The following is a 43960-nucleotide window of genomic DNA, read 5'->3' on the forward strand; positions in this document are numbered from 1 at the left end:
CTGCGCGCTGAGCAAACCCTCACTCATCTCCCTGGGTCGATCCTCCCTGGGTCGATCGATCGAGTGTCGATCGTTTCTTCGACCACCGGCCGACAGAGTTCGACCCCCCATGCCTTCAGCACTCTGTACGCTTCGCGCCGAACCAGGTAACGGCGCACCTCTCCGCCCTCATTCTCCTGGGCATGATGCAGGATCGCCCATCCCGGATCCTTGAGCAACGGCTTGAGCAATGCAATCGTCTCCTCAGAGCGAAAATACCGCAATGCCCGGACCCCTTCGACGCGGCGTAAGACGTGCTCCGATTGGATCGCCTTCCGTGCCCATTGTTCCAGGCGGTCATCAACGGGCACACTGATTGTCACTCCGTGATATTCCGCCCAGCGCGTCTCTGCGATGACTTCGCGGGGAACCTCGCGCTGAAAGGTGTGAAACCGTTTCACATTCCCTGGCATTCTGGTAACGGTTTCCTTGGCGACTCGGATCACGTCGTCCCGATCTCGGAGCAGAGTCTCCCGAGCTGTCAGCACGGCCAGCGCTTCGTCGTCCAGATCAATGACCGACGTTTGAATCTCGGTTCCCTCCTGCCGAACCGCGATGAGCAGACGGCAACGATCCCCTTTCCAATCGGAGAGCACCGCCTCCGGCTCTCGGAGCGCGACCCTCACCGTTTCGTAACTCTCCCCGATTGGCACCTTGATCGTTTCGTCAACCAGGATCCTGGCCTCGAATCCCTCAGGGCCTTCTGGAACATCGATGGCATCCAGCGTTCCGACGAACACCACATCCGTGTTGGCAACGATTGCCTCAAGGCTTTCGACGTGCCCGAAGATTGGCTGCCCCGTTGCGGCCATCGGGCCGACCAGCGCCAGGGTTCCGGCCAGGATCGAACCCACGCAAAGGTCGTTCACGATCGGGCTCCCGTTCGAGATCCGTCGTCGTTCGGCAGGCTTCCGCCCTCAGTCGCTGGCCAGGCTGTCCTGATCGAGGTCTTCGATCCGGTGCTCGACCGCGCGGCGGACCTGTTCCTCTTCCCGGAGTTTCTGGGCGAGCTGTTCGACGCGTTCCACCGGGGTTCCCGGTTCGAGGAGCATCCAGCAGGGTTCGTCGGGGTTGAGCGTGTCAAGCCGTCCGTTGCTGGTCAGGCAGATCGGCGCGACGTGGCAATCCTGGTGCTTGTAGTGCCAGCCCAGCTTCTCCATCGCGATCGGGTCGGGGTGGACTGGGCGGGGTTCGTCGCTCGTGTAGTGATGGACGACCTGCGCCTGGAGGCCGACGACCAGCAACAGCTCGTGAACAATCCGCGAGGAACCGTCATGGTCGAACTCGTCGCGGAGGACGATCGCTCGCATGCCGGCCGGAGCGGCAAAGGCCGGCTGAAGGAGGCGAAGGGCGTAGTGCTCCATTGAGTCGACCTCACAAAGGCGGTAACGAGAGGAAGACCGATCGGGGTTTCGGACGACGCCAAGACGTCATCCCCCCCGTCGAGCCACGGCTTGCTCAGGGCTCGATCGGTCGGATCCGAACGATCCGGAAGGCCACCGGGCCGTGGTCCCCTTGCAGCAAGATCGGGCCAAGAGGCGTTTCGGGCTTGGTGCGCCAGGCGTGTCCGGTCGGATAGGGAATTTCGAGGTTCTCGTGGATGATCTGCCCGTTCAGCTCGGCCCGCTCGAGCACGGCATGCGCCGTCTTCTTCCCCGCATCATCGAACCGAGGCGCGCGGAACGTCGCGCGAAGCACTTGCCACTCCCCTGCCGGACGCGAGGCGTTGACCATCGGCGGGAACCCCTCGTCAATGTGCCGGTAGCGCGGCAGCAGTTCGGCCCTCGGGTAAACGCCGCCGTTCCCCTTGGCGTCAATCTCCTTGCCGTAGCTGTCGTACATCTGAATTTCGTAGAGCCCCTGGAACTTCACGCCGGCGTTCGAGTTCTCGGCCATCATGTACTCGATCTCGATCTCCACGTCGCCGAACTCCTGCACCGTCTCCAGGTTTCTCGTGCGGCCGGGAGGGTCGTTGATCAGGACCCCTGCCCCCGCTTCGGGCGTCAGGTGCTTCGGGTCCTCCTCGTTCAGCGCGGCCGAGCCCACAATTTGCCAGTCCCCAAACGGCGGGCGGAAGGCGTCGAGCCCGGTCCCCTCGCCAAACAGCGTGATCCAGCCGTCGTCAGGTCCCTCCTCGGCCCAGCCCCTCGACGCCGAGGTCTGTACCACCAGGAACACAACCGCCACAACGGCCAGGGCTCGGAGACTTCGCATCAGAATGGGGCTCCGTGGGGGGGACGACGCTCCGCAATCGCTCGGACTCGTCTCGGTCCATCCGTTGATGGTACGGGGGCCAACGGATCGATTGCAAGGAGCTGCCGATACCCACGATCAATCGCTTGCATCAGGACGTTTCGACCTCCGTCGCCACCCGAGGCCCCCCCCGCGCTCCCGGAAAGTCGCACAGTGGAATGCTCGGGTTCGGATCGGCCAGCACCTCGGCCAGGGTCGTCTTCTGAAACGCCTCCTCCACGCTCGCCAGCGCATTATCCAGGCGACGGTGCAACGGGCACAGATGCTCCCCGTGCGAGGCCAGGCCCAGCGGACAGGTCCGAATCCTCCGAATCGGATCCACCGCGCTCACCACCTCCAAGATCGTCAGCTCCTCGGGCCGCTTCGCCAGCGTGATCCCCCCCCCAATCCCCCGCTGCGACCTCACAATCCCCGCCCGTTTGAGCCCCTGCAACACCTTCGCCAGATACGGCGCTGGCACCTGCGTCACCCGAGCAATCTGCTCCGTCGTCCGGGCCTCCGGCGCGCAATCGGCCAGGTGCACCGTCGCCCTCAGGGCGTACTCCACCGTTTGAGAGAACATCGCAACCCGTTCCTCGATTTGGAGAAAAACCAGAAAATCAGACCTTGAAATCCGTAATGTCGCCCCTTAGAGTAATTCGACGCAGAAAAGAGATGGTTGTGTCCGATTTTTCGGGCAATCCTGAGTTCCTTTCGAAACGAATGCCTGGGCGGCGCCGCCGAGACGCGGGGACCACGCCCCAGTACCGAAGGAGGCGAGATGATGCCGACAACACACAAGGCGCGGTGGGTCAAGGGCGGGGTCGGCCTGATGGGGGCGGTGGCCCTGGCGATGGTCTGGGGCGTGTCGGCCATGCAGGCCGGACCGGTCCGACCCGAGCCGGAGGACGATCCGGCGGTCGAGCGCGCCCGGCAGCAGGTCCAGATGCTCGATGCATTATACAAGACGGCGGTCGTTTCGATCACCGACAAATATCAGCGCGGTCAGCCGGCGATCATGGTTGCCAAGGATGTCTTCGAGGCGATGGACAAGCTCGGCCACCACTCGGCGCGGCTCGTCGATGCCACCGGTATCCCGATGGGAGAGCACAACAACGCCGAAACCGACTTCGAGAAGCGGGCCGTCCAGGCCATGCAGAACGGCGAGACCTACCTCGATGAGGTCGTCGGTGAAGGCCCCGATCGCCGTCTCCTGGCCGCCACGATCGTTCCGGCCGTGCACGCCCGATGCGCCTCTTGCCACGCGGTCGAGGAAGGTGACCTGCTCGGCTTCATCCGTTACGACATTCCAGTTCGCTGAGCCATTCCCCCTGGCCGGCGTCCCCGAATCCTTGGGGAGCCGGCCAGGCTCAATCGCCCTGCCACGGCCCGTCACGCGAGCTTCACCACGACGAACGTGATGTCGTCGTCCTGGTGCGAGTCCCCTCGGAATTGCTTCAGGGCGTCGTTGATCGCCACCGAGATGCGCTCCGACGGCTCATCCCGGTGGGCTCGAATGATGTCGCGCAGCCGGTCCTTGCCGAATTCCTCCTCCGACGGGCTCCGCGTTTCCCAGATCCCATCGGTGCCGAGCAGCACGATATGCCCCGAGCCGAGGCCGTCCCACACGGCTTCCTCGTACTCCGAGTCGTCCAGCAGCCCGAGCGGCAGGCCGTTGATATTCGGCAAATCGAGGAACGCATCACTTTGCGGATCATACACGATCGGCGCATCGTGGCCGGCGCTGGCCCACCGAATCGCGTGGTGAGGCGCATCGACGACCATCAAGATCATCGTCATGAACCGCTCGCCCCCCGTGTCGGCTTCGAGCTGGCGGTTGACGTGCGTGAGCAGCTGGCCGAGCGACCCGCTTTCCGAGGCCCTCGTCCGCAAGACCCCCCGCGCCGTCGCCATCAGCAAGGCCGCGGCGATCCCGTGCCCCATCACGTCGCCGAGCACCACGATCAGGTCCCCCTGAGTCGTCTCATCCAGTTCGAGGAAATCGTAGTAATCGCCCCCGGTTTCGTCGCAGTAGGTCGAGTGTCCGGCAATGTCGAGCCCCGGCAGCGCCGGCGTTTCCTCGGGTAAGAGCTTCTGCTGAATCTCCATCGCCAGCGCCAGCGATTGCCGCAGGCGGAGGCGGTCTTTCAGCGCCTCGGCCATCTGGTTCACTTCGGTCGAGAGCATCGCAAACTCCCGAGCCCCTTCCACGCGGACCCGATGATCCAGGTCCCCTTCGCCGATGGTTCGGACCCCCTCCACCAGCTCCACAATCGGCCGGACAAGCCGGAGCGACGCCGCAATGCCCAGGCCGAGCGTCAGGCCGACGACCAGCAATCCGATCCAGGCGGCCTGCCGACGCAGTTCTTGCACGCCTCCCATCACATCGGCCTCGGGCACGATGACCGCCAGACGCCAGTCGAGCCCCTGCACGCCCGAGAGCGGCTCGACCTCGACCCGGTAACGCTCGTCATCGAGCGTCAGCTCGAACGGCTCCCGGTCGTCGATCGCGCCGAACGATCCCGACTCCTCCGCCACCCGCTCCGCGACCGCCCGGACCATTGGGTCGTCCGACTCGGCCGCCGCCACCTGCGACCCGCCGGGACCGATGACCGCCACCCCCGAGGAACTCGCCAGCAAGCCGCCGTCCGGCCCGACCAGGAAGGCCCTTCCCGTCTCCGAGACTTCCAGCCCGGTCAAAAACTCCGAGACCGCCAGCAACCCCACATCCGACGCGAGCACCCCAAGCCGATTCCCCTCGGCGTCGGCCACCGGACGCACGAAGGCCAGGCCCAGTGTGGCCATGGCGCTGTTGCTGCGAACCCACGGGTAGACGTCGCTCCAGGTCGGCCCCCCGGCCTCCTCGGCGGCCTGATACCACGGCCGCTGCCTCGGGGCGTAGTCATAGGAGCCGATCCGCTCCCCCAACGACTCCCCGCCTTGCGGAACGCGGTACTCGACGACCTCCTCCCCCGTCTGGTCGTCCTTGATCGCGTACTCCAGGCCCGACTCCCCCGGATAGCGGATGATCCAGGTGGCCGAGCCCTCTGGAGTGCCGAAGGTGATCGAATTGATCGCCTCGAAGGCCGAGAGCTGCCGGATCAGATCGGGCCGCCAGGCCCTCAGATCGGCCGGGTCCAGCTCGCCGGCGGCAATCATCGAGGCCGTCAGCTCCGTCACATGAACTGCCGTGGCCAGATAGCGGTCGAGCTGCTCCTCAACCCGACGGGCCGCCTGGTCCACCACCTGGCCCGTCAGGTCATCGACCACCCGTTTCCCCTGCCAGGTCGCCAGCAGGCCGAACCCCAACACCACCACGGCCACCGGAATCAACACGAGAATCGGACCGATGGTTCGGATCGAAACGGATCGCAAAACAAGGACCTCGGGGCCGGGGCCAGGAGCGCAGACGACTCGGTTGAGCCAACCACATGATGATGTGACGACGCCCCGCTCCGATCAGGAACGCCAAGATCGCTCCACCCACGGCGCAACTCTTGCCCGATCGGTCCGAGGCCGAATCAGCCACGATCCTATCGCCCTGAGCCCTCCCGGTCCAACCATTGTTGGGTACCGATCTCAATCGCCCCAGCACCGCCCCCGGGCGGTGACGTCACGAGAGACACTCCACCGTCACGGTGTCAGTTCAAGCCCCCCCTGCCGACCCTTCTCCGCGCCCAACGCACTCGGATCGATGAACAATTTGCAATTTGTGCCGATTGTGCAGAGCAAGAGGATTGAAATGTCTGAGGTGCCTGAATAGGTTGAGTGTGATGTGCGGTATGCGAGGGCCGCGCATGGCGTCTTGTGTTCCGGGTGGGTCCGGCACAACGCCACGCCTCCCGGTTCGATCGCGTGGTCGAGCCGAGGGCAATCACTGACCAGAGACATTCCACCAGGGAGAGCTTCCAATGACATCCATCCGACGCTCGTGGTGTGTGGCTGCGCTGTTCGTCATGGTCGGGGGCCTGGCGGCCGCGCCGGCTCGGGTCGAAGCCCAGACGATTCTGGATCGCGTGGTCAATTACAACATCCACACCGGCGAATTCGAAACGCTCATCGCCGCCGTCCTGGCCGCGGACCCCGGGCTCCTGGATGCCCTGGCCGGTTCCGACCCGCTTACCGTCTTCCTACCCACCAACGCGGCCTTTGCCCAGATCGGGCTCACGCCCGACAATGTCGGCCAGCTTGGCCCGGACCTTCTGACCGACATCATTCTCTATCACGTCACGCCAGGGGCCCGGCCCTTGCACAACCTGTACGCCGAGCGGAACGTGATGATGCTCAATGGCGCACGCACCACCTTCTCCGTCCGGCAGTATCGCCCGCATCACATTGCCGTGTTTATCAACGATGCTCGGATCTTGAATCACGCGGTTCTTGCCAGCAACGGCGCGATCTTCATCATTGACCAGGTGCTGCTCCCCCCGATGCCGGTGCGGTAACGCCCAGGCGATTGTCAGCAGCCTTCCGTCACGTCTCCCCCTTGAGGGGAAACGGACGATTTCTCGGCCGCTCCCCCTGCCGTCGATTCGGCAAGGGGGGCGGCCCTCTGGCTTTTTGTCAAGCCGTCGCCCGACGCCGGCGAAGCTGAGCCTCCCGGCTCGGGAGCTTCACCTTCCAGACCAGGCCGAGCCGGGCGAGCACCCAGATGAACCAGTAGCTCACGTCCAGTTGCCACCAGGCCAGGCCGTGACGGGCCGAGGTCGGGAAGGCGTGGTGGGCGTTGTGCCAGCCCTCTCCCCAGGCGAGCAGGCCGAACAGCAGGTTGTCTCGGCTCTCGTCGTTCGTCTCGAACGGCTGCGATCCCCAGATGTGGCAGGCCGAGTTGACGCTCCAGGTAATGTGGTGCACCAGGAAGATCCGCACCGGTCCTCCCCAGATCAGGCCCGTCAACGCTCCCGCCCACGATCCCGTCAGCACTCCTCCCACGGCCGCCGGAATCAGCAACCCGAGCGCCACCCAGACGGCAAACGTCGCGTCCACAAACCGCAGGGTCGGGCTCTGCCTCAGGTCGGTGACGTAGCGGTCCAGCTCAAACGGACCCGGCCGGACAATCCAGCCGACGTGAGCATGCCAGAACCCCCGAAGCACCCCTCGCACCCCATGATCCATCCCGTGAAACGGCGAATGCGGGTCCCCTTCGGCATCGGAGTACTGATGGTGCCGACGGTGCAGCGCCACCCATTCCAGCAACGACCCCTGCACCGTCATCGAGCCGAGCACCCCCAGCACGAACTTCACCGGCATGCTCGTCTCGAACGACCGATGCGTGAACAGCCGGTGAAACCCGACCGTGATCCCCAGCCCGGTCAGCAGGTACATCCCCAGCAAGAGCCCCAGATCGACCCAGTGGAACCCCCACCCCCAGACGACCAACGGCGTCGCCAGCACGGCGACCAGCGGCAGGGTGATGACCGACACCACCACCCACCGCACCGTCATCGACATTCGGGCGACCGCCGCCAGCGGTGACAACGGCTCCGACTCCGAGGAGGGCCGGATCGTCGTGTCCGCTTCGGTCGATCCCGAACCCTTGACGGCTGCCGCCGACTGGCTCAGAGCCGATGGCGCTCCGGCGTCTGATGCCGCGGTCGAGCCGTCAAACCGGTCCGTCATCGTGGTCGATTCGGTCATGGAAGGTGCGTGCCTCATCCTGAAGAAGGGGGCAAACTGCCATCGGTCGGCGGGAACGCTCCCCTGTTGCCTCGTGGCGATCCGGCCCCCTTGTGCGACCCGCCAGACCCCGGTCGCCGAACCTCTGGGATCGGTCGCCCGGAGATCAATCCTCGCCACACGCTCGGGGACATCCTGTCCGATTCCTCTGTGAACAATTGGCCCCTGGGGACCCCTCCCGGTTCGGGCTCACCGCACAGGAGGCGATGGTCTCGCGTCAGGGCATCGACGCGGAGAACACCGATCACCGCAAAGCACCGTCTCGTCGGGCCGGGAATCGAGAAGCATCCCCGGCCGCCATCGTTCCTGGCGCCGACCCGATCACGCGTCGTTTCGAGGCGATCGACCGACCGGCGAACTGACTTTAGCAGGAACCCGGGGATGTTGAACAGATCCGTTTCGCTCAAATCGGGTTCAAACGCCCCGATCCGACGAACACACCGCGCTGTTCACGTCGAGCGCCCAGGAGGCTCGGTTCCGCTCGCTTGCAGACTCCGAAGGCCGGCCCTTGCTGGTAAGATAGGCTCCGATCGACCGGTTCCTGGGCCTCGGGACGGCTTGCCTTCCCGGCCGATCGAGTTCACTTCTGCTTCGTCTGATTCTTGATTTGAGACGCAACCCCCATGATCCGCAACCTCCTCCCCCGAACGCGAACCGAACACCCGTTCCCTCGGCCGATGGCGGCTCTTACCCTGCTGGCGATCGGCCTGAGCCTCTCCCTGGCCTCGGGGGCGATCGCACAGAACGACCCGCGGCCCGGCGATCGCCTCGAACGCCTTGGGGATGAAATTGTGGTCGCCGGTCAGCTCTTTCACACCACGGCCCCGGTCGTCCTCTGGACCGATCCGGGCGGCTACGACGCCTACCGCGTCGAGCGTCGCTTCGCCCCTCTGGCCGAGGCCGGCTGGAAGGCGTCGGAGGCCGCCGGCCTGCGCTCTCCCGTCCGCTTCGGCCTGCGAGGCAACCGCCTTTCCCCCGAGCAGGTCGAGCAGGTCCGCGGTGGCGGCTGGTCGTTGCCCATGCTTCAAGATGTTGTCGATCAGTTCGTCATCCACTACGACGTGGCCGGCACCAGCCGCAATTGCTTCCGGGTCCTCCACGACGGCCGAGGCCTGAGCGTTCACTTCATGCTCGACCTCGACGGCACCATCTATCAGACCATGGACCTGAAAGAATCCGCCTATCACGCCACCATCGCCAACCAGCGCTCCATCGGCATCGAGATCGCCAACATGGGGGCCTATCCCCCCGCCAACGCCTCGGCCCTCGACCGCTGGTACGCCCAGGATGCCGACGGCACCACTCGCCTGGTCATCCCCGGTGGCCCCGAGGCCGCCGGCATGAAGAACCTCGACGCCAGCTTCCGCCCCTCTCGCAACGAACCGGTCGTCGGCACCGTTCGCGGCATCGAGCTGAAGCAGTACGACCTGACCCCCGAGCAGTACGACTCCCTCATCAAGCTCACCGCCACCCTCTGCACCGTCTTCCCGAACCTCGATTGCGACTACCCCCGCGACGAAAACGGCAACCTCATCACCGACACCCTTTCCCGAGACGACTGGCAGTCGTATCAAGGAATCCTCGGACACTTTCACGTGCAAACCAACAAGGTCGATCCCGGCCCCGCCTTCCAGTGGGACAGGCTCATCGAGGAAGCCCGAGCCCTGATGCCCCCCTCCCCTGCCGATGCGAAGTGACCCCCCTGCCCTTGCTACGCTCGTGAGTGGCTTCGGGGAATTTGATGGTTTCGACCATCTCCCCCGCGCGTTACGATGAATCGGTGAGCCTGGCATGATGGACCAACGAGCATCGTCGTTCCCTGCCTGGCGTGATCCCCTCTCCCCTTGCCTTTGCAAGTGCAAGGAAACGGGGCGCCGCAAGGCCGGGTGAGCATGGCCCCTCTCTCCCAACCCTCGCCCCCGCAACGCGGGGGAGAGGGTGGCCGCAAGGCCGGGTGAGGGGGGTCCCGTGCCCTCAGACCTGTTCGAAGGGGCCGCCTTGCGTGACCCACGCAGGCAAGCGCCCCGCGACCATCACACCGGGCGATCGGCCGGGAGGGGTCCTGGCCGTTCACCACGTGGCAACCGATTTCTCTCCCCCACCACGCACCGACCGACGACGGCGGCTCTCAACCTAGATCGCCGCCGCGCTCGATCGGCCGTCGGGATTCTCTTTTGCGGAGCAAGGTCCCCACCATGACACCCTCGAATTCGAACCCGTCGCGCCGATCCTTCCTCAAGCACACCGGCGCCGCCGCTTCGGTTTCGGCCCTGGCCGGCGTCTACGTCCCGGCGGTCCACGCGAGTGAGCAGAACACGATCAAGGTTGCCCTCGTCGGTTGCGGCGGTCGCGGCACCGGCGCCGCGGCCAACGCCCTGTCGGTCCAGAACGGGCCGATCAAGCTGGTCGCCATGGCCGACGTCTTCGAAGATAAACTGACCAACAGCTTTAACTATCTTGAAGACAAGTACTCCAGCCAGATGGACGTTCCCGAGGACCGCCGCTTCCTCGGCTTCGACGCCTACAAGAACGCCATCGACTGCCTCGACCCCGGCGACGTGGTCATCATGACCACTCCCCCCGCCTTCCGATGGCCCCACTTTACCTACGCCATCGAAAAGGGTGTCAACACCTTCATGGAAAAGCCTGTCACGGTCGACGGCCCCACCACCCGCCGCATGATCGAGCTGGGCGAAAAGGCGAAGGAAAAAAACCTGAAGGTCGGCGTCGGCCTCATGTGCCGCCACTGCGACGCCCGCAAGGCCCTCTACGAACGGATCAAGAACGGTGAGATTGGCGACCTCCTCACCCTCCGCTCCTACCGCCAGGTCGGCGGCGGCGGCCTCATCGGCCCGAACACCAGCGACATGACGGAGCTGATGTACCAGATCCGCAACTTCCACGGCTTCATGTGGGCCAGTGGCGGTGTGATCATGGACTACATGATCCACAACATCGACGAATCGTGCTGGATGAAGGACGCCTGGCCTGTCACCGCCCAGGCCCAGGGGGCCCGCCTCTACCGCGAAGACAAGGTCGATCAGAACTTCGACAACTACTCGATCGAATACACCTTCGACGACGGCACCAAGCTGTTCGTCTACACCCGCAACGTCCCCCGCTGCCACCAGGAGTTCGCCAGCTACGCCCACGGCACCAAGGGCTCGGCCGTTATCTCCACCAACTCCCACACCCCGGCCAAGACCCGCATCTACGCCGACCAGCGCATCGACCAGGGCGAACCCGTCTGGGCCTTCCCCCAGCCCGAGCCGAACCCCTATCAGCTCGAATGGGACCACCTGATCGCCGCCATCCGCAACGACGAACCCTGGAACGAGGTCAAGCGCGGCGCCGAGGCCAGCCTCGTGACCGCGATGGGCCGCATGGCCGCCCACACCGGCCGCATCGTCACCTTTGACGAAATGCTCAACCACGACCACGAGTTCGCCCCCGAGGTCGATCAACTCACGCTCGACTCCCCCGCGCCGCTCCAGCTCCTTGCCAGCGGCATCTATCCCCAGCCCGAACCCGGCCGCCTCCGCGACCGCGAGTTCTGATCCCCACCATCCCGGCCGATCCCCCCTCACCTCGGGGGATCGGCCGATCCTCCGTTGGTTGGAGCGATTCGTGGACGACCTTCGTCTCTTGATCGACCTCCATAAAGAGGCAGCCCGCCAGGGACCCGGCAGCGATGCCGAGACCGAACGCGCGCTTACGCTGGCCCGGGTCGACCGGTCGAAGCCCCTCACCATCGCCGACATCGGCTGCGGCACCGGCGCGTCCACCCTCGTCCTCGCTCGCCTTCTCAACGCAACCATCACCGCGGTCGACCTGTTTCAGGACTTCCTTGACGAGCTTGAAACGCGCGCAAGCGAGCAAGGCCTTTCTGAGAAAATCACAACCCTATGCGCGTCGATGGATGACCTGCCCTTTGCGGATGAGCAATTCGATGTGATCTGGTCCGAAGGCGCCATCTACAACATCGGATTTGAACACGGCGTCAAAACCTGGAACCGGTTCTTGAACGTCGGCGGCCTCCTCGCCGTCTCGGAGATCACCTGGACCACCGGTTCCCGGCCGGCCGAGCTCCAGGCCCACTGGGAGCGGGAATATCCCGAGATCGACGTCGCCTCCTCCAAACTGCGCGTTCTGGAACAAAATGGTTATATGCCGGTTGGCTATTTTGTCTTGCCCGAGCATTGCTGGCTCGACCATTACTACCGGCCCATCCAAGATCGCCTTGACCAATTCCTGGCTCGACACGGTTACCGCGCCGACGCACAAGCCATCGTCGATGCGGAAATTCGAGAAATCGAACTCTATGAGACCTACCGTGCCTCTTACAGCTACGGTTTCTATCTCGCACGAAAGGTGGATCGGCCAACGTCCTAACACCGCGACGTCCCTCCCCGTCGGTCGCTCTCATTCCTCCCCGCCTGTCACCTCCTTCACCTTCTCAAAAAACGCCCGCTTCCGCTCCGTGTTCAAATCCCAGCGCACCGGCGGCGACTGATAGCCATCTTCATAATTGTTCCTCCCCGGATCGAAGAACCCCCACGACGCATAGTCTCCAATCGCCGCCGCCATGTTGTTCGTCGGCTGATCGAAGTCGAAGTGATCGTCCTCATTAAAGAGGATCGGCATCGGTCGATACCCCGGCACGTCCCGACACTGACGCACCATCTCCCCGATCCTTGCCGGGTCCTTCACGCCGTTGCCGTGTAATAGCAGGAAATCCGCCGACCGCACCACATTCTCCCTCGGCACCGTCCCCCCGCCATAGCTTGTCCCCACCAGCAACCGCCGGCCGTCCCGCGTCCGCCCCTTCACATGCTCGATCAGCTCATGCACCCGATCCGGCTTGAGAATGTCGTGATCATACCTCACGTTGCATTCATTGTTCACTTCAATGATCACATTCGTGTAACCATGGTCAAACACCCAGTCCACCGCGTTGTCCACCGCCTGCGTGACGGCCTCCTCATCCCTCAGCCGCTCATCCTGCCCGAAGTAGAAGATCCCCAGAATCGCCACCATCCCCAGCTCATCCGCCCGATCCAGAATCCGCTCCAGCCGATCCATGTACTCCGGCCTCAGACTTCCATCCCCTTTGATCGCCGAGTTATGCCACGGCTGCTCCCTCGAATACCCCTCGGGGCTTCCCCCTTGCAGGTTGATCGTGAACGCCAGCAAGCCGTGCCTCCTCCACTCGGGCATGGCCGCGAGAAACTCCCTCGTGTTCCGCTCCGCGTCGTACTCCCCCGTGTCCGGATACGCCCACCGATGCCTCGTCTCCGGGTTCAGGTCATCGAAGATTCCCTGTACCATCCTTGAGTTCATCAGCAATCCCTCGATCTTCGATCCGTTCCATTCCCTCCCCTCATACGTCGGCGACCCGTTCAGGAAGAACGCCTCCCCCCTGATCTCCACTTTCGTCTGCCGTTCCGGGGCCTCCTCGGCCCCAGCCACCGACATCGGAACCAGTGCAACCGACACCACCAAGGTGATCCATCTCATCGGGGCGGTCCTTTGTTCTGCCTGTCATTCCCCGGAATCCCCAACCTCCGCCCCTCTCCGATACCCGACCTCCCCTCCCGACGCAACGCCCTGGAGTTCGGCCCGCCCTTGCTCACCCCACCGTCACACAGGCAAGTGAAGAAAGTTATACGCCACGTTCGGATTGCTGCCGATCGACAACGTGGTGTCCAGCCACGAATGCGGCTTCCATTCCTGCGTGCCGATGTTCACCGGTTCGGGATCATGAATGAAAAGCTGTGACGAGGACACGCCGGTGATCACCACCACATGCCCATACGACGCCGTGCTGGTCACCTTCAGCCCCGCCGTCCAGATCGGCCCATAATCGTTCAGCCATCCCGCCACCGCCTCGATCGTCGGACTCATCGGCGGCACCTGACGCAACCCCATGAGCTGCGCAAACCGGACCATCTCCGTCAGCGGCAACCCGTTGTTCGCCTTGTACAGTTGAACTGTCTCGTTCACCTGGCTCGGGTCGGGCAGTGCGCCCTCGGTCATCTGCATCCGCTCGCGTCGCCACCGGATCAGCATTTGAGCGCTGGCATACCAGCACGCCATCCCCTGATCTTGCGGAATCAGCGGAACATTCTGCACCACATAGGTCGCAACCATCACTTAGCCCTCCGTTTCAAAAGAATCACCGTCGCACATCAATTCAATTCACGATCAACGAACCGAAGCAGCACGTCCCAATGCCCGCAGTTCCACTCCCTCACCCGACATCACCTCCCAAACAGCTCCGCGCAGGCGTCGTCTTCGAGTACCTTCTGCGCGATCGGGGCACTAACCTCGACCGTGGCGAATCCCGAGGTCGCATCCTCGAATGATCCGATCTGAATGTCTGAGAAGCTACCCGTCGCCCCTCCTTGCACCGAGACTTCCACCTCGAAGAACACCGGGCCATCGTTGATCGGGGTGAATCGCAGCGAGACCTCCTCGTTCAGGTCGAAGGGAGCGGGCAAGATCACCCCCGCGCTGGCGGGATGGGTCACGGAGTGGTGGAAGATCTGGGGCGATCGGGCGATTTCGAAGAGGTCGCCCGCATCATTGACCTGAAAGATCCTGATGAACGTGAACACCAGCCCGATGGTGAACGGGGCGGGATTCCGGCCGAACGGCGGCGAGCCGCCGGGCGTCTCGGCCGGGAAGTGCCGCATCCGCCCCCTCGCGGCCACCCGGGCGCGGAATTCGTACTCGATCCCGGTCAGGATGTCTCCCCCGGCAATCCCCGACAGATACGCGAAATCGGCTCCGATCACCCCTCGCTTGTTCTGAACGAAATTGCCGCAGCCAAACGCCTGGCCCCGGATTCGTCCCACATTGGCGTTGGTGAAGTTGGCTGTCAACGCATTCGGACCACCGCATGAATCAAGAATCGGCACAAATTGTTGTTTTTCATTGATCGTGTTCAGTTCCGTATCGATTTCATCAGGCTCGATGGGGCTGTAGAGAATCAGGCAGGCCAACCACTGGAGGAAGTCTCCGATGCCGTTCATTCTGCACCTCAAAAAATTCAAGCAATCGTTCGGAACCCAGGACCGATCGGGTCCTATCCGCGATCCGTCTTTTTGCCCGTCCGAGTGCGTTGTTTTTCCGGCTTGATGGCCTGAAGCTCGTTGACTTCGTCCTCGATTCCAAGCTTCCGCAGAATGGCCTGGTGCAGCTCGACCTGGCGCTTGAGCGACTTCTCACTGAGGAGATCCTCAGGCTGGATGGGCGTCCGCTCACGATTTCTTGAGGTCTTGAAGACCTGGACTTCCTTCTTATGGTCTTTGAGGCTCGACTTCCGAGGCTGCACCGCCCCGACGAGCATCGCCGGATCCCGCAGGATCTCGCTCCGTACGTTCGGGGAAAGCTGGGTCGTCATGCCAATCAGCTCAGCCATCTTCTCCACGACGTCCTTCAGCTCAATCGACGTTTTTCCGGCAGCCCTGGACTGGGCAGATGGTTTCGCCATGAGAGATCGCCCTTCGAATGAAGTGTGGATCATTTGACGTGGACTCGGGAGCGTCGTCCGCTCCCGAATCATTGAAGATACAAATCTGGCCCTTCGAGACGCGATCAGAAAATGAGTCGTTTCCCGACAAAAAATCGGCCAGGTCACGGAGTGGCTCGGTCATCCTGACCGCAGCCAGCCTCGCTCCCGAAGTGGAAATCACGCCACTCCTGCTCGAAAAGTTCGTCCCCGCTTCAGATTATTATGACGATCACTCCTCAATTTCTCGATGGGATTGAAGACGAGGCCCACCCATCTCGTGCGAGGCGACGGAGCCGCCCGGTGCCGAGCCGAGGGAGCCCACACCCCGCGCCGCCGAGGACAACCATCAGGCGCACCGCAACCATCGAGTCTCACACCATGAGCCTCGCAACTCCTCCCCCTCCGCGGGTGGCCCCGGTTGCTCGCCAACCGGGGTCGCGGAGCGACGAGAGGCTATGAGGCGGCGTCCCGCTGTCTCCTGCGGCTGCGCCGCCCCGGTTGGCGAGCAACCGGGGCCACCCGCGACGCCTCAGCCACACCCCGAGCCCAGCCAGGCCGCCAATGGAGGCCAGGACCAGGCTCGATGGTTCGGGAACCGCCCTCAAATGGATGTTGTCCACGGCCAAGGTGAGCGGGAACAGGTTGCCATCGGAATCCAGCTCGAAGCCACTCACGATGTTCAAAGAGAGTGAATGAATCTTCGTGAATCCACTCGGGCGAATCGTGCTGAACGTACTCGACCCAGTCCGATAGGCGATGCGGTCGCCACCGCCACTGGTCAACTGGACGCGACTATTTTCGTCGGTCTCGACCTCGAACGGCCCGCCTCCGGGGTTGTTCAGGTTGGCGATGTCCATCGAAATGAGGCTGAACGACCGGCCGTCCAGCCTGGTAATTGTAACCTCTGCCCCCGAGGCGTTGCCGGGATCACTGTCGAGAAGCGCGTTGTTGCCGCCTCCGAGGTCGCTGACCATCTGCCTGTCACCGAACCCGACGAAGTTCAGCCGGTAACCGTTCTCGGTCAGGCTCGTGAACAGTCCCGTCGGCTGCCCATCGAAGGTCAGCACCGACTCGGCCGTTGCCCTGCTCGTTGCACCGGCCATCACGGCCGATGCAACCGCCACCACGGCCAGCATTCTGAAGCTTCCCATGAGCATAATCCTATGGTGATTGATGTGTCAGATCTTCCTGCGCTCCCACATTTCACACACGCCTTCGCCCGAGAGCGCCCTGGGCCTGGTCCAGTTGGCGGTCGTCCGACGTTATCCCTACGCGACCAGCCTTGCAAGTCGCAAAATCAAAAAATTCTTGTGTGGCTTGTGTGATGAGATCTGGCTAAGCCGTCGCACAGCCACGCTTTCCCACGGGATCGCCGAGGTCATCCTGACCCCAGGCCGTTTCGAGGCGGATCGGGAGGACTGGGGCCGACCGGAGCCCAGCGAACCCGCCGGACCCGCTCCCGAAGTCGTGGTCATCGCGCTCTTGCGCGGAAATTCCGTCCCCGCGTCTGATTTCTTGTGACTAAGGCTCCCCCTTTTCTCGATGGTTTTAGATAGCCAGGCCCTCATCCCGATGCGCGGCGACGGAGCCGCCCAGGGGCCGAGACGAAGACGCTGCATCCCCCATGCTTCCAAGGACAACCGCAGCACGCACCGAATCGCACTGCAACCATCGAGGCCCCCACCATGAGCCCCAGCAATCCCGCCTCCCTCGACCACGATTCGAGCCGTCCCCAGCGCTCCCCCGGCCCTCGGACCGATCGGGGCAAGCGGCGCAGCAGGCAAAACGCCCGGCGACACGGGATGACCGCCGCGCTGCCGATCGGAGACGACGAGGCGAAACTCATGCAGGACTTCGCCGATCGCTGGACCAGGCAACTCGGCGCCGACACCGAGGCCGAGGAAGCCCTCATCCGCGCCTCGGCCGTTGCCTATGCGCGTTTCGAACGCTGCCGGAAGGTCGAGGAGGCATCCCTCGGCGACGCCACACGAAAGGCCGTCGCACGCTGGGAAGCGAAGCAGCGGCACCGCGTCCGGAGCCTCGCGCAGAACCTCAACTACGATCCGATCAACACCGTCGCCGATCTCGAAGCGACCTCCTTCGGCTGCGAGTGGCTCCTGCGCCACTGGGAGCAGCTCGACGCGAAGCTCGCCCAGGGGCTCCGCTGGGACCAGGACGACTGCCCCAGCGCCTTGCGGATGCTCGGCGTCTACCCGCAGGCCCCCGGCCCCGACGCCGACCCCTGGCTTCGTTCCCTCTGGCGGCTCGCCCGCGTCTGCTCCGGCATGCCCGTCGATCCCTCCTTCGGCCCGCCGATCGACCCCGTTCCCGCCCGCTTTGAACTTCGTCGGCTCATCGCCGAGGAGATCGACCGCCTCGACACCCTCCGTCAGACCCTCTGGGAATCGCAGGATGGCCCCGAAGCCGAGGCCGTCTCCCACCTCGGCCTCATCGACACCACCAAGGACGGCCAGCTCCGCCAGCGCTACCGCCGCGAAGCCTTTTCCGAGATGACCCGAGGCATCAACCAGCTCATGCGCCTCCGCGTCGAACGCAGCAAGGATCAGGACCGCCAGTGGCACCAGGCCCACCCCCACGTCTCCCGCAAGCGCGTCGCCGAAACCCCCTCCACCGGCGCCGGCTTCCCCAACCGCGCGGCCCCCGACCCCGCCCCGCCTCCTCCCGCCGCGCCGTGCCCGGTCGATTCCCGAAACGAACCCCCGCAATCCCCTCCCGAAGCCTCAGGCGATCGTCTCAATCCCCTTCGAGGTAACGAGATGCGTTGCGAGCCGTCGGCCGATCCCTCCACCGCCGATCAGCGCACCGAGCCCCGATTCGACGGCCATTCCGCCCCCTCCGATCCCTCCTTCAGCCCCGAACCCAGCCGGCCGCCGGCCCCCAGCGGCTCCCGAGACGACGCCTGGCGGTCCTGATCGGCCCCTGATCGAAGCCTCGAACCCCCTCCCCCGACCCTTCCCAGGGCCGGGATGCGCCCAGCGACCATCCCCACCGAACCCCAACCGGAGCCCCCCCCCTCGTGCGACCCGATTCCCCCGCCCCGATGGCCCCTCGGCCATTGATCCCCGACTCACGATCCCCGATCATCGAGCGGTCGAGGTCGAGGAGCCTCCGCGCCGTCGAGGTTCCGGGCGACCGAGAGGAGCCGCGATCGAGGACGCTCCGGGGTCGGGTCGGCCCCTGGACGGGAGGAGTTTGGGTGTCGAACGCAATGGAGCCCACCGCGCCAACCGCCGGCCAGCGGGCCGCTCGGGTCCGAGGAACGCTCGGCTGGGTCTGGACCGTCTTCGGGCCGTTCGTCGGCCTGGTCCTGATCATCGCCCTGTTTGCCTGGCTGACGAGAGACTCGGGCGCCTTCATGTCCGCCTACAACTGGCGGACGATCGCCGTGCAATCGGTCATCGTCGGCACGGCGGCCCTGGGGATGACCCTCATCATGATCGTCGGCGGCATCGACCTGTCGGTCGGCTCGGCGGTGGCCCTGGTGACGGTCCTGGCCGCCTCGCTCGTCGGCGGCTTCGACCTGCCGGTGCCGATGCTCCCCGGAGCGCTCGGCGGCGACTGGCTCCAGCGGCTCGCCGGGGGCGACTCGGTCGCGGTGCCGCCGGTCCCCTTGCCCGTGGCGATGGTCGCCGGGGTCCTGCTCGGCGGCCTCTGCGGCCTGGTCAACGGGGCCCTGATCACCAAGCTCAACGTCGTCCCCTTCATCGTCACCCTGGGCACGATGAAGGCGTTCCGAGGCCTGGCGAAGTGGTCGGCCGGCAGCACCTCGGTTTACATCGACGACGCGGACAAAACCCCCTGGTTCAAGGGGCTTCTGGCGACCGACGCGACCTTGCCCCCCGGCATCGAGGCCCAGCTCAGCCGGGTTCCGGGAGCGGCCGGGCCCGTCGTGCAGGAAGTCGCCCGCCTGGCCCCCGGCGTCTGGATTCTGCTCGGCCTGAGCATCCTGATGGCCCTGATGCTCCGCTCCAGCCTGCTCGGCCGCTACGCCTACGCTGTCGGCTCGAACGAGGCAACCGCGCGGCTCTGCGGCCTGAACGTCTCGGGGATCAAGCTGGCCATCTACAGCCTGGCGGGCCTGCTGACCGGCCTGGCCGGGGTCATGCAGTTCACCTACCTCGGCGGCACCGGCGACCCGACGACGGCCGAGGGGCTGGAGCTTCAGGTCATCGCCGCCGTGGTGATCGGCGGGGGGAGCCTAAGCGGCGGCGAAGGCCGGGTCCTCGGCACCCTGATCGGCGTCCTCATCATGTCCGTCCTGAACAACGGCAGCGTCCACGCCGGCTTCCCGAACCCCGTGCAGGACATCATCATCGGCGTCATCATCATCGCCGCCGTCACCCTCGACCGGCTTCGCCACCGGGCAGACGCCTAAGAAACCGGCCCGTCCCTGCGTTCTGGAAAAGGGAACGAGGGACGCATTCCTCCCCCTGGTCCGTGTCGCCTCGATCGCACCCTTTTCGAACCTCTTTGTAATGATCGCCCCCATGTTCCGAACGGGAGACGCGTGAATGAACCGCCTGACCCCCCCGGCTGTTGCCCTCTGCCTGGCCTCCATCAGCCCTCTGCGCGACGCCCATGCCCAGGAGCACGGCATGCACGCTCACGATCGGCGGACCGTCACCGTCTCCGGACTGGGAGAGATTTCCGCCGCTCCCGACGTGGCCGACATCTCCTTTGGCGTGGTCACCGAGGCCCCGACCGCCCGAGACGCCCTCTCGACCAACAACCAGGCCATGACCACCCTGACCGAACAGCTCAAGGGCCGAGGGATCGCCGCCAAGGACATCCAGACGACCAACATCAACCTCAACCCCCGCTACTCCCAGCCTCAGCCCCCGCAGCCCGGCCGCCCTCGCCCTCCTCAGGAGGAGGGCTTCACCCCCCGAATCGTCGGCTACACCGTGACCAACTCGGTCCGGGTAACGGTGCGTGATCTGAACAAACTCGGCGAGTTACTCGACGCCGTCGTCTCCGCCGGAGCCAACCAGATGAACGGCATCGGCTTCCGGATCGAGGAGTCGCGCGCCCTGCTCGACGAGGCCCGCAAGCGGGCCGTGGCCGACGCCAAACGCAAGGCCGAGCAGCTTTGCGGAGAGCTTGGCGTGGTCCTTGGCGCTCCGGTTGCGATCACCGAGTCCGACGGCTTCATGCCTCCTCCCCGGCCGATGATGGGCCGGGCCATGATGATGGCCTCCGAGTCGGTCCCCGTCGCTCCGGGAGAGGAGGAGCTGAGCGTCTCCGTCCAGGTCGTCTTCGAGATCACCACGCCGAACTGACACGGATTCCCCCGGTCTCGGCGACGGGCCCGGATGGAAGAATGTGCAATCCCCTTCAAGTTCTCCTTGGGCTCCGGTCGAACCTTGCGTTGACGGCCCCCCCAGGGCGGTCTAGGATGGCTCGACCGGGACCGTCAACAGGACCATCGGGCGCGTCAATCCCTCGCGGCCTGATGGCCCGCCCCGATCAAAAAAAGTCGTTCGTCCCGGCGCTTCGGCGTCGTAAGGTTTGAGTGAACAGTTCGGGGCCTCGGCGACCTGTCTCCGTGCGGGTGGCGGTCGTCTCGGAAAGGCGTCATACCAAAGGAATTGGGCCGACGCCTGGCACACAGGGAAGTGCGATCGCGCATGCCCATTACGTCGAGCTTGCGGAGCCCCGTCCGACCCCCTCGCCCTTCCGCGGCCCCGCCGCCGGACCGGGACCGGTCTGCGTCCCCAATCGCTCGCCCTGCTCCGTTGGCTGGCGCAGAGGCCCCCAGCCCTTCCCAGGCCTCGAACTCGCGGCGAATGGCCTCGAACTTCGCGGCCCTGAGCGTGGCCGAGGTCGCCTGCCGGGCCATCTCGATGGTCGTCACCCTGGCCCTGGCCCAGCGGCTCGGCCGCGAAGGCTACGGCCGGATCGAGTTCGCCTTCAATGTGGTCTTCTGGCTCGTCCTGCTCGTCCGCGAAGGGCTCGACGTCATCGCCACCCGAGAGATCGCCCGCCACCCGAGGCTGATCCGCCCCCTGGTCAACCACATCCTCGCCATCCGGGGGTGCCTGGCCGTCGCCCTGCTGACCGGCCTGGTCACCGTCGGCTGGTTCAGCTTCTCCGAGGCGTCGGAGTGGTTGATTCTCTCCCTCTACGGCCTGATGCTTCTGACCACCGCCATCGGCCTCGACTTCGTCTACCGAGGCCTGGAGCGGATGACCCTGGTCGCCGTCTCCCTGCTGATCCGTACCGCCATCTATGCCCTCGGCGTCGGTCTTTGGGTCACCGACGTCTCCCGGATCGAGTGGGTGCCGATCTGCCTCGTGGCCGGAGAACTCTGCGGGATCGCCCTGGTCTGGGCCTGCTACCTCCGAACCTTCGGCCCCCCTCGCCTGACCCTCCGAGGCACCCGGGCCTTGCGGACGATCCTCCGACGCGGGAGGCCGGTTTACGTCATCCAGGTCTCTCAGGCGGTCATCGGTTCGGCCGATCTGCTGGTCGTCGGCCTCTTGAGCCAGTGGGCCGATGTCGGCCTCTACGGCGCTCCGCACCGGGTGGTGGCGGCGATCCTGACCTTCGGCATCATCTTCCGCCAGGTCGTCTTCCCCATGCTCGCCCGATGCTGGCGATCCTCTCCCGCCGAGGGCCAGGCGGCGCTTGATGGGATGGTCCGGGTCCTGATGCTTGGCCTCGTGCCGGTGGCTGTTGGGGCGACCGTGCTGGCCGACCCGTTGATCGCCCTCTTGCTTGGCCCCGACTATGCCGGGGCGGGGCTCTTGCTGGCCGTCGGTGCCTGGCGGATCCCGCTCCTGACCCTGGCCTTTCTCTACCAGTCGGCCCTGATCGCCCTGAATCGCGAGGCGGCCGGCGTCCGGATGCTGATCGGGGCCGCCCTTCTGATCGCCCCCTTGACGGCGGGGTTCCGCCTCCAGTTCGGCCTCGTCGGCGCGGCCGTGGCGGTCCTGATCGTCGCGGCCTTGCTGACCTGCGCCGGGTATCGACGCTTGCAGGTCGAAGGCCGAGCCCCGGCCTGGCACCACCACCTCGGCCCTCCGCTGCTGGCCTCGCTCGTGATGGTGCCGGCCTGCCTGGTGCTGGCCGAGTGGCACGTGCTGCTCGCGGTTCTCGGTGGCGCGGCCGTTTATCTCGGCACGCTGGTCCTGCTCAACGCCTTGCCCTTGAACGAGCTGCGATGCCTGCTCCGGCGCTGAGCGTTCTCGGCCTCAAGCCGCGAGGCCCTCGCGTCGCCGCCGATGGCGGACAAACAGGCCGACCCCCAGGCCGCCCATGACCATCATGCCAAGGGTCGCCGGCTCGGGAATGGCGAGGACCTGGCCTCGAATCTCTCCGGTCGGGTTCCGGGCGGTATGGATATTGACATACCAGAGGCCGGCGATCAGTTGATCGGCCTGGGCGCTGGTGATGGTGGTCGAGCCGATCAACTGGCCCGAGGCCGGTTGCGGCAAGGGGACACCGCTCGGCCCGCCGGCCAGCCAGACCTGAATTCCGGCGTTGACTCCCGGACCTGCCGGGCCATGCAGGTGAGCGCCCGGCCCGTCGATCGGCCCGGTCAGCCCCTCGTACTCGATGTCCCACGACAGCAAAAGGGACGTGGTGTCGAGCTTCAAGACCCCACTCCCCTTCGGATCAAAACCCGAGGGAATGTTTGGAGTCGCTACCTGTTGCAACGTGTCGATCGTGGTGGTGAAGGTGATCGTTGACGACCGGGCCACCGGAGCGAACACGACGGCAAGAATGATTGCAGCGAATGTGGTTTGAAGAACCTTCATGAGTGATACTCGAACTCCTTGATGTTTCAAGCCGTGCTCCATTCACAAGGCGGACCCGATTGTAGGCCCGTTCCCTGCGATCGACCAGCACCAATGTTCGCCTCGATCGAGATTCTTGAGACGCTCGGGCCTCAAGCTCTCATGCCTGATCGTTGATCCCAGAGGACCGGGTCTACCACTTGAGCCGGGCTCGCGTTACCCTGATCATCCCAGAAGGATTGGTCTTTCAAGAGGCCGACACGGCCCACCAGCTGACCCCGCGTGCCAAAGGAGCGACACCCGTGGCCCTGACTCCCTCAACAATGCTCCCCCTGGGCACCTCTGCCCCAGAATTCGCCCTGCCCGATACCGACGGCCAGACGGTTCGTCTCAGCGACTTCAAGGACGCCCCTGCCCTGGTCGTGGCCTTCATCTGCAACCATTGCCCGTATGTCAAACATATTCGAGAATCCTTGCGAGATGTGGCGAAGGAGCTGCAGTCGAAAGGGGTGGCCGTCGTCGGTATCAGCTCCAACGACGTCACGTCTCACCCCGACGACGCTCCCGAGAAGATGCGGGTGGAGAAGGATTCGGTCGGATACACGTTCCCTTATCTCTACGACGAAACGCAGGAGGTGGCCAAGGCCTATAAGGCCGCCTGCACGCCCGACTTCTACGTCTTCGACCGTTCCCACTCCCTTGTCTATCGCGGGCAGTTCGATGACAGCCGTCCTGGAAACGACATTCCCATGACCGGCAAGGACCTGAAGGCCGCCGTCGAAGCCGTCCTCTCCGGCCAGCCCGTCCCGGCCGACCAGAAGCCGAGCATCGGCTGCAACATCAAGTGGAAACCTGGCAATGAACCTGAGTATTTCAACACATGATTCTCTCGATGGAACGGCCTTTTTTGCGGTCGTTGATTCAACGGCTGTACAAAAGGTTGATTGTGATATAATCGTTCGTGAGAATTTCTGAAATGAAAACACAGGGGGTTGTTTTTTTATGTCTCACCGAATGCTCGCCGCCGTGCTGGTGGGGATGATCGGCTGGATTGGGACGGTGGCCGAGGCCGCCGAGGACCGGCCGCCGAACGTGGTCGTGTTCCTGATCGACGACCTGGGCTGGACCGACCTGGCCTGTTTCGGCAGCGACCTGTACGAGACGCCGAACGTCGATCGCCTGGCCCGCGAAGGGATGTCCTTCACTGACGCCTACGCCGCCTGCACCGTCTGCTCCCCCACCCGAGCGGCCGTCATGACAGGCAAGTACCCGGCCCGCCTGCGCGTGACCGACTGGATTCATGGCCACAAACGGCCGTTTGCAAAGCTGGCCATCCCCGAGTGGACCGAGTTTCTCTCGCACGACGAGACGACGATGGCCGAGGCGTTGAAACCGCTCGGATATGCCTCGGTGAGCATTGGTAAGTGGCACCTTGGCGACGAGCCGGAGCAGTGGCCAACGCATCACGGGTTCGACCGCAACATCGCCGGGTATGGCCGGGGGCAGCCGCCGTCGTACTTCGCACCGTACAACATCCCCACCCTGGAGGAAGGCCCCGACGGAGAAGACCTGACTGATCGGTTGGCCGAGGAAGCAGTGCAGTTCATCAAGAAATACAAGGATCAGCCGTTCTTGCTCTACATGCCTCATTATGCCGTCCACACGCCGTTGCAGGCGAAGCGAGGGCTGATTGAGCATTACCGAGCGAAGCTCACTCCGGACTTGCGGCAGACGAACCCCACGTATGCGGCGATGGTGCACACGATGGACGAGGCGATCGGCCGGGTGGTGGGGACGATCGACGACCTGGGGCTGGCCGAGGAGACACTCGTCATCTTCACCTCCGACAACGGCGGCCTCGCCCTGCGCGACATTACCAGCAATTCCCCGCTTCGAGCGGGGAAAGGATCGGCCTATGAGGGGGGTGTCCGGGTCCCCTTGATTGTCCGATGGCCGGGGACGGTCCCTGCGGGGACCTCCTGTGACGAGCCGGTCATCAGCAACGACCTGTTCGCCACCGCCCTCGACGTGGCCGGGGCGGATGGGGTCGCGGACCTGCCCGATGCGCGGTCCCTGGTCCCCTTGCTCCGCGATCCCGAGGCCTCGCTCGACCGCGACGCCCTGTTCTGGCACTACCCGCATTATCACCCTGGTGGCGCGACCCCGTACTCGGCCATCCGGGCCGGCGCCTGGAAGCTGATCGAGTTTTTCGAGGACGACCGCGTCGAGCTGTACCACCTGGCCGAAGACCTTGGCGAATCCACGGATCTTGCTGCAATGATGCCGGAAAAGGCGGCTGATTTGCGTGATCGGCTCGCCGAGTGGCGGGCCGAAGTCGACGCGCAGTTGCCCCGGCCGAACCCGGAGTATGACCCCGATCGAGCGGCCCAGACGCGCTGATCGCCCGAGACGGTGCGTTCGGAAATTCCGGGACGGGCGAATCCCGAGGAAATCGGGATTCGCTCGGTTGCTCGGGATCAGACCGGTTGCTCGTTGGAGGAGAGCCCCTTGCCGTCGCCGAGCGACGGCTCGGTGGAGATGGTCAAGTGGCTGAGGGCGGGGTCGTCGGTGCGGTGGTAGACGGTGCGGTGCGGGAAGGGAATCTCGATCCCGAGCTCATCAAAACGATTCTTCATGCGTCGGAGCAGTTCGCGCTTGACGGCCCACTGTTGCAAGGGGCGGGTCTTGATGAAGAACTTGATCATCACGGCCGAGTCGGCGAAGCCGTCGACGCCGAGCATGGTCGGGTCTTCGAGGATCAAGGGGCGGAACCGGGGATCCTGCCGCAGCTCCTTGCCCAGCTCGACGATCACGTCCATGACGCGGTCCACATCCTCCTTGTAGGCCACGCCGATATCGAACAGGGCGCGCGACCAGCCGTGGGTCATGTTGATGACCGAGGTGATCTGACCGTTCGGAATGAAGTGCAGGTTTCCCTCAATGTCGCGCAGCGCGGTCATTCGAAGGGTGATGCGCTCGACCTGCCCCGAGTGATCGTTGATGCGAACCACGTCGTTGAGCTTGTACTGATTCTCAAACAAGATCATGAAGCCATAAAAGAAGTCGGACACGAGATTCTGAGCGCCGAAGCTGATCGCCAGGCCAAGTACGGCCGCACCGCCGAGTAACGGGCCGATCGGCACGCCGGCGTAGTCGAGGCTCATGAGGATCGCGCCGATGAGGATGGCCGCCGACGAGGCGTTCTCGAAGACGCTCACCAGGGTTCTGGACCGGTCTTCCCGCTCGGCCAGCGATCCCCGGGTACTGCGCTGGGCGATGAGCGAGGCGACCCGGCTTCCGAAGCGATTGATCAGCCAGATCAAGAGCATGGCGATCCCAACAATCACGACGACGCCCGGCCCCCGCTCGACGAACCATCGTGAGAGGTTCTGCAGGGAGAAGGGATTGGTCGTTTCGCGCAAGGCGGCCTGGGCCAGTTCAAGCGCCAGGCGGGCCTCGGCGGCTTCTCGGATGACGGCCTCGCGGGCCTCGCTGATCAGGGCCCGTTCCTCGTGAACCTCTTGCAGGCGGGCGGTGCGTTCGCGGACCTCGGTGGTGGCGTCTCGAACGGCGCGGTCGGCCTCGGTGATGCGCTCGCGAAGCGCTTGGAGTTCTTCGCGAGGGGTATCGCTAAAGGTTTTTTCGCGGAACTCCTCGGACAGGACATTCCGGGTTTCCCGGGCGTTGTCGGCCTTGCGCTGGGCGGTGGCGAGCTGCTCACGAATCGAAGCGATCTTGCGCTCGATCAGTTGCAAGCGTTCGTCGAGCGACTGGGAACGGCGCTCGGCCTCGGCGGCGACATCGGCTCGGGTTGCGACTTCCTGCTGGGCTTTGGTCACTTCCTCCCGCACGGGGGTTTTGGCGGTCGGCTGGGCCTCCTTGGTGGTGGTGGCGGGCAAGCCGGGGAGACCGGGCAGGGTCGGGGTCAGGGCGGGCTCGGCGGCCTCGGGTTGAGCCGCCTCGGGTTCGGTGGAGGGGGCCGGGGGGGCGTCGGCCGGAGGGGCGTTGGCAGCCGGAGCGGGGGCCGGGGCGGGTTCGGTCGGAGGGTCGGCGGGGGATGGTTCGGGTTCGTCGCCCAGGAGTTCTCGAAGGCTTTGCTCGTCGGACTCGATGGCCTTGGAGAGGATCTCAACCTGTTCCCGAGCCGCCTTGCGTTCGCGGACTTCCAGCTCGAAGCGGTCCTTGGCCAGCTGGCGGCGTCGGGCCAGGTCGTCGAGCGTGGATTGGAGCTTGGCGACGTTCTCGGCGTCTTCGGCCTCGCGGGCCGCTTGCAGCGCCTTCTCGGTTTCGATGAATTCCTGATCAAGCTGGTTGAACTCTTGCTCGGCGCGGTGGTAATCGGAGTCGGGGCCGTCGTCGAGCAGGGCCTCTTGCTTCGCAAGCTCCTCGCGATTGGTCCGAAGAATCCGTTCGAGCCGAGCGATCATTTCGGCATCGTCGGCCTGAAAGCTGGTGGGCACGAGTGCCGGATTCTCGGCGGGATCGTCCGCCGGGGAATCGGCCTCGGGAGTTGCGGCGGCGGGGGGATCGGTTGGGGCAGGAGCGGGAACCGAGGACTCGTTGACCGCGCTCTCAGCCGGTGCGGGACGTTGCTCGGCGATGAGGGAATCGGGGAAGGCATCGAGCCCGTTGGCCTGGGAGAAGATGACCCCGGCCATCACGACCACTCCTCCGAAGGCCCGGGCCGATCGACTCGGTGATCTTGGAGTCGGGGAGTGAGAGGTGGGTGGCATGGTGTCGGTCCTTCGGTGTGCGAGGAGGATCGAAGATCGAGGAGCGCGCGTGCTCGGCTGGGACGGGTGATTGAGACGAGCGATGGGATCGGCCGGAGCGCAGGGGGGGCATCCGAGATCGAATCGCGGGTGGCCGGTGGTCTCGGGAGTGGTCCAAGCGGAGCCGCGCCGCGCCAGGTCACCCCGACCTGCCTGGCGTTGCCCAAGGGGGCTGCGAGCGTGTTCGGACAACGCGGCGAGGCGCGGTCCGATCAGGCCGAGACGTGGGCGATGGCTTCGGCTTCGGAGTCGAAGATGGGAGCGACCTGAGCGATGCCGATGATCCGGGCTCCGACCATGACATCGGGATCGAGGTTGCAGAGGGCCATCTTCCCCTGGTGTTGCTGAAGCAACCGGCCGAGGTTCAGCAGGGTCGCAAACGCGGTACTGCTGAGGTATCGGGTGTCTTGCAAATCGACGACAATCCGGGTTCGTTGATGCTGCTCCACCAGCGACCGGAGCTGAGAACCGAGCTCGACGGCCACCTCGGGATGGCGAATTTCCCGGGCCTTGAGACGAGCAACCGTGGCGTGATTCACATCCTCGGCGACGAACTGGGGCTCGAATGCGTCGGACATGAGCGGGCGGTTCCTGAACTTCGGGGAGTGGAGATCCCTGTTGGATGGATTTGACGATCGATGCTTCTACTGTAGCCCCCGTGAGGCCGGAACGCAACCGGCGGGGAGCCTTGCCGAGGGGCCTGGCATCTGGTAGTCCTGCATCGGGCGAAGGGTGGGCGGCAGGCCCGGTCATCGGCGAATTGGCCGGTCGGAATCCTTCGCTCGATCGTTCGTTCACGAATGCACGCGAACCCCTCTCCAAACCCAGCCCACGCGAGACTCACGCCATGACGCATCGAGCGAGCCGGCCCCTTTTGCTCGGCCTGGGAGCCCTGATCGCGCTGGCCCTTGGCGGATCGTCGGCCCTGGCCGGCGGCGCGCCAAAGCAGGATCGGCCGAACATCCTCTGGATCACCTGCGAGGACATTAGCCCGAACGTCGGCTGTTACGGCGACCCCTACGCGGTGACGCCGAACATCGACCGCCTGGCCTCGGAAGGGGTCCGATACACGAATGCCTTTGCCACGATCGGCGTCTGTGCCCCGGCCCGATCGACGATCATCACGGGGATGTTTCCGCCGTCGATCGGCACCCAGCACATGCGCTGCCAGGGCCAGTTGCCTGAGGAGGTTCGGTGCTACCCGGAGTACCTCCGGGACGTCGGATACTACTGCACCAACAACGTTAAAACCGATTATAATTTCACCCATCCCCCAGAGACCTGGGACGAGTCGAGCAACCGCGCCACGTACCGAAATCGAGACGAGGGGCAGCCGTTCTTCGCCATCTTCAATTTCACGAGCTGCCACGAGAGCCAGATCCGGCTTCCCGAAGCTCAGTACCAGGAACGCGTGGCCGACTTCACCCCCGACGAGCGTCACGACCCGTCGAAGGCCCCCGTCCCCCCCTATCACCCCGATACGCCGGCCGTTCGGCGCGACTGGGCCCGTTATGCCGACATGATTACCTTCATGGATAAACAGGTGGGGGAGCTGCTTCAGCAGCTCGAAGACGACGGCCTGGCCGACGACACCATCGTCTTCTTCTATTCCGACCACGGCGCGGGGATGCCTCGCGGCAAGCGTTGGCTCTACGATTCGAGCACTCGGGTGCCGTTCATCGTCCGCTTCCCCGAGAAGTACGCCCACCTGGCCCCGGCCGAAGCGGGGGAGACGACCGACCGGCTCATCAGCTTCGTGGACCTCGCGCCGACCGTCCTGAGCCTGGCGGGTGTTGAGATTCCCGAGTCCATGCAGGGCTCGGCCTTCCTCGGTGAGCAAGAGGCCGAACCGCGAAGTTATGTACATGGGTTCCGCGATCGGATGGACGAGCGCTACGACCTCTTGCGGATGGTCCGCGACAAGAAATACAAATACATCCGCAATTTTCTGCCGCAGATGCCCTATTTTCATCATCAGTATATTGGCTACATGTATGAGATGCCGACCATGAGGGACTGGCAAACTCTGGCCGATGCGGGGGCCTTGAATGGTCCTCCGGCGATCTTCATGACGATGGGGAAGCCAGCTGAGGAGCTTTACGACGTCGAGATCGATCCGTTCGAGGTGAACAACCTGGCCCTCGATCCCGAGTACCGCGGGACGCTCGACCGCTTGCGGGGCGAGTTGCGGCGCTGGCAGACGGAGATTGTCGATCTGGGCCTCCTGCACGAGGCCGACATGCGGACCCGGTTCGGCTCCGGATCGCCGTACGACGGGGCCAGGCGTGATCCGGCGAGCTATCCGATTGACCGCATCCTCGACGCCGCCGATCTGGCCAGTCGAAACGATCCCTCGGATGTGGCGACGCTGGCAGGATTGCTCGACGACACCGACCCGGGAATCCGCTGGTGGGGGGCGACGGGGCTGGCGATTCGGGGCACGTCGAGCCTGCCGGTGGCGGGGCGTCTGGTGGCCGCGCTGGACGACCCGAGCCCGTGGGTCCGGGTGGCCGCGGCCGATGCCCTCTGCCGCCTCGATCGGACGGACGAGGCGGTGGCCGCCTTGATTCCGGCGATGGCCGACGCGAACGACTGGGTCCGCCTGGCGGCAATCAACGTGCTGGATCGCCTTGACGATCGGGCGGCCGCGGCCGAGCCGTCGCTGAGGGCCGCGCTCGATGATCCCAATAATTATGTCGTGCGCGTGGCCGAACACGCGGTCGAGGCGTTCGACGAGGCCGAGTAACCAATCACCCTGGCTTCAAGCGTCCTGCGTCGATCCGCCGAGTTCCTCGGGATCGACGTAGGATCGCCCGGTGAGCCCGTCGGGCAGGCAGGTCATGGCCTGGCGGGCGGCCGGGTCGTCGTGGACGTATCGGTATCCCTTGCCATATCCGGCCGAGGCCATCAACGGCGTCACGGCGTTGCGCAAGTGGAGCGGCACGGGGACGTTTGCCGTCTCGGCGGCATCCTTCGCCGCGGCCTGGTAAGCCCGTTTCACCAGGTTCGACTTGGGAGCACGGGCCAGATAGAGGGTTGCCTGCGAGAGGGGATAAAGCGCCTCAGGCAAGCCGATCAGACGGGTGATTTCGGCTGCGGCGTGGGCCTGGACCATCGCGTTCGGATCGGCCAAACCCACATCTTCGCTGGCGAGAATGCAAAGCCGACGGGCGATGAAGACCGGATCGGCCCCCCCTTCGATCAGGCGGGCCAGCCAGTAGAGGGCGGCGTTGGCATCGGAATTCCGCAAACTTTTGATCAGAGCCGACGCCAGGTTGTAATGGTCTTCCCCACCCTTGTCGTAGGCGAATCGCGAGCGGCCGAGGGCCTCGACGATGGTGGATTCGTCCACGCGTCGTTTGCCGTCGTTGCCCGGCGCGATCGACAGCACGGCGGATTCGAGGGCGGAGAGGGCCACGCGCACATCGCCGCCGGAAAAGCGGGCCAGGCGCCCCAACTCGGCATCGGGCACGTCGGGATGGAGCGCGGCGAGGCCGCGATCGGCATCGTCGATCGCCCGGCGCAGCAGGGCCACGATCTGCGATTCGTCGAGCGGGTGGAGGATGACCGTCTTGCACCGAGAGAGCAAGGCGGCGTTGACCTCGAACGACGGGTTCTCGGTCGTCGCGCCCAGGAGCGTCACCGTCCCGTCCTCGACGGCAGGCAAGAGGGCGTCTTGCTGGCCTTTGTTGAAGCGGTGAATCTCATCGATGAATAAAAGCGTGTGCAAAAAGTGGCGGCGAGCGTCGCGGGCCTTCGCAATCGCCTCGCGCAACTCCTTCACCCCCGACAGCACGGCCGAGAGCGGGGCAAACCGGGTGCGGTCTCGGTGCGAGAGCAACCGCGCCAGGGTGGTCTTGCCCGTGCCGGGAGGCCCCCAGAGGATCATCGACGGAATTCGCCCCGACCCCTCGACCAGCCTGCGGAGCATCTTCCCGGGGCCGATCACATGCTCCTGGCCGACGAACTCGTCGAGCGACCGAGGGCGCATTCGATCGGCCAGCGGGGCGTTGGGATCGACGACGTCGAGGGCGTCGGCGTCGTCGTCGGGCTCGTCGAACAGGCTCTGGGTCTGCTCACGGGGCATGGCGGGGGCCTTGTGGTACGGTCAGGGCTTGGGGGCAGGTTCGGTCTCGGCCGCCGCGGGTTCCGCGGTGGGGACATCGGCATCGGCTGCGTCTTCGGGTTTCTCAAAAATGATGATGTGTTGCCAGGGGAGGAAGTCGAGGACTTCCTTGAGGCGGAAGCCGTTGGGCTCGACCTCGGCGCGGGCCTGGGCGATGGTCATCTTGTGCTCGGGCTTGATGGGAACGTTCGGGTCCTCTGCGCGAAACTCGACGAGCACGAGCCGACCGCCGGGCTTCAACGCGGCTCGGAGGCCGCGAAGCGTGGCCTCGGGATCGGAAACTTCGTGGTAGACGTCGACCATCAAGATCAGGTCAACCTCGCCGGCAGGAAGGCCGGGGTCGTCCTGGGTCACGAGCACGGGTTTGACGTTGGAGATTTGCGCCCGCCTGGCCCGCTGGTTGAGCATCCGGAGCATCTGCGGCTGCACGTCGGTGGCGTAGACGAGTCCCTCGGGCCCAACGCGCTCGGCCATCTTCAGGGCGTGATAGCCGACCCCCGCGCCGACGTCGGCAACGGTCATGCCCGGCTCGATCTTCAGCGAGTCGAGCATCTCGTCGGGCCGTTCCTCCTGCACCCGGGTGGGCCGCATCAACCAGTTGGCGCCGAGGTAGCTCATCACCTCGGCGATGACTCGACCGCGATAGGTGCCGTCGTGATGGTGATGATCGTCGTGGTCGTGGTCGTGGTCCTGCGATGCGGGCAGGTTGGCGGGTTTGCGGGCCTGCTGGGCCAGCGCGGGACCTGCCAGGAGCAGGAGCATCAGGACCAAACTCAGGCGAAGCGGCGATGCGAGGCGGGGCATGATGGTATCCTCTCGGCTCGGGATCGTCGAGGGACGGCAACCCGTTCCCCCAGCCGATCATGGTAGGCGACGATCGCCTCGGGGACCAGTCGAAGCGGAGAAAGGAGTAATCGGCATGGCGGCGCCTCGGCAGATCTGGACCGTTGGCTACGGCGCGTGGGCGGCCCCGGTGCGGGCCGATCGCCTGGTGAAGGCGCTGGCCGATCGCGGGATCACCCGGCTGGTCGATGTGCGGCTCGCTCCGTGCTCGGCCGACCTCGACCCGCAACGGACCTACGGACCCCGGGCCTGGCACCTGCAACCGGGAGACGCGGGGATCGTGGCCTTGCTCAAGCAATCAGGGATTGCGTATGAGTGGATTGTCGAACTGGGCAACCCGCAGCGGCAGGACCCGAGCATGGCCGTCTTGCGATCTCATCTGGCCGACCCCTCGGGCGACTGGCCCGTGCATCGCGGCCTGGCCCGCCTGGCCGATCGGGTCCGGGAACCGGGGGCGGTGGTCTGCCTGCTCTGTGCCTGCGCCGAGGCGAACCGGTGCCATCGAACCGTGATCGCAACGGCACTCAACGATCGGTTCTTCTCGGATGAGCTGGAGGTCGTTTCCGTAGTAGGCAGTAGGCAGTAGGCAGCAGGCAGTAAGGAAGTTGGGAGAAGGAAGACAGAGGGTGAGGGTCAGCGGAAGAAGGCGAGGACGATTTCCATGGCGATGAGAAGAATGATGATCAGTTCCAGGAACTCGGCGCGGCGGTGGCCGGCCTGAGAGAGGAGGAGGTCGTAGACGTTCCCCACGGTTTCGAGTTTGCGGCGGATCGAGTTCTGCCACTCGGAGAGGTGGAACCGGGCGGAGGCGAGGTCGTAGATGCGCACGAGATACTGATCGCCGATTAGCTTCAGGGCGTTGTCGGCCCGTTCGAACAGGCTGGTGGCCTCAATTTCCAGCTCGCGGACCTGGCGGACGGCGTCGTTGTGGGTGGGAGACCAGACCATCGGCAATCGGATGCGAGGGCGATCGGGGTGAATGGTGGCGTAGGCGCGCTCGATCCGGTCGTCGAGGCGGTCGTCGATGTGTCGGTATTCGAGCAGCTGAACATTGGCGAATTCGAGAACCTGGATCGTGTCGTCGCAATCGCGGTCGGCGACCACGGCGGCGGCCCAGTCGATCACGATGGCGTCGTTCGGGGCGTACGAGAGCGACAGGCGGGTGGCTTCCTGAATCTCCTGCGGCGACAGCGGGCCGGTTTCGAGCCGGACGAGCCCGGCCAGCCATTCCCGACGAGCGTCGAGCCAGCCGGGAGTGGCCTCGCCGAGCTGGAAGATGACGTATTCCTCGCTCAGATCGCTCACCTCGAACTCGCTGACGACCGGCCGGATGCGGTCGAGCCAGGGGGCGAGCACCAGTCGGGCCGAGGCGGTCAGATCGGTCGGTTCGGCCAGTTCTCCGGCGAGCGCGAGCAGCTCGTCGGGCGTCATGCTGACCGGGAACCGGAAGACGAGGGAGATGGCTCCGAAGTCGAACAGAGAGAGGTCGGCGCGGGCCGGCTCGACCAATCGGGCCGGGGCCGGCAGGGCCACTCCCGAGGCGTCGAGTGCCAGCCGAAGCGGGGCGGGACGGTATCGGATCGATTCGGGGGTCCGACGCCTTCGCGCCAGGCCGCCGGCCTCTCCCGAGAGCAACGGCCGGGCGCGCTCCAGGTCGATCTCGTAGCCGAGATCGAAGGCAAAGGCCAGGTGGATCATCGCGTTCATTGGTGAGTCAGCGTCCATGAGCGGCGAGCGTCCAGAGGTCGGGGGGAAGGTGGCGGGATCACGATCTCGCCAGGGTTTCGGGTTCGTGCGAACGCCACCACGAGTCGGCGGCGGCGGCATCCCAGTGCCTGGCACAGGAGCAGGCGGCGAGGGCCTGTTCCAGGGCTTCGGCCGTCGGGAACCGACGAAGCGGGTCCTTGGCCAGGCAGCGGAGGACGACCTGCTCCAGATCGTCCGGCACGGTCTTGTGGATCTGAGACGGAGGGGTGACCGGCTCTCTTGCGACGGCTGCCATCACCTGCAAGGGGGTTTCTCCCAGGTGCGGCGGTCGGCCGGTCAGCAGGTAGTAGGCGACGGCGCCGAGGGCGTAAAGATCGCTCCGAAGGTCGAGCTTCGGGTCGCCGGTTGCCTGTTCGGGAGACATGTAAAGCGGTGTGCCAGTGACCACGTCGAGCCGGTCGATCCCAGGGTCGGCGTCGGGATCGGCCTGATCGCTGCCGGCGGTCTTGACCAGGCCGAAGTCGAGGACCTTGGTCACGTCGCAGCGCCCTCCGCGGATGGCGGCAACGAGGTTCGCCGGTTTCAGGTCGCGGTGGATCATCCCGGCCGAGTGGGCCTCGGCCAGCGAGTCGCACGCCTGGCGGAGCAGGTAGACGACACGGCCGGGATCGAGCGGCCCGTGGCGTTCGACCAGCGTGTCGAGTGGTAGACCGCGCAGGTATTCCATCACATAATAGAACGTACCGTCCTCGGTTCGGCCGTAGTCATAGACCTCGATCGTGTTCCAGTGGGTCAGGCGGGCCATGGCGCGCACTTCCTGCTCGAACCGTCGCAAGGCGACCGGGTCGCCCGCCCGGTCGGGCCGGATGAGCTTGATCGCGCAGGGACGTTTCAAGAGCTTGTGCTCGGCCAGGTGCACTTCTCCCATGCCGCCACCGCCGATGCGGCCTCGCAAGACATACTGGCCGAGCCGGCGAGCCTCGAAGGCCTCGACCCGCAAGGCGTTGATCAGGTGGGTGCCGTAGACGGCGATCAGGACCGAGAGGAACAGGATCAGCAGGTTGGTCGAAATCTGTTCGAAGGTCGCCAGTTGCTCGACCATCGACCGACGGCCGGCGGTCCGAATCATCACCGACATCTGCACCAAGCCCGTGATCGAGAAGATCAGGCCGACGGCAATGGCGGCCCGTCGCCAGGTGTTCGGAATGAACAGACCATAGAGAATGATCACAATCATCACATAGATGACCGTCATCTCGACGCTGGCGATCAGGCGCCCGGCGGCCTGAACCAGAGCGCTGATGGTTTCCTGATCGGCCGGGGTTCGGCTGGCAAGCGCATTGCGAATAACGGTATCGCCCCGCTCGATCCAACGCGTGGTCGAGGCGAAGTGCAAGGTTCCAAAGAAGGCCAGGGCCGTACTGAACAGGGCGAACTCGAACTGCCGGAGCCGACGCATCGACCAGTCGTTCCGCTCCGAGAGCAAGGCGATCACCGCCCCCTGCGTCACCAGAGCCACGGCGTGAAAGATCCGGACGAACAGGGTGACCCCGGCGGATTCCGTGTCGAGAAACTGATTCCGGACGAAAAAGGCGCCGAAGCCCGACAGCAAGATGATGGCCACGGCCCTGAGCCGAACCCGGAGCAAGAGCCGCGTCTCGTCCGACAGGTCGAGCGCCCCTTCCACCACCTCGACCGGTCGGCCGTCCTGAGGGATCTGGCTGCCCGAGTCCGGAGCGTGGTCGGTCGAATCGCCGCGCTCGATCGCCTGCGCCGTGGCCAGGTCGAGGGTTTCGGCCAGTCGATCGGTTGAGGGCAGCGGACGCTCGGCTCGGGACGATTCCATCAGTGCGGCTCGGAGAGTCGTTCGATCGAGGGAAGGGAATTGCCAGGGGAGGCAACGGCCCGACGCGGGACTCGAACGTCGGGGGATTGGGTCCGAACGGGGGGGAGAGAGGGGCCGAGCGATCTCGGTCAAAACGTGGCCGACTCGTCGGGCTGGCCGCTCAGCTGCTTTGCCAGATACGGCCCAGAACAACCGGACCGCATCAGGAGGGGTCCGAAGATCCCTCGGGGCTGACCCGAACGCTTCGTGCCCTGACGATCATCCGAACCGCGACTCCCGGTTGCAACGCCAGGGCGTCGGCCGACTCGGTCGTGATGCTCACACGCCATCGTACCGCGCCGGAGGTGACAACGACCTCGGTCAAGGGGCCAAGGGAGACACAGCGCTCGACCGTTCCGGGAATCAGGTTCCGCGCACTGAGCCCGCCTACCGGCCCGACCAGCAAGACAATGTCCTCGGCGGGGACCGAAATCAGCACGTCGGTCCCGATCGGGCGATCAAGCCTCGGGACGATCAGGTCGGGGCCGCCGTCGATGGCCAGCCGGGTTGAAGGGTCCTCGTGATCGACCACCACCCCCCGGAGGCTGGTCGATCCAGAGCCGACCGGCGGCGATCCGTTCTCCTCGGTCGTCAGCTCCGATCGCCGGTTCCGCAAAACCGCGCTCGGGGGGCCTTCGGCGACGATCCGACCGCCTTCGAGGATCAGCAACCGATCACCCAGGCGCACGGCCTCGGCCGGGCTGTGGGTGACGTAAAGCACCGGCACCCCTTCGCGGCGCTGGATGCGGCGGAGACGATCGACCAGGGCGTCTCGGGCGTCCAGATCGAGGGCGCTGAACGGCTCGTCGCAGAGCAGCAGCTCCGGCCTCGGTGCCAGAGCCCGGGCGAGTGCCACTCGCTGCCGCTCTCCTCCCGAAAGGGTGCCCGGCCGCCGATCGAGCAAGCCCTCGACCCCGCAGAGCGCTGCCACCTCGGCCACCCGATCGCGGGCCTTGGGTTTCGACCAACCGACGAGGCCAAACTGGAGGTTCCCGGCGACGCTCAGATGAGGAAAGAGTCGATCGTGCTGGAAGATCATGCCGATCCGTCGCGTCCGCAGCGGCTCGCAGATCCGCGATGGCCGATCGAACAGAACCCGGCCGCCGAGGCTCACCCGTCCTTCGTCAGGTTGATGAAGCCCCGCGATCAGCCGGAGCAAGCTGGTTTTCCCCGCCCCCGACCGCCCGAACAGCACGACCACCTCGCGGCCGATGCTCACGGTTGCGTCGAGGAGCAACCCCGAATGCACCCGATGCCGGACGACGACCTCCAGCATTGGGAGGTCACCACCCGGGGAGAGATGCGCAGGGGTCGAGGAGGGATGCTCCCCGTCGATCCGTCCCGAAGGTTCGGGAGGATCGGCGCGGGGGGTTCCTCGGTTCCTCAGGGAAAGGGAGTCATTCATCGGTCCGACTTCAAGGGCGTGCGCCTCGGTTCGGTTGAGCCGGGCATAACCCGATTGACCACGATCAAGAGAACGATGGCGACCGAGGCGATCAGGGCCGAGAGCCAGGCGGCGTTGGCCGGTTGACCGGCCTCGACCGAATCATAGATGGCCATGGCGGCGGTGCGGGTGCGGCCGGGAATATCGCCGGCGACCATCAACGAGGCGCCGAAGTCTCCCAGGGCTCGGGCGAAGGCGAGCAAGGCCCCGGCCAGCAGTCCTCGCCAGGCCAGCGGAAGCGTCACTCGGAGCAAGACGCTTGCGTCCCGGCGACCGAGCAATCGGGCCGCGTTCTCCAGGTCCGGGTCCACCGCCTCGATCGCCCCCCGAGCCGGCAGCAGGAACAACGGAAACGCCGCCACCGTCGCCGCGATCACCAAGCCTGTCCAGTGGAAGACCGGCACCCCGCCGAACACGCCTTCCAGCACCTTCCCAATCGGCCCCTGTCGGCCGAGCAGGAGCAGGAGAACGTAGCCGAGGACCGTCGGCGGCAGGACCAGGGGGAGCGTCATGATTCCCATGATCAACCCCTTGCCCGGAAACCGCCCCCGGGCCAGCAGAATCGCCATCGGCAGACCGACGACGACCACCGCCAGAGTCGCCAGGAGCGCGACCCGGATCGACAGCAGCAACGGCCCGATCGTCTCGATGCTCACCACCACGCGATTGATCGCTCGCCCGAATCCGAATCGAACCGAACCGCATCGTCGCTCCCGAGTCTCGCTCGATGCGATCTCCTGCGACTTCCATCCGAATCAAATGATGCGCTCTGGGTGGCCCCGGTTGCTCGCCAACCGGGGCGGCGCAGCCGCGAGAGGCGGTGGCAGGCCCCACCGAGACAGCTCGTCGCTCCGCGACCCCGGTTGACGAGCAATCGGGGCCACCCAGGACGAGGGGGACGCATCATTCTTCGAAGGGAAGCGATACTACCCTAACCGCCCGCTCCGAACCGGGAAACCCCCGCCCGACGCGCGACGACTTCCGCCGCGCTGTGGACCTCGACCACCCCCGACCGCGATGATGGCGTTCCTGGGGCCGTCTTTCATCCTGACGAGCCCCACCCCGCACCCCTCCCTTTGTCGAAGGAGACCTTCCGTCCATGTCCCGCGAAGCGACTCTCAAGCGCGTGCTCGATTGCGGCATCGTGGCCGTCGTCCGATCCGAATCCGGCGAACAACTGGCCGACGTGGTCCGAGCCCTGGCCGATGGCGGCGTGACGGCCGCCGAGATCACCTTCACCGTCCCCGACGCGACCGAGGTGATCCGGGTCGTCCGCAAGGCGCTCGGCGATCGGATCGTGCTGGGAGCCGGCACCGTTCTCGATCCCGAGACCGCCCGCGCTGCCCTCTTGGCCGGGGCCGAGTTCCTCGTCTCGCCGACGGTCAACACCGAGGTCATCCGCCTCTGCCGGCGCTACGACAAGGCCATCATGCCCGGCGCCTTCACCCCGACCGAGGTCCTGACCGCCTGGGAAGCCGGCGCCGACATCGTCAAGGTCTTCCCCGCCGACGTTGGCGGCCCCGGCTACCTGAAGGCCCTGCGCGGCCCCCTGCCCCAGGTCCGCGTCATGCCCACCGGCGGCGTCGATCTGAACACGGCCGAATCCTTCTTGAAGGCCGGCGCCTGCTGCCTTGGCGTTGGTTCCTCGATGGTCGAACCCGAAGCGATCCGCACTGGCAATCTCGATCGCCTCCGCTCCCTCGCCGAGCAATACGTCGCCATCGTCCGCAAGTTCCGGGGCCAATAACTGCCTGGTCACCGAGCTTCGTCTCGACAAGGATTCTTTCCCGAGAGGTTGCACACACAGGGAGAACGCACGCATCATTCCATTGTCAGATAGCCCATTTTTCCAGATTCTGATGGCGTAGGTCGGCCAGATGCATAATTGCTAATTTTCGATGAATCGAGACGCCTAGCGCCCTCTGTTTGGATCTATGCGGCAGACAGAAAATCATGCCTAATTTTATGGGGAATTTGCAGGCCCTACACGAATGAGGTAGACGACCTGGGGCGACCCTTCGCCTACCTCAAGGCTTTGCTGGTGCGGCTGCCGAACCACCCGGAGACCGACTCTCGGGGCTGCTGCCCGACGCGTGGTTCGCTGCCCAGCCGGGCATGGGATGCGAGGTAAATCATAGAAAATGCCAACGCATGTTAGCTGGCTGCTGGACTCGTTTCTGGTCCGGTTATAGTATGCGGTGTGGGAGGCCGTTAACCGTCACAATACTAAAGCGCAACAGATTCGTGAAAGGACTTTGCAAATGTCTAGAAGAATTGCAACTTTGTTCTCTTCGTTTGCTTTGTTCCTACCTGTGGGTGGGTGGCTATACGCGTCTGCCCTCGATGTACCCGAACCGGGCGAGATCGAGAAGATGAAGGAGGCGGGTACCCACGAGGAGAGGCTTGCGAGGGCGAGCTGGATGCAGCCTCATCGATTCGACGAAGGGCTCCGGCAACGTGCGTCCTACAAGGTCCAGAAGGCTGGGTTCGAGGCCGGTGGTCGATCACAACCCCGTCCGGGTCGCAGAGGGGGATTCGGGGGTCCTCAACTGGCGTTCCCGTTCACCAAGGACCCGGAGTTGAAGTCCAAAGGAACCGTTCGCACGCTGACGGTCCCCATCGAGTTCAAAGACTACCGTGCATCCTTTTCATTGCCTGGTCTTACCCCCTCTCAGATCCACCAGAACATCTACGGAAGCGGGACTGAAGCGGCGCAGAAATACTTCCCTTATGAGAGCGTGAACGCCTACTACCGACGAGCCTCTCAGGGGCGTGTCGAACTGCGAGGCGATGTGCTCGATTGGTTCCTCTTACCGGGAAAACGCGCCGATTATGAACCCGCAGTGGCACCGGAGGGACCGGATCAGAACCTGCAACAGGCCAGGCTGGATTGCCAGGCGATCTTCGACATGGTCACTGCTTCGATGGAGGCAGCGGACGATGAGTTCGACTACGCCCAGTACGACAATGACAACGACGGCGACATCGATCTGGTCACCATCCTGTACACTGGCCCGCATACGGGGTGGTACGGCTTCTGGTGGGCCTATCAGTGGAACTTCCAGAAATTCGTCGAGGAAGCCAAACACCGGCTATTCGACGGAAAGCGGTTGAACCAGTTCGTCTTCCAGTTTGTCAAGACACGCGATAATGGGGCTGACTTCAATCCGCACACCTTGATCCACGAGATGGGCCATGCCTTCGGCCTCCCCGACTATTACGACTACAAGAGCGGCAAGGGGCCGGACGGCGGAATCGGCTCCCTCGACATGATGGATGGCAACTGGGGGAACCACAACGCCTTCAGCCGCTGGCTCCTCGATTGGATCGAGCTCGAAGTGATCGGATCGGGGCCTCCCAAAACGGTTTCTCTGGTCGCCGCGGGCTCCCAAGAGCCGGGCCCGAAGGGGGTTGCGGTCTTCCCGGGACTATCTCGAAGAAATGCTCCAGATCAGGAAATGTTCATTGCGGAATATCGAGCTCAGGTCGGTAACGATGAGGGAGAAGGATCGATCCCGGGCAGAGGGCTTCTGATCTGGCATGTCGATGCGAGTGTCGACACCGACGAGGACGAATTCTCTTACGACAATTCCTACACGAACCGGAAGCTGATTCGCCTCGTCCGTGCCGACTCGCCCGAGGACTTCTGTGAGGGCGAGAGGGCTGGGCCGGACACATTCTTCTCGGTTGGGCAATCCTTCGCCCCGCCCAGTTCGAACAACTACGAGGGGCTCCCGACGAACGTCTTCGTGAGCGGCCTGCGTGAGAACGATGGCCTGATGATCGCGAGCGTCGGCTTCCAGCAGGAGCCCGAAGCATCCGGAGACCGGCGGATCACAGGCTCGGAGACGAGGGATGACGTGTCCGGCAGGCTGGCAGTCGCTGCAGCTCGATCGATCCAGGTCGGCGATCGCTCCCCAGAACCGAGCGGGCAGCCACCGATCGATCTGGATTCTCTGGAACAATTCGATCAGGCGTGTTCGGATGCAAAGGTAGAGGAGCTTCTCGAAGTCTACTTTCAACTCCGACCGGCTTTCTCCGTCGGTGAACCTTATCCGCCGCAAGTGATGGTCGCAACCCTCGCTGGTAATATCCTCTCGGGTTTCAAGATCGAGGACAATCCCGAACGAATCGTCTTGCAAGATGAACTCGGTGAGCGGAGGGCGATCCGGAGGGAGGATGTCGATGAATTGCAAGACATCGACCTCTCGCGGAAGGTACCCAAGGGTTTCGACGATCAGGTGTGGGTCAATCTGATCGGTTACCACGCGGATCCGGGAAGGATCGGCCAGTCTGTGCTCCTCGGTCAGACCCTGCTCGTGAACCTAGCCCAGAAGAATGGGAAGGCAGCGGTCGAAGCCTTAGTAAATTATCCTACATATGAGTTTGTTCGAGAGACGTTCCCCCTTGTCATGGAGGCCTGGGCCCATCAGGATCCGGAGGGCGCGCTCGCCTGGTATATCAACGATCGTGACGGCGGTTTATGGGGAGCCGACAAGTTAGTCGCGGGAACCAAATTCGCCGAGGAGGTCTTCGAGTCGATCGCGCTGAAGGATCGGGCACGGGCAATCGCCATGGTCGACCAACTCCAAGTTGCGGCTGATCTCTGGGGTGCGATGCGTGGTGTCCGCAAGTCGACCGAGAGTTTCGGCGGCCCCCTCGACGAGGTTGATCGGCAACTGATGGCTTTGGACACCAATGGTGGCAAGCTCAGGGCAATGGCTCGTTTGGGCGGCCCGTTCTATGGCGAGAACATTGTCGAAACCACCGCCTCCAACGACCAGTTCTCGACGTTCGTCGCTGCCATCAAGGCCGCTGACCTGGCAGGAACGCTCCAAAGCGAAGGCCCATTCACGGTCTTCGCTCCGACGGACGAAGCCTTCGCGCAGCTGCCTGAAGGCACTCTCGAAGCCTTGCTGAAGCCCGAGAACAAAGAAATGTTGGTTAAGATCCTGACCTACCACATTGTCCCGGGCAAGGTCATGGCCGCTGACGTCGTCAAGCTCGATGGCAAGAAGGTTGACACCGCCGCCGGCGCCAAGGCGACCATCTGGGTTGACGGGAGCAGGGTCATGGTCGACAAGGCCAAGGTCGTTAAATCCGATATCGAGGCCGAGAATGGTGTGATCCACGTCATCGATAAAGTCATCCTGCCGCCGTCCGAGTGATTCTTCGCCTCCAATCGTCCCCTCCTGCTTCCGGGCCGGAGGGGCGAGATGGATCTCCGGGAGGAATGTCTCGTCCACATGGCCATTGGTCGGATTGCAGTCAATTCACAAAGACTGCGCATAACGCCCGATCGGGACTGCACATCTTCGCTGTAGAGAGGGTATTACGGCTTCGAACGTGCTGCTCGCCTCGTTTACCAATGCCCTTCGTCTCGAACGGCGGACGGGTACTACAGGACGCCTGAAAAGCAGGCGTGCAGAGCATCGCGTTTCTGTCCGGAACGGCGTGCCCCCGCACATGGTCGCCGCGATCAAACTCAAAAGGCTTCTGCGTGCGTTGATCTGACAATACGACGTGCCTTTCGAGGTGGCCGCAGCCCCTCGCCGGCGGGATTGGTGATCATGTGGCCGCACCTGATCCGACTCTGAACGATTTTCACTCGCGGTCTGTGAATGAGTCCGCCGCAAGGTAAAGAGGAGCCGTTGTTGGTCAAAGGGCTGGTCGGGCTGATCACGACCCGTCCCGATCGGGCACCCTGCAACGGAAACGGCGCGCCGCCCGCCGGTCGCGGCACGCGATCGAGGGCCGGCGGTCGGGGCCGGCTTCCGACGGCCACCCCGAGATCATCTCAAGCCGTGTAACCGGCCGCGACGATAAACCCGTTGAAACCGGACCTCGGAATGATCGACCGGCTTCCCTGCGCGGCGGTTTTGCCGGCGGGGGAAGCCACCGAGGAATCCAAAACGCAGATCCGAAGCGGACTCCGCAAAGGCGTCGGCCAGGGAAGGCCA

Annotated in this window: 34 protein-coding genes and 2 pseudogenes; 16 read left to right on the top strand and 20 right to left on the bottom strand. The window is 64.7% G+C overall.

The window, feature by feature from the left end; all coding sequences use genetic code 11:
- Positions 1-23: 23 nt before the first annotated feature.
- The 4 genes from GA615_RS25765 to GA615_RS25780 all read right to left on the bottom strand — a co-directional run bounded on the left by GA615_RS25765 (position 24) and on the right by GA615_RS25780 (position 2854).
- Entirely contained in the window at positions 24-908 is an 885-nt protein-coding gene (locus tag GA615_RS25765) for a hypothetical protein (protein WP_152054227.1), read from the bottom strand.
- Between the two features lie 48 nt (positions 909-956).
- On the bottom strand, positions 957-1403 hold the full coding sequence (locus GA615_RS25770) for a hypothetical protein (RefSeq protein WP_152054228.1): 447 nt from the start codon (positions 1401-1403) through the stop codon (positions 957-959).
- 94 nt (positions 1404-1497) lie between these two features.
- On the bottom strand, positions 1498-2253 hold the full coding sequence (locus GA615_RS25775; RefSeq protein ID WP_152054229.1) for a 3-keto-disaccharide hydrolase: 756 nt from the start codon (positions 2251-2253) through the stop codon (positions 1498-1500).
- A 130-nt stretch (positions 2254-2383) separates the two neighbouring features.
- The gene (locus GA615_RS25780) at positions 2384-2854 is read right to left on the bottom strand and encodes an RrF2 family transcriptional regulator (protein WP_152054230.1); all 471 of its coding nucleotides are present in this window, start codon (positions 2852-2854) and stop codon (positions 2384-2386) included.
- Between the two features lie 198 nt (positions 2855-3052).
- On the opposite strand from GA615_RS25780, the gene GA615_RS25785 reads away from it, so the two are divergent.
- Positions 3053-3592 carry a hypothetical protein gene (locus GA615_RS25785; protein ID WP_152054231.1) on the top strand — a complete coding sequence of 180 codons (540 nt, stop codon included), beginning with the start codon at positions 3053-3055 and terminating at the stop codon, positions 3590-3592.
- A 71-nt stretch (positions 3593-3663) separates the two neighbouring features.
- Here the strand turns inward: GA615_RS25785 and GA615_RS25790 are convergent, their stop codons facing one another.
- Entirely contained in the window at positions 3664-5646 is a 1983-nt protein-coding gene (locus GA615_RS25790) for a SpoIIE family protein phosphatase (RefSeq protein WP_152054232.1), read from the bottom strand.
- A 536-nt stretch (positions 5647-6182) separates the two neighbouring features.
- On the opposite strand from GA615_RS25790, the gene GA615_RS25795 reads away from it, so the two are divergent.
- Positions 6183-6716 (top strand): fasciclin domain-containing protein, encoded by a 534-nt coding sequence (locus GA615_RS25795; RefSeq protein ID WP_152054233.1) that lies wholly within the window; start codon positions 6183-6185, stop codon positions 6714-6716.
- A 118-nt stretch (positions 6717-6834) separates the two neighbouring features.
- Here GA615_RS25795 and GA615_RS25800 read toward each other — a convergent pair whose 3' ends face one another.
- Positions 6835-7908 carry an acyl-CoA desaturase gene (locus GA615_RS25800; protein ID WP_201750323.1) on the bottom strand — a complete coding sequence of 358 codons (1074 nt, stop codon included), beginning with the start codon at positions 7906-7908 and terminating at the stop codon, positions 6835-6837.
- A 662-nt stretch (positions 7909-8570) separates the two neighbouring features.
- On the opposite strand from GA615_RS25800, the gene GA615_RS25805 reads away from it, so the two are divergent.
- From GA615_RS25805 to GA615_RS25815, 3 genes are all read left to right on the top strand, one after another.
- Entirely contained in the window at positions 8571-9644 is a 1074-nt protein-coding gene (locus tag GA615_RS25805; RefSeq protein WP_235905680.1) for an N-acetylmuramoyl-L-alanine amidase, read from the top strand.
- Between the two features lie 498 nt (positions 9645-10142).
- Positions 10143-11504 carry a Gfo/Idh/MocA family oxidoreductase gene (locus GA615_RS25810; protein ID WP_152054234.1) on the top strand — a complete coding sequence of 454 codons (1362 nt, stop codon included), beginning with the start codon at positions 10143-10145 and terminating at the stop codon, positions 11502-11504.
- Positions 11505-11574: 70 nt separating this feature from the next.
- Positions 11575-12339, top strand: coding sequence for a class I SAM-dependent methyltransferase (locus tag GA615_RS25815; RefSeq protein ID WP_152054235.1), 765 nt, complete (start codon positions 11575-11577; stop codon positions 12337-12339).
- Positions 12340-12369: 30 nt separating this feature from the next.
- Here the strand turns inward: GA615_RS25815 and GA615_RS25820 are convergent, their stop codons facing one another.
- The 5 genes from GA615_RS25820 to GA615_RS25840 form a co-directional block, all read right to left on the bottom strand.
- Positions 12370-13464, bottom strand: a complete 1095-nt coding sequence (locus tag GA615_RS25820; protein ID WP_201750324.1) for a hypothetical protein — start codon at positions 13462-13464, stop codon at positions 12370-12372.
- 123 nt (positions 13465-13587) lie between these two features.
- Positions 13588-14097: a papain-like cysteine protease family protein gene (locus tag GA615_RS25825; protein ID WP_152054236.1), complete on the bottom strand. Its 510-nt coding sequence runs from the start codon at positions 14095-14097 to the stop codon at positions 13588-13590.
- Positions 14098-14207: 110 nt separating this feature from the next.
- Entirely contained in the window at positions 14208-14981 is a 774-nt protein-coding gene (locus GA615_RS25830; protein WP_152054237.1) for a hypothetical protein, read from the bottom strand.
- A gap of 53 nt (positions 14982-15034) precedes the next feature.
- On the bottom strand, positions 15035-15442 hold the full coding sequence (locus tag GA615_RS25835) for a hypothetical protein (protein WP_161602568.1): 408 nt from the start codon (positions 15440-15442) through the stop codon (positions 15035-15037).
- Between the two features lie 392 nt (positions 15443-15834).
- Complete coding sequence (locus GA615_RS25840) at positions 15835-16614, bottom strand: PEP-CTERM sorting domain-containing protein (RefSeq protein WP_161602569.1); 780 nt, start codon at positions 16612-16614, stop codon at positions 15835-15837.
- Between the two features lie 534 nt (positions 16615-17148).
- Here GA615_RS25840 and GA615_RS25845 point away from each other — a divergent pair.
- The 4 genes from GA615_RS25845 to GA615_RS25860 all read left to right on the top strand — a co-directional run bounded on the left by GA615_RS25845 (position 17149) and on the right by GA615_RS25860 (position 22665).
- Positions 17149-18396 carry a hypothetical protein gene (locus tag GA615_RS25845; protein ID WP_152054240.1) on the top strand — a complete coding sequence of 416 codons (1248 nt, stop codon included), beginning with the start codon at positions 17149-17151 and terminating at the stop codon, positions 18394-18396.
- A 284-nt stretch (positions 18397-18680) separates the two neighbouring features.
- Positions 18681-19859, top strand: coding sequence for an ABC transporter permease (locus GA615_RS25850; protein WP_235905681.1), 1179 nt, complete (start codon positions 18681-18683; stop codon positions 19857-19859).
- Between the two features lie 136 nt (positions 19860-19995).
- A complete protein-coding gene (locus tag GA615_RS25855; RefSeq protein WP_152054241.1) occupies positions 19996-20763 on the top strand; it encodes an SIMPL domain-containing protein in 768 nt (255 codons plus the stop codon).
- 507 nt (positions 20764-21270) lie between these two features.
- On the top strand, positions 21271-22665 hold the full coding sequence (locus GA615_RS25860; protein ID WP_235905682.1) for an oligosaccharide flippase family protein: 1395 nt from the start codon (positions 21271-21273) through the stop codon (positions 22663-22665).
- A gap of 12 nt (positions 22666-22677) precedes the next feature.
- On the opposite strand, the gene GA615_RS25865 is transcribed toward GA615_RS25860, so the two are convergent.
- On the bottom strand, positions 22678-23244 hold the full coding sequence (locus GA615_RS25865; RefSeq protein WP_161602570.1) for a CHRD domain-containing protein: 567 nt from the start codon (positions 23242-23244) through the stop codon (positions 22678-22680).
- A 281-nt stretch (positions 23245-23525) separates the two neighbouring features.
- On the opposite strand from GA615_RS25865, the gene GA615_RS25870 reads away from it, so the two are divergent.
- Both GA615_RS25870 and GA615_RS25875 read left to right on the top strand, forming a co-directional pair.
- Positions 23526-24107 (top strand): thioredoxin family protein, encoded by a 582-nt coding sequence (locus GA615_RS25870; protein ID WP_152054242.1) that lies wholly within the window; start codon positions 23526-23528, stop codon positions 24105-24107.
- A gap of 118 nt (positions 24108-24225) precedes the next feature.
- A complete protein-coding gene (locus GA615_RS25875) occupies positions 24226-25623 on the top strand; it encodes a sulfatase (protein ID WP_201750325.1) in 1398 nt (465 codons plus the stop codon).
- A gap of 77 nt (positions 25624-25700) precedes the next feature.
- On the opposite strand, the gene GA615_RS25880 is transcribed toward GA615_RS25875, so the two are convergent.
- Together GA615_RS25880 and GA615_RS25885 are read right to left on the bottom strand one after the other, a co-directional pair.
- Positions 25701-27956 (bottom strand): mechanosensitive ion channel family protein, encoded by a 2256-nt coding sequence (locus GA615_RS25880; RefSeq protein WP_161602571.1) that lies wholly within the window; start codon positions 27954-27956, stop codon positions 25701-25703.
- A gap of 251 nt (positions 27957-28207) precedes the next feature.
- Positions 28208-28573 carry an STAS domain-containing protein gene (locus GA615_RS25885; protein ID WP_152054244.1) on the bottom strand — a complete coding sequence of 122 codons (366 nt, stop codon included), beginning with the start codon at positions 28571-28573 and terminating at the stop codon, positions 28208-28210.
- A 269-nt stretch (positions 28574-28842) separates the two neighbouring features.
- Between GA615_RS25885 and GA615_RS25890 the strand changes: the two genes are divergently transcribed.
- Positions 28843-30741, top strand: a complete 1899-nt coding sequence (locus GA615_RS25890; protein ID WP_161602572.1) for a sulfatase-like hydrolase/transferase — start codon at positions 28843-28845, stop codon at positions 30739-30741.
- Positions 30742-30756: 15 nt separating this feature from the next.
- On the opposite strand, the gene GA615_RS25895 is transcribed toward GA615_RS25890, so the two are convergent.
- The gene (locus tag GA615_RS25895; protein WP_152054246.1) at positions 30757-32082 is read right to left on the bottom strand and encodes a replication-associated recombination protein A; all 1326 of its coding nucleotides are present in this window, start codon (positions 32080-32082) and stop codon (positions 30757-30759) included.
- A 21-nt stretch (positions 32083-32103) separates the two neighbouring features.
- Complete coding sequence (locus GA615_RS25900; RefSeq protein ID WP_201750326.1) at positions 32104-32925, bottom strand: class I SAM-dependent methyltransferase; 822 nt, start codon at positions 32923-32925, stop codon at positions 32104-32106.
- 115 nt (positions 32926-33040) lie between these two features.
- On the opposite strand from GA615_RS25900, the gene GA615_RS25905 reads away from it, so the two are divergent.
- Positions 33041-33550: a DUF488 domain-containing protein gene (locus tag GA615_RS25905; RefSeq protein ID WP_161602573.1), complete on the top strand. Its 510-nt coding sequence runs from the start codon at positions 33041-33043 to the stop codon at positions 33548-33550.
- A gap of 47 nt (positions 33551-33597) precedes the next feature.
- On the opposite strand, the gene GA615_RS25910 is transcribed toward GA615_RS25905, so the two are convergent.
- The 4 genes from GA615_RS25910 to modB all read right to left on the bottom strand — a co-directional run bounded on the left by GA615_RS25910 (position 33598) and on the right by modB (position 38662).
- Positions 33598-34671: a hypothetical protein gene (locus tag GA615_RS25910; protein ID WP_152054248.1), complete on the bottom strand. Its 1074-nt coding sequence runs from the start codon at positions 34669-34671 to the stop codon at positions 33598-33600.
- 58 nt (positions 34672-34729) lie between these two features.
- Positions 34730-36517, bottom strand: a complete 1788-nt coding sequence (locus GA615_RS25915; protein ID WP_152054249.1) for a serine/threonine-protein kinase — start codon at positions 36515-36517, stop codon at positions 34730-34732.
- A gap of 202 nt (positions 36518-36719) precedes the next feature.
- Entirely contained in the window at positions 36720-37961 is a 1242-nt protein-coding gene (locus GA615_RS25920) for a molybdenum ABC transporter ATP-binding protein (RefSeq protein WP_152054250.1), read from the bottom strand.
- Complete coding sequence (gene modB, locus GA615_RS25925; RefSeq protein ID WP_235905683.1) at positions 37958-38662, bottom strand: molybdate ABC transporter permease subunit; 705 nt, start codon at positions 38660-38662, stop codon at positions 37958-37960. The genes GA615_RS25920 and modB overlap by 4 nt, the downstream gene beginning before the upstream one ends.
- 437 nt (positions 38663-39099) lie before the next feature.
- Here modB and GA615_RS25930 point away from each other — a divergent pair, with 437 nt between their 5' ends.
- From GA615_RS25930 to GA615_RS28800, 3 genes and pseudogenes are all read left to right on the top strand, one after another.
- Complete coding sequence (locus tag GA615_RS25930; protein ID WP_152054251.1) at positions 39100-39747, top strand: bifunctional 4-hydroxy-2-oxoglutarate aldolase/2-dehydro-3-deoxy-phosphogluconate aldolase; 648 nt, start codon at positions 39100-39102, stop codon at positions 39745-39747.
- A gap of 673 nt (positions 39748-40420) precedes the next feature.
- Positions 40421-41530, top strand: a pseudogene (locus GA615_RS28795) (M6 family metalloprotease domain-containing protein); the annotation flags it as partial.
- A gap of 1218 nt (positions 41531-42748) precedes the next feature.
- Positions 42749-43168 (top strand): annotated as a pseudogene (locus tag GA615_RS28800) (fasciclin domain-containing protein); the annotation flags it as partial.
- Positions 43169-43960: the final 792 nt, after the last annotated feature.

Source organism: Tautonia marina (assembly GCF_009177065.1).
Lineage (GTDB): Bacteria > Planctomycetota > Planctomycetia > Isosphaerales > Isosphaeraceae > Tautonia > Tautonia marina.

Coding starts and splice junctions, on each gene's coding strand:
- GA615_RS25770 (WP_152054228.1), bottom strand. CDS start 1,403: ATGGAGCACTACGCCCTTCGCCTCCTTCAGCCGGCCTTTGCCGCTCCG.
- GA615_RS25775 (WP_152054229.1), bottom strand. CDS start 2,253: ATGCGAAGTCTCCGAGCCCTGGCCGTTGTGGCGGTTGTGTTCCTGGTG.
- GA615_RS25780 (WP_152054230.1), bottom strand. CDS start 2,854: ATGTTCTCTCAAACGGTGGAGTACGCCCTGAGGGCGACGGTGCACCTG.
- GA615_RS25785 (WP_152054231.1), top strand. CDS start 3,053: ATGATGCCGACAACACACAAGGCGCGGTGGGTCAAGGGCGGGGTCGGC.
- GA615_RS25795 (WP_152054233.1), top strand. CDS start 6,183: ATGACATCCATCCGACGCTCGTGGTGTGTGGCTGCGCTGTTCGTCATG.
- GA615_RS25800 (WP_201750323.1), bottom strand. CDS start 7,908: ATGACCGAATCGACCACGATGACGGACCGGTTTGACGGCTCGACCGCG.
- GA615_RS25805 (WP_235905680.1), top strand. CDS start 8,571: ATGATCCGCAACCTCCTCCCCCGAACGCGAACCGAACACCCGTTCCCT.
- GA615_RS25810 (WP_152054234.1), top strand. CDS start 10,143: ATGACACCCTCGAATTCGAACCCGTCGCGCCGATCCTTCCTCAAGCAC.
- GA615_RS25820 (WP_201750324.1), bottom strand. CDS start 13,464: ATGAGATGGATCACCTTGGTGGTGTCGGTTGCACTGGTTCCGATGTCG.
- GA615_RS25825 (WP_152054236.1), bottom strand. CDS start 14,097: ATGGTTGCGACCTATGTGGTGCAGAATGTTCCGCTGATTCCGCAAGAT.
- GA615_RS25830 (WP_152054237.1), bottom strand. CDS start 14,981: ATGAACGGCATCGGAGACTTCCTCCAGTGGTTGGCCTGCCTGATTCTC.
- GA615_RS25835 (WP_161602568.1), bottom strand. CDS start 15,442: ATGGCGAAACCATCTGCCCAGTCCAGGGCTGCCGGAAAAACGTCGATT.
- GA615_RS25840 (WP_161602569.1), bottom strand. CDS start 16,614: ATGGGAAGCTTCAGAATGCTGGCCGTGGTGGCGGTTGCATCGGCCGTG.
- GA615_RS25845 (WP_152054240.1), top strand. CDS start 17,149: ATGAGCCCCAGCAATCCCGCCTCCCTCGACCACGATTCGAGCCGTCCC.
- GA615_RS25855 (WP_152054241.1), top strand. CDS start 19,996: ATGAACCGCCTGACCCCCCCGGCTGTTGCCCTCTGCCTGGCCTCCATC.
- GA615_RS25860 (WP_235905682.1), top strand. CDS start 21,271: ATGGCCTCGAACTTCGCGGCCCTGAGCGTGGCCGAGGTCGCCTGCCGG.
- GA615_RS25865 (WP_161602570.1), bottom strand. CDS start 23,244: ATGAAGGTTCTTCAAACCACATTCGCTGCAATCATTCTTGCCGTCGTG.
- GA615_RS25875 (WP_201750325.1), top strand. CDS start 24,226: ATGTCTCACCGAATGCTCGCCGCCGTGCTGGTGGGGATGATCGGCTGG.
- GA615_RS25880 (WP_161602571.1), bottom strand. CDS start 27,956: ATGCCACCCACCTCTCACTCCCCGACTCCAAGATCACCGAGTCGATCG.
- GA615_RS25885 (WP_152054244.1), bottom strand. CDS start 28,573: ATGTCCGACGCATTCGAGCCCCAGTTCGTCGCCGAGGATGTGAATCAC.
- GA615_RS25890 (WP_161602572.1), top strand. CDS start 28,843: ATGACGCATCGAGCGAGCCGGCCCCTTTTGCTCGGCCTGGGAGCCCTG.
- GA615_RS25895 (WP_152054246.1), bottom strand. CDS start 32,082: ATGCCCCGTGAGCAGACCCAGAGCCTGTTCGACGAGCCCGACGACGAC.
- GA615_RS25900 (WP_201750326.1), bottom strand. CDS start 32,925: ATGCCCCGCCTCGCATCGCCGCTTCGCCTGAGTTTGGTCCTGATGCTC.
- GA615_RS25905 (WP_161602573.1), top strand. CDS start 33,041: ATGGCGGCGCCTCGGCAGATCTGGACCGTTGGCTACGGCGCGTGGGCG.
- GA615_RS25910 (WP_152054248.1), bottom strand. CDS start 34,671: ATGAACGCGATGATCCACCTGGCCTTTGCCTTCGATCTCGGCTACGAG.
- GA615_RS25915 (WP_152054249.1), bottom strand. CDS start 36,517: ATGGAATCGTCCCGAGCCGAGCGTCCGCTGCCCTCAACCGATCGACTG.
- GA615_RS25920 (WP_152054250.1), bottom strand. CDS start 37,961: ATGAATGACTCCCTTTCCCTGAGGAACCGAGGAACCCCCCGCGCCGAT.
- GA615_RS25930 (WP_152054251.1), top strand. CDS start 39,100: ATGTCCCGCGAAGCGACTCTCAAGCGCGTGCTCGATTGCGGCATCGTG.